The organism is Acidisoma sp. L85 (assembly GCF_009765865.1).
Lineage (GTDB): Bacteria > Pseudomonadota > Alphaproteobacteria > Acetobacterales > Acetobacteraceae > Acidisoma.
Genome location: NZ_LMUQ01000048.1, coordinates 1 through 55,452 on the forward strand (window position 1 = coordinate 1; position 55,452 = coordinate 55,452).

The 55,452-nt window shown below is 61.2% G+C and carries 59 protein-coding genes and 7 pseudogenes (1 of these 66 only partly in view); 44 read left to right on the top strand and 22 right to left on the bottom strand.

Annotated features, from left to right (window positions below; genetic code table 11):
- Together GSQ83_RS30575 and GSQ83_RS13620 are read left to right on the top strand one after the other, a co-directional pair.
- A pseudogene (locus GSQ83_RS30575) lies at positions 1–220 on the top strand (hypothetical protein); the annotation flags it as partial.
- Positions 162–578, top strand: coding sequence for an isochorismatase family protein (locus GSQ83_RS13620; RefSeq protein WP_254065677.1), 417 nt, complete (start codon positions 162–164; stop codon positions 576–578). The pseudogene GSQ83_RS30575 and the gene GSQ83_RS13620, both read left to right, overlap by 59 nt.
- Before the next feature lie 86 nt (positions 579–664).
- Here the strand turns inward: GSQ83_RS13620 and GSQ83_RS31290 are convergent, their stop codons facing one another.
- The 3 genes from GSQ83_RS31290 to GSQ83_RS13635 all read right to left on the bottom strand — a co-directional run bounded on the left by GSQ83_RS31290 (position 665) and on the right by GSQ83_RS13635 (position 1,690).
- The gene (locus GSQ83_RS31290) at positions 665–898 is read right to left on the bottom strand and encodes an alpha/beta hydrolase fold domain-containing protein (RefSeq protein WP_158803428.1); all 234 of its coding nucleotides are present in this window, start codon (positions 896–898) and stop codon (positions 665–667) included.
- A 95-nt stretch (positions 899–993) separates the two neighbouring features.
- Positions 994–1,239, bottom strand: coding sequence for an alpha/beta hydrolase (locus GSQ83_RS13630; RefSeq protein ID WP_158803429.1), 246 nt, complete (start codon positions 1,237–1,239; stop codon positions 994–996).
- 145 nt (positions 1,240–1,384) lie between these two features.
- Positions 1,385–1,690, bottom strand: coding sequence for an amidase family protein (locus GSQ83_RS13635; protein WP_158803430.1), 306 nt, complete (start codon positions 1,688–1,690; stop codon positions 1,385–1,387).
- A gap of 275 nt (positions 1,691–1,965) precedes the next feature.
- On the opposite strand from GSQ83_RS13635, the pseudogene GSQ83_RS31295 reads away from it, so the two are divergent.
- Positions 1,966–2,148 (top strand): annotated as a pseudogene (locus GSQ83_RS31295) (MFS transporter); the annotation flags it as partial.
- 35 nt (positions 2,149–2,183) lie between these two features.
- Positions 2,184–2,741, top strand: a complete 558-nt coding sequence (locus tag GSQ83_RS13645) for a hypothetical protein (RefSeq protein WP_254065678.1) — start codon at positions 2,184–2,186, stop codon at positions 2,739–2,741.
- A 103-nt stretch (positions 2,742–2,844) separates the two neighbouring features.
- Here GSQ83_RS13645 and yghU read toward each other — a convergent pair whose 3' ends face one another.
- Positions 2,845–3,717, bottom strand: coding sequence for a glutathione-dependent disulfide-bond oxidoreductase (yghU, locus tag GSQ83_RS13650; RefSeq protein WP_158803515.1), 873 nt, complete (start codon positions 3,715–3,717; stop codon positions 2,845–2,847).
- Between the two features lie 261 nt (positions 3,718–3,978).
- Between yghU and GSQ83_RS13655 the strand changes: the two genes are divergently transcribed.
- The 3 genes from GSQ83_RS13655 to GSQ83_RS31305 all read left to right on the top strand — a co-directional run bounded on the left by GSQ83_RS13655 (position 3,979) and on the right by GSQ83_RS31305 (position 6,630).
- Entirely contained in the window at positions 3,979–5,160 is a 1,182-nt protein-coding gene (locus GSQ83_RS13655; protein ID WP_158803433.1) for an AraC family transcriptional regulator, read from the top strand.
- Between the two features lie 377 nt (positions 5,161–5,537).
- Positions 5,538–6,242, top strand: coding sequence for a sigma-70 family RNA polymerase sigma factor (locus tag GSQ83_RS31300; RefSeq protein WP_371418019.1), 705 nt, complete (start codon positions 5,538–5,540; stop codon positions 6,240–6,242).
- Positions 6,243–6,309: 67 nt separating this feature from the next.
- Complete coding sequence (locus tag GSQ83_RS31305) at positions 6,310–6,630, top strand: DUF1127 domain-containing protein (protein ID WP_158803435.1); 321 nt, start codon at positions 6,310–6,312, stop codon at positions 6,628–6,630.
- Between the two features lie 937 nt (positions 6,631–7,567).
- On the opposite strand, the gene GSQ83_RS13680 is transcribed toward GSQ83_RS31305, so the two are convergent.
- Positions 7,568–8,983 carry an FAD-binding oxidoreductase gene (locus GSQ83_RS13680; protein ID WP_254065679.1) on the bottom strand — a complete coding sequence of 472 codons (1,416 nt, stop codon included), beginning with the start codon at positions 8,981–8,983 and terminating at the stop codon, positions 7,568–7,570.
- Positions 8,984–9,060: 77 nt separating this feature from the next.
- Positions 9,061–9,771: a FadR/GntR family transcriptional regulator gene (locus tag GSQ83_RS13685; RefSeq protein WP_158803436.1), complete on the bottom strand. Its 711-nt coding sequence runs from the start codon at positions 9,769–9,771 to the stop codon at positions 9,061–9,063.
- 157 nt (positions 9,772–9,928) lie between these two features.
- Here GSQ83_RS13685 and GSQ83_RS13690 point away from each other — a divergent pair, with 157 nt between their 5' ends.
- The 6 genes from GSQ83_RS13690 to GSQ83_RS13715 all read left to right on the top strand — a co-directional run bounded on the left by GSQ83_RS13690 (position 9,929) and on the right by GSQ83_RS13715 (position 17,095).
- Positions 9,929–11,473 carry a sugar ABC transporter ATP-binding protein gene (locus tag GSQ83_RS13690; protein WP_158803437.1) on the top strand — a complete coding sequence of 515 codons (1,545 nt, stop codon included), beginning with the start codon at positions 9,929–9,931 and terminating at the stop codon, positions 11,471–11,473.
- A 4-nt stretch (positions 11,474–11,477) separates the two neighbouring features.
- The gene (locus GSQ83_RS13695; protein WP_158803438.1) at positions 11,478–12,521 is read left to right on the top strand and encodes an ABC transporter permease; all 1,044 of its coding nucleotides are present in this window, start codon (positions 11,478–11,480) and stop codon (positions 12,519–12,521) included.
- A 60-nt stretch (positions 12,522–12,581) separates the two neighbouring features.
- Positions 12,582–13,700, top strand: coding sequence for a substrate-binding domain-containing protein (locus GSQ83_RS13700; RefSeq protein WP_174246663.1), 1,119 nt, complete (start codon positions 12,582–12,584; stop codon positions 13,698–13,700).
- Between the two features lie 71 nt (positions 13,701–13,771).
- Complete coding sequence (locus tag GSQ83_RS13705) at positions 13,772–15,019, top strand: LVIVD repeat-containing protein (protein ID WP_158803519.1); 1,248 nt, start codon at positions 13,772–13,774, stop codon at positions 15,017–15,019.
- 16 nt (positions 15,020–15,035) lie between these two features.
- Entirely contained in the window at positions 15,036–15,359 is a 324-nt protein-coding gene (locus GSQ83_RS13710) for an NIPSNAP family protein (protein WP_158803439.1), read from the top strand.
- A 38-nt stretch (positions 15,360–15,397) separates the two neighbouring features.
- On the top strand, positions 15,398–17,095 hold the full coding sequence (locus GSQ83_RS13715) for a thiamine pyrophosphate-binding protein (RefSeq protein ID WP_158803440.1): 1,698 nt from the start codon (positions 15,398–15,400) through the stop codon (positions 17,093–17,095).
- A 53-nt stretch (positions 17,096–17,148) separates the two neighbouring features.
- Here the strand turns inward: GSQ83_RS13715 and GSQ83_RS13720 are convergent, their stop codons facing one another.
- Entirely contained in the window at positions 17,149–17,847 is a 699-nt protein-coding gene (locus GSQ83_RS13720; protein ID WP_158803441.1) for a helix-turn-helix transcriptional regulator, read from the bottom strand.
- Positions 17,848–17,977: 130 nt separating this feature from the next.
- Here GSQ83_RS13720 and GSQ83_RS13725 point away from each other — a divergent pair, with 130 nt between their 5' ends.
- From GSQ83_RS13725 to GSQ83_RS13735, 3 genes are all read left to right on the top strand, one after another.
- Positions 17,978–18,295: an NIPSNAP family protein gene (locus GSQ83_RS13725; RefSeq protein WP_158803442.1), complete on the top strand. Its 318-nt coding sequence runs from the start codon at positions 17,978–17,980 to the stop codon at positions 18,293–18,295.
- A gap of 352 nt (positions 18,296–18,647) precedes the next feature.
- A complete protein-coding gene (locus GSQ83_RS13730; protein ID WP_158803443.1) occupies positions 18,648–20,990 on the top strand; it encodes an FdhF/YdeP family oxidoreductase in 2,343 nt (780 codons plus the stop codon).
- A 507-nt stretch (positions 20,991–21,497) separates the two neighbouring features.
- The gene (locus GSQ83_RS13735) at positions 21,498–21,824 is read left to right on the top strand and encodes an MGMT family protein (RefSeq protein ID WP_158803444.1); all 327 of its coding nucleotides are present in this window, start codon (positions 21,498–21,500) and stop codon (positions 21,822–21,824) included.
- 4 nt (positions 21,825–21,828) lie between these two features.
- Here GSQ83_RS13735 and GSQ83_RS13740 read toward each other — a convergent pair whose 3' ends face one another.
- Positions 21,829–22,407 (bottom strand): NUDIX domain-containing protein, encoded by a 579-nt coding sequence (locus tag GSQ83_RS13740; RefSeq protein WP_371418016.1) that lies wholly within the window; start codon positions 22,405–22,407, stop codon positions 21,829–21,831.
- A gap of 149 nt (positions 22,408–22,556) precedes the next feature.
- Here GSQ83_RS13740 and GSQ83_RS13745 point away from each other — a divergent pair, with 149 nt between their 5' ends.
- Positions 22,557–23,288 carry a DeoR/GlpR family DNA-binding transcription regulator gene (locus tag GSQ83_RS13745; RefSeq protein WP_216850156.1) on the top strand — a complete coding sequence of 244 codons (732 nt, stop codon included), beginning with the start codon at positions 22,557–22,559 and terminating at the stop codon, positions 23,286–23,288.
- A gap of 124 nt (positions 23,289–23,412) precedes the next feature.
- On the opposite strand, the gene GSQ83_RS13750 is transcribed toward GSQ83_RS13745, so the two are convergent.
- Positions 23,413–24,306, bottom strand: coding sequence for an alpha/beta hydrolase (locus tag GSQ83_RS13750; protein WP_216850158.1), 894 nt, complete (start codon positions 24,304–24,306; stop codon positions 23,413–23,415).
- 13 nt (positions 24,307–24,319) lie between these two features.
- Between GSQ83_RS13750 and GSQ83_RS13755 the strand changes: the two genes are divergently transcribed.
- The 7 genes and pseudogenes from GSQ83_RS13755 to GSQ83_RS13785 all read left to right on the top strand — a co-directional run bounded on the left by GSQ83_RS13755 (position 24,320) and on the right by GSQ83_RS13785 (position 27,159).
- On the top strand, positions 24,320–24,775 hold the full coding sequence (locus GSQ83_RS13755) for a carbohydrate ABC transporter permease (RefSeq protein ID WP_158803447.1): 456 nt from the start codon (positions 24,320–24,322) through the stop codon (positions 24,773–24,775).
- Between the two features lie 26 nt (positions 24,776–24,801).
- Positions 24,802–24,963: a hypothetical protein gene (locus GSQ83_RS13760; RefSeq protein ID WP_158803448.1), complete on the top strand. Its 162-nt coding sequence runs from the start codon at positions 24,802–24,804 to the stop codon at positions 24,961–24,963.
- 10 nt (positions 24,964–24,973) lie between these two features.
- Positions 24,974–25,135: pseudogene (locus GSQ83_RS31310) on the top strand (ATP-binding cassette domain-containing protein); the annotation flags it as partial.
- Positions 25,136–25,151: 16 nt separating this feature from the next.
- The gene (locus GSQ83_RS30580) at positions 25,152–25,583 is read left to right on the top strand and encodes a hypothetical protein (RefSeq protein ID WP_254065680.1); all 432 of its coding nucleotides are present in this window, start codon (positions 25,152–25,154) and stop codon (positions 25,581–25,583) included.
- Positions 25,584–25,591: 8 nt separating this feature from the next.
- Positions 25,592–25,855 (top strand): TOBE domain-containing protein, encoded by a 264-nt coding sequence (locus tag GSQ83_RS13775; protein ID WP_256367232.1) that lies wholly within the window; start codon positions 25,592–25,594, stop codon positions 25,853–25,855.
- Positions 25,856–26,165: 310 nt separating this feature from the next.
- The gene (locus GSQ83_RS13780) at positions 26,166–26,546 is read left to right on the top strand and encodes a nuclear transport factor 2 family protein (RefSeq protein ID WP_158803452.1); all 381 of its coding nucleotides are present in this window, start codon (positions 26,166–26,168) and stop codon (positions 26,544–26,546) included.
- Between the two features lie 28 nt (positions 26,547–26,574).
- Positions 26,575–27,159, top strand: a complete 585-nt coding sequence (locus tag GSQ83_RS13785) for a DNA-3-methyladenine glycosylase (RefSeq protein WP_216850160.1) — start codon at positions 26,575–26,577, stop codon at positions 27,157–27,159.
- Between the two features lie 48 nt (positions 27,160–27,207).
- On the opposite strand, the gene GSQ83_RS13790 is transcribed toward GSQ83_RS13785, so the two are convergent.
- Positions 27,208–27,831, bottom strand: coding sequence for a TetR/AcrR family transcriptional regulator (locus GSQ83_RS13790; RefSeq protein ID WP_158803454.1), 624 nt, complete (start codon positions 27,829–27,831; stop codon positions 27,208–27,210).
- Between the two features lie 311 nt (positions 27,832–28,142).
- Between GSQ83_RS13790 and GSQ83_RS13795 the strand changes: the two genes are divergently transcribed.
- The 4 genes and pseudogenes from GSQ83_RS13795 to GSQ83_RS29925 all read left to right on the top strand — a co-directional run bounded on the left by GSQ83_RS13795 (position 28,143) and on the right by GSQ83_RS29925 (position 31,698).
- Positions 28,143–29,144: an HlyD family secretion protein gene (locus tag GSQ83_RS13795; protein WP_254065681.1), complete on the top strand. Its 1,002-nt coding sequence runs from the start codon at positions 28,143–28,145 to the stop codon at positions 29,142–29,144.
- Positions 29,141–30,652, top strand: a complete 1,512-nt coding sequence (locus GSQ83_RS13800) for a DHA2 family efflux MFS transporter permease subunit (RefSeq protein WP_174246664.1) — start codon at positions 29,141–29,143, stop codon at positions 30,650–30,652. Before GSQ83_RS13795 ends, GSQ83_RS13800 begins: the two co-directional genes overlap by 4 nt.
- A gap of 246 nt (positions 30,653–30,898) precedes the next feature.
- A pseudogene (locus tag GSQ83_RS31315) lies at positions 30,899–31,324 on the top strand (aldo/keto reductase).
- Between the two features lie 56 nt (positions 31,325–31,380).
- Positions 31,381–31,698 carry an aldo/keto reductase gene (locus GSQ83_RS29925; RefSeq protein WP_216850164.1) on the top strand — a complete coding sequence of 106 codons (318 nt, stop codon included), beginning with the start codon at positions 31,381–31,383 and terminating at the stop codon, positions 31,696–31,698.
- 38 nt (positions 31,699–31,736) lie between these two features.
- Here the strand turns inward: GSQ83_RS29925 and GSQ83_RS30890 are convergent, their stop codons facing one another.
- Together GSQ83_RS30890 and GSQ83_RS13810 are read right to left on the bottom strand one after the other, a co-directional pair.
- Positions 31,737–31,865, bottom strand: coding sequence for a hypothetical protein (locus GSQ83_RS30890; RefSeq protein ID WP_256367069.1), 129 nt, complete (start codon positions 31,863–31,865; stop codon positions 31,737–31,739).
- A 12-nt stretch (positions 31,866–31,877) separates the two neighbouring features.
- Positions 31,878–32,921 (bottom strand): AraC family transcriptional regulator, encoded by a 1,044-nt coding sequence (locus GSQ83_RS13810; protein ID WP_254065682.1) that lies wholly within the window; start codon positions 32,919–32,921, stop codon positions 31,878–31,880.
- A 37-nt stretch (positions 32,922–32,958) separates the two neighbouring features.
- Between GSQ83_RS13810 and GSQ83_RS13815 the strand changes: the two genes are divergently transcribed.
- Positions 32,959–34,155: an MFS transporter gene (locus GSQ83_RS13815; RefSeq protein ID WP_158803456.1), complete on the top strand. Its 1,197-nt coding sequence runs from the start codon at positions 32,959–32,961 to the stop codon at positions 34,153–34,155.
- An 80-nt stretch (positions 34,156–34,235) separates the two neighbouring features.
- Complete coding sequence (locus GSQ83_RS13820; protein ID WP_158803457.1) at positions 34,236–34,721, top strand: DUF2938 domain-containing protein; 486 nt, start codon at positions 34,236–34,238, stop codon at positions 34,719–34,721.
- A gap of 6 nt (positions 34,722–34,727) precedes the next feature.
- Here the strand turns inward: GSQ83_RS13820 and GSQ83_RS13825 are convergent, their stop codons facing one another.
- Complete coding sequence (locus GSQ83_RS13825; RefSeq protein ID WP_158803458.1) at positions 34,728–35,576, bottom strand: threonine/serine dehydratase; 849 nt, start codon at positions 35,574–35,576, stop codon at positions 34,728–34,730.
- A gap of 17 nt (positions 35,577–35,593) precedes the next feature.
- Here GSQ83_RS13825 and GSQ83_RS30950 point away from each other — a divergent pair, with 17 nt between their 5' ends.
- The gene (locus tag GSQ83_RS30950; RefSeq protein ID WP_305782248.1) at positions 35,594–35,920 is read left to right on the top strand and encodes a flavin reductase; all 327 of its coding nucleotides are present in this window, start codon (positions 35,594–35,596) and stop codon (positions 35,918–35,920) included.
- A 555-nt stretch (positions 35,921–36,475) separates the two neighbouring features.
- Here the strand turns inward: GSQ83_RS30950 and GSQ83_RS13835 are convergent.
- Positions 36,476–37,312, bottom strand: a complete 837-nt coding sequence (locus GSQ83_RS13835) for an oxidoreductase (protein ID WP_158803460.1) — start codon at positions 37,310–37,312, stop codon at positions 36,476–36,478.
- A gap of 112 nt (positions 37,313–37,424) precedes the next feature.
- Between GSQ83_RS13835 and GSQ83_RS30585 the strand changes: the two are divergent.
- From GSQ83_RS30585 to tcyN, 8 genes and pseudogenes are all read left to right on the top strand, one after another.
- A pseudogene (locus GSQ83_RS30585) lies at positions 37,425–38,273 on the top strand (LysR family transcriptional regulator).
- Between the two features lie 365 nt (positions 38,274–38,638).
- A complete protein-coding gene (locus GSQ83_RS13845; protein ID WP_216850166.1) occupies positions 38,639–39,430 on the top strand; it encodes a CmcJ/NvfI family oxidoreductase in 792 nt (263 codons plus the stop codon).
- Positions 39,431–40,195 carry a gamma-glutamyl-gamma-aminobutyrate hydrolase family protein gene (locus GSQ83_RS13850; RefSeq protein ID WP_158803462.1) on the top strand — a complete coding sequence of 255 codons (765 nt, stop codon included), beginning with the start codon at positions 39,431–39,433 and terminating at the stop codon, positions 40,193–40,195.
- A 272-nt stretch (positions 40,196–40,467) separates the two neighbouring features.
- Complete coding sequence (locus tag GSQ83_RS31320; protein WP_158803463.1) at positions 40,468–41,058, top strand: peroxidase-related enzyme; 591 nt, start codon at positions 40,468–40,470, stop codon at positions 41,056–41,058.
- A gap of 798 nt (positions 41,059–41,856) precedes the next feature.
- On the top strand, positions 41,857–42,060 hold the full coding sequence (locus tag GSQ83_RS13860; protein WP_158803464.1) for a hypothetical protein: 204 nt from the start codon (positions 41,857–41,859) through the stop codon (positions 42,058–42,060).
- Between the two features lie 70 nt (positions 42,061–42,130).
- The gene (tcyJ, locus tag GSQ83_RS13865; RefSeq protein WP_158803465.1) at positions 42,131–42,943 is read left to right on the top strand and encodes a cystine ABC transporter substrate-binding protein; all 813 of its coding nucleotides are present in this window, start codon (positions 42,131–42,133) and stop codon (positions 42,941–42,943) included.
- Positions 42,944–42,973: 30 nt separating this feature from the next.
- Positions 42,974–43,648, top strand: a complete 675-nt coding sequence (gene tcyL / locus GSQ83_RS13870; RefSeq protein WP_158803466.1) for a cystine ABC transporter permease — start codon at positions 42,974–42,976, stop codon at positions 43,646–43,648.
- A 10-nt stretch (positions 43,649–43,658) separates the two neighbouring features.
- The gene (tcyN, locus tag GSQ83_RS13875) at positions 43,659–44,402 is read left to right on the top strand and encodes an L-cystine ABC transporter ATP-binding protein TcyN (RefSeq protein WP_158803467.1); all 744 of its coding nucleotides are present in this window, start codon (positions 43,659–43,661) and stop codon (positions 44,400–44,402) included.
- 206 nt (positions 44,403–44,608) lie between these two features.
- Here tcyN and GSQ83_RS13880 read toward each other — a convergent pair whose 3' ends face one another.
- The 5 genes from GSQ83_RS13880 to GSQ83_RS13900 are packed head-to-tail and all read right to left on the bottom strand — an operon-like array spanning position 44,609 to position 51,310.
- Positions 44,609–46,108, bottom strand: coding sequence for a sugar ABC transporter ATP-binding protein (locus GSQ83_RS13880; protein WP_158803468.1), 1,500 nt, complete (start codon positions 46,106–46,108; stop codon positions 44,609–44,611).
- Positions 46,105–47,136, bottom strand: coding sequence for a hypothetical protein (locus GSQ83_RS13885; protein WP_158803469.1), 1,032 nt, complete (start codon positions 47,134–47,136; stop codon positions 46,105–46,107). The genes GSQ83_RS13880 and GSQ83_RS13885 overlap by 4 nt, the downstream gene beginning before the upstream one ends.
- Entirely contained in the window at positions 47,133–49,256 is a 2,124-nt protein-coding gene (locus tag GSQ83_RS13890) for an ABC transporter permease subunit (RefSeq protein WP_158803470.1), read from the bottom strand. The genes GSQ83_RS13885 and GSQ83_RS13890 overlap by 4 nt, the downstream gene beginning before the upstream one ends.
- 34 nt (positions 49,257–49,290) lie before the next feature.
- Entirely contained in the window at positions 49,291–50,292 is a 1,002-nt protein-coding gene (locus GSQ83_RS13895) for a sugar ABC transporter substrate-binding protein (protein WP_158803471.1), read from the bottom strand.
- A gap of 31 nt (positions 50,293–50,323) precedes the next feature.
- Complete coding sequence (locus GSQ83_RS13900; RefSeq protein ID WP_158803472.1) at positions 50,324–51,310, bottom strand: ABC transporter permease; 987 nt, start codon at positions 51,308–51,310, stop codon at positions 50,324–50,326.
- 484 nt (positions 51,311–51,794) lie between these two features.
- Here GSQ83_RS13900 and GSQ83_RS13905 point away from each other — a divergent pair, with 484 nt between their 5' ends.
- Entirely contained in the window at positions 51,795–51,989 is a 195-nt protein-coding gene (locus GSQ83_RS13905) for a hypothetical protein (protein ID WP_158803473.1), read from the top strand.
- 52 nt (positions 51,990–52,041) lie between these two features.
- A complete protein-coding gene (locus GSQ83_RS13910) occupies positions 52,042–52,422 on the top strand; it encodes an EipB family protein (RefSeq protein ID WP_158803474.1) in 381 nt (126 codons plus the stop codon).
- Here the strand turns inward: GSQ83_RS13910 and GSQ83_RS13915 are convergent.
- Both GSQ83_RS13915 and GSQ83_RS13920 read right to left on the bottom strand, forming a co-directional pair.
- Positions 52,419–53,012 carry an isochorismatase family protein gene (locus GSQ83_RS13915; RefSeq protein WP_158803475.1) on the bottom strand — a complete coding sequence of 198 codons (594 nt, stop codon included), beginning with the start codon at positions 53,010–53,012 and terminating at the stop codon, positions 52,419–52,421. The two genes, GSQ83_RS13910 and GSQ83_RS13915, sit on opposite strands and share 4 nt — an antisense overlap.
- 542 nt (positions 53,013–53,554) lie before the next feature.
- Complete coding sequence (locus tag GSQ83_RS13920) at positions 53,555–54,388, bottom strand: oxidoreductase (protein ID WP_254065684.1); 834 nt, start codon at positions 54,386–54,388, stop codon at positions 53,555–53,557.
- 144 nt (positions 54,389–54,532) lie between these two features.
- On the opposite strand from GSQ83_RS13920, the pseudogene GSQ83_RS31325 reads away from it, so the two are divergent.
- Together GSQ83_RS31325 and GSQ83_RS31330 are read left to right on the top strand one after the other, a co-directional pair.
- A pseudogene (locus GSQ83_RS31325) lies at positions 54,533–54,661 on the top strand (hypothetical protein); the annotation flags it as partial.
- On the top strand, positions 54,639–54,896 hold the full coding sequence (locus GSQ83_RS31330) for a sugar-binding domain-containing protein (RefSeq protein ID WP_371418017.1): 258 nt from the start codon (positions 54,639–54,641) through the stop codon (positions 54,894–54,896). The pseudogene GSQ83_RS31325 and the gene GSQ83_RS31330, both read left to right, overlap by 23 nt.
- Here GSQ83_RS31330 and GSQ83_RS29945 read toward each other — a convergent pair.
- Positions 54,835–55,023 (bottom strand): hypothetical protein, encoded by a 189-nt coding sequence (locus tag GSQ83_RS29945; protein WP_216850182.1) that lies wholly within the window; start codon positions 55,021–55,023, stop codon positions 54,835–54,837. The genes GSQ83_RS31330 and GSQ83_RS29945 overlap by 62 nt on opposite strands.
- Here GSQ83_RS29945 and GSQ83_RS29955 point away from each other — a divergent pair.
- Positions 55,010–55,452, top strand: a pseudogene (locus GSQ83_RS29955) (SDR family oxidoreductase) (it continues 131 nt past the right edge of the window). The gene GSQ83_RS29945 and the pseudogene GSQ83_RS29955 overlap by 14 nt on opposite strands.

A 55,452-nucleotide genomic window follows, 5' to 3' on the forward strand; every position in this document is an offset into this window, starting at 1 on the left:
CGGCGACCTCGCGGCCTTTTTGCCGCCTGTCGCCGAGGAGGCTACGGACCGCCCGCTTCGCGCACGGGCGGCGGTGGCGAGCACCTTTCTGGCGGGCCTGGAGCTCGCGCGCGAAGGCACCCTAACCTTGGCGCAGCAGGTTCCGTTCAAAACACTGCAGCTTGCGATGGCGTGGACTGTGGCGTCTTCGGTTTCCGGGACGACACACCAGACTCTCTGAAGACATCAAGCGCGGGTCGCGCCGCGGTGCATTCGACAGCCGCCTCGATGTCGATAACGAACGGGATTACGTCGTCAACAAGCTTATGCCATCCGCCCTTCACGAGACCAACTTGCAGTCTCATTTAGTCTGGCATGGTTGCGATACTGTGGTGGTGACGGGAGGCTCCACATCAGGCTGCGCGTGCGCGACCGTGGTGGATGGGCTATGGCGCGGCTATCGGATGATCGTGCCCGAAGCATGCGTCGCCGATGTACATGCAAGCCCCCACTTCGCTAGTCTGCACGACATGCACAAGAAATATCCGGATGTGCTTCGAGTCGCCGAGGTGTTGGCGTTCTACAAAAGCCTAAGCTAACTGGTCGGTGAGAGTCGCGCGTTAAGCCAAACCGCCGCCTGTGCGAGAGCATCCCTTGCTTCTTGGATGTCGCGCGAGAAGAGGTGTCAAACATGCATCATGCCAGGCCGAATCTCGAGAGAAGCGGGAACGCCTTCCAACGCCGCCAGTTTCGCGAGACGGAAAGCGTCGTCGAGCAGGATTTCCTTCGCCGAAACCCGAATCAAAAGCGGAGGAAACTTTGAGAAATTGCCAGCGTTCGAATGGGCATATGGATGCTCGATCGCAGCCCCCGCGAGACAGATGTCGCGTGACCCGCCCAGCGTCGATGCAAATACCATCGGGTCCGTATCGGCGTTGCTGTCAATCGCATTCCAACGACCAGACCGCCGCCTGCGGAATCACCGGCAATGCCGATTGCCTCGGGTGGAAATCCTTAATCCAGCAGATACCGGTAGGCTGCGACGGCGTCTTCGACGGCGGCAGGGAAAGGATGCTCGGGCGCCATACGGAAGTCGATGCTGAGCACGGTACAGTCAAAACTCTCGGCAAAGGCGGGGGCCAATGGCCGATGGCTTTCGATGGATCCGCAGACATAGCCGCCGCCGTGAAGATAAAGGACGGCGCGCTGAGGTGTCAGCTCCGCACTTTGCAGCCATTCGGCCTTCATCGCGCCGGTCAAGGTGGTCGCCTGATGCAGCGTGTCTGGAATTGCGAAGTCATCCGCGTGGCTATACCAGCCTGCCCGAGCGCTCTCGACGGAGAAAGTCGGGGCAGGCCCGCACCGGCCTGGAGACGGTTGAGTATTGCCTCAAGCTCCTGCTGGTTCACGCTTCAGCCGCGGCGACAAAAGCCTGATCGAGAAGAATGGCGCGGGCCAGCAAGCGACGGTCGGAAAAGCGCGGGCCGGTGAGGGTCAGTCCCAGTGGCATGCCAGCCGGGCTGCGCATCGCGGGCAAGTTGACACAGGGAGCATGGAGCAGCGTCCAAATCTGGTTCATGACCGGACTGTCGGCACCCACACCGCTCGGTGCCTCGCCGGGAGCGCTGGGCGTGACGATCACATCAAAGCCGGAAGCGATCTCATCGAATTCCGTGCAGCAACGGGCCGCGAGATCGTAGGCGGCGAGCAAATCTTGGCCACACTCTCGATCTGCACGGCATCCCAAATTCTCGCGACCTCATCGGTTCTTTGACTTACGACAATCCCGCCTACCTTGGCGACCAAGCTTTCAATCCACACCTATTGGATCGGCTATCAGGTCGGCCTGATCTACTTCTCCGGCATCTTCGCGTCTTCCGTCGCCGGACGCCTGGTGAAGCGTGGGGGGTAGCGAGGCTCAACCAAATTGCGTTGCTTTGCGCTTCCGTCGGGATGCTGGGCCTGGCTACCGGATCCCTCCCGGTCATGATCGCGGGTTCGCTGCTCATCGGTATTGGATACGCGTTTAACAATCCCTGCTCATCGCATATGCTGCATGGGCAGACACCAGCCCGCCTGCGCAACATCATCTTTTCGATCAAGCAAGCAGGGGTTCCAGCGGGAGGAGTATTGGCCGCGCTTGCGATCCCACCTCTCACGGAAGCTTTCGGCTTCCATATCGCGCTGGCGCTGAGCGCCATCCCTTGCCTGGTGCTGGGCATGTTGTTGGCATCCTGCGAGATTGGTGGGATGACGACCGGAAGCCGGAAACCCGGGTTGGGGGCCGCGCAATCTGGGCGGGTCAGGTCCTTATCTGGTCCCGGCCGAGCCTTCGCGCGATTTCCCTGCTCGGCTTCTTCTACTCAGAAATCCAGTTGAGTGTTTCGGCTTTCACCGTTGCGATGCTGGTCACCGATCTCGGCTGGACTCCGATCCGGGCGGGCGGCGTTGCCGCGGTTGTGCAGGTGTGCGGTGCGGTGGGCCGTATCTCCTGGGGGATTGTCGCCGACGTGCTGGGTGCCGGCTTCCTGGTTCTCTCCGGCCTGGGCGTGGCGAGCGGCCTTCTGCATCCTGATTTTGTGGAGCGGCAGCTTGGTCGTCGGAGCGGAGATCGCCGTCCTTTGCGTTCTCGGCGCTTGCGCTGTGGGTTGGAACGAGATGGTCCTGGGTCCATTGGCCGTGCGCTTGACGTAGCCGACACCGTGGCAGCGGAGAACTGGGCGCGATGGCAAAAGGCAACCCAGACCTGGAACCGATGCTGACCTGATCATCAGGCTGGCAGTGGCAGGGCGAGACGGTCCTTGGCGTAAGAACCGCTGAACTCGCGATGTGCAGACGCTCGACCGCCTTCGTCCGCGAGGGTCGTCAGGTCGGCAGCGCCAATTTGTCCTGTGTCTTCGTCTCAAAGTCAGTGGCGTCATGACGTTCATGCAATTGGGACGAAGGTTCTCCAAAGATGCGGTTGACCATACGACCGCGACGGACCGCCGGCCGTTCGCCAATTGTGTCCGCCCAGCGCCGCAGATTCCCGTAATCCTGAACTGACAGAAACTCGGCAGCTTCATAAAGCCAGCCATTCACCAGACCACCATACCACGGCCAAACCGCTATATCCGCGATGGTGTAATCGCTTCCCGCCAAATACTCGGTTTCAGCGAGGCGGCGGTCGAGCACGTCGAGTTGGCGTTTCACCTCCATAGCGAATCGATCGATGGGGTATTCGAACTTCGACGGCGCATAGGCATAGAAATGGCCGAATCCTCCCCCTAGATAAGGTGCACTGCCCATTTGCCAAAACAGCCATGATAGGCATTCGGCCCGCCCCGGGCCGTCGGGTGGCAGGAAGGCCCCAAACTTTTCCGCCAGATAAAGCAAGATCGCACCCGACTCGAATACCCGGACCGGCGTCGGACCACCACGATCGATCAACGCTGGTATTTTTGAGTTTGGATTGGCCGCGACGAAACCGCTTCCGAACTGATCGCCGTCGCCGATTCTAATCAGCCAGGCGTCGTATTCCGCGCCGTGATGGCCAAGAGCCAGCAATTCCTCGAGCAGCACCGTGACCTTCACCCCATTCGGCGTTGCCAGTGAGTGGAGCTGAAGGGGATGGCGACCAACCGGCAAGTCCTTGTCATGCGTCGGTCCCGCGATCGGGCGATTGATATTCGCGAACCGGCCACCGTTCGCCTTGTTCCAGGTCCAGACTTTCGGCGGCGCATACTCTGAATCAGCCATATTAAACCTCCAGGCGTTGAAGAGCGGCAGTCGTGCGTTGAACATGACGAGCACGGTCGAGCATCCGGGACTGCCTCCACCCGAAGCGCTGCGCCACTCCGCATTCGGCCAACTCTCCGCGTGGAAGTTTGATGCGAACAAAAGGCATAGTGGCTATGTCCTGTCGTCTAAATGAGCGCGATCGGCGAACTCAGCGCTTTTCTTGCGTTGCTACCGAACCAGTACTGCTTGGCATAGACGCTTTTGCGCCGGAAGTCGTGGGTGAAGCTCGGGTTATTGCTTAATAGTAGCAAACAGAGTATTTCTTATATGGTAAGATCTGTCAAAAATATGAAACGGCTCTGCTCGAGGAGTTTGGGATGCGCCCTCCAAGCAGACGTAGTTAAAGGCCAATGTTGTGCCCCGGGACAAATCCTTCAGCGAGTCGGTCGGCAAAGAATTCAGAGAGCCGGAGAAGTGACATCCAAAAATAGCGAAGCCCGCGCGGGATTTCCAACATTCTCGTACGCTGGCGTCCCCAAAGGGCAAAAGTACGAGGCATGGCGCGAGGAATTTTGCCGGCGCTTCTGCCAGCTCGATGTCGAGCCGGGCACGGCCGAGCGAATCGAATGCACAGTTGAGGTGACCAAGATTGGCTCGCTGTCATTTGGAGCAGCCCAGGGCACATCCGGCAGCTTCTTGCGTACCCCGGACCTTCTCTCCGACGGCTGTGATGACCTTGTGCTGGTCACTGCGGTAACGGGTGATATCCTTACCGTCCAACGAGGACGCACTGTCGAGCTTCGGCCGACGCAAGCGTGCCTGATGTCCTTGGACGATGTCGCCGAGTGCGGTCTTAGCCAGGGAGCCCGATTTACCGCCCTTCGCATCCCGAGGCGCGAGCTAGTCGGCATTTGTGGGGAGGCGGAGGACAAGCTTTCCAAGCCGCTGGCGGGGAGCCTCCGCATACGCGAGATCGTTGCTGATTATTTCGCGCTCTGTGCAGCGAAAGCCGCTTCGCTTGACGCTCTCGGCCAGCACACGATGGCACGGCACATGACTGAACTTGTGGGGTTGCTGCTGAGAACGGATGTCAACGAGGCGATGCCGGCATTGCAGGACGGCTACGCCGCGGCACGCCTGCAGCTTATTCAAACTCAGATGCTCAAACGCCTTAGCGACGGCAATCTGACCATCCATTCGCTAGCTCGGCTAGTCGGGCTAAGCCCAAAGCAAATACAACGGTTATTCGGCGCAACCAATTTTACCTTCTCGGAGTTCTTACTCGAACAACGTCTGCTATTGGCGCACCGCCAGCTTTCCGCCGCAGGCGCCCGTGGAGATAAGATAAGCGCCATCGCATACGACGTCGGATTCGGCGACTTGTCCTACTTCAATCGGAGTTTTCGCAGCAGGTTCGGCATGACACCCTCCGAATGGCGTAATGCCCAGCCGGCACAGTAACAACCATTCTGGTTCGGAATGGACGACGGTCCCGAGCCTCGATAGGCCAGCTACTCAGGCTGCCGCGCAGTGCTACGCAGTGCGCACTCAACCTCCAGCGGGCGAACTCACCGATCGCATCGGGAGTAAAGACGTGTCCTGCTGAGCAATACGATTGTCCGCCAAATCCAAGACGCCAGTCGGAAGACATTGTGTATTGCGTGCAGCTCCAGCAGCTTTCTTGCCCGGGCGATTGAGGGAGAGAGAACTTGTCAATCATGGCAACATGCCATGCCGGTGCTCGTGTCAACGCGCGCGCCCGCGTGAGAGATGACCTCGCCTTTGCTAATCGTGGCGGAGGATTGGCAAGGCCTGGCGTGTCGGTGATCGAGCCCGTAATGCCCAGGGCCAACACCGGCGCAGGAGATCGGCCAGACCAAACCATATCGCGTACAGTGGTGCAATCCGTTGTCCCGAGTTCGTTTGCAAATCCTCTACCGCCGGGTCCCGTATTACAGCACGATTCAGTCGCAGTATCGGCAACGGCAACGGCAACGGCTCCGGCGTTCGAGACTACAATCTTGCCACATCTCAATGCCGCTTATGACCTAGCGCTTTGGCTAACACGTGACTCGGTCGAGGCAGAAGACACTGTTCAGGATGCCTGCGTTAGGGCTCTACGATATTTCTGCTCATTCCGCGGTGAAAGTGGGAGAGCTTGGCTGCTGAAGATTGTCCGTAATACAGCCTATGTTCGACTGAGGTCTCGCAACACGGTCGCAGAGGTCGCGTACGGCAATTTCGGAAGTGAATTTAACGACGGGGACATCGGCTTAGACCTTGCCGACCCTAATCCAGGACCGGAGGCCACTCTCTCGAACGCCCAGGAATTCGCACAGCTGAGGGCGGTGATGTCGGAGCTTCCGATCGATCTGCGCGAATGCCTCATACTTCGTGAGATGAGGGAGCTTACGTATAAAGAAATAGCTTGGATCACGGATGTCTCGATTGGCACTGTGATGTCGCGTCTGTATCGAGCGCGTCGCCTATTGATGGCGTCATGGAGTCGGCCCGACTTATCGACGGTGACAGCGCTTTTGTGATCTTTGAACGACGGACAAGATCGAGTGCGAAGCGAACGCACAATTCGGCTGAAGGGAATAAGAGAGCATGCCGTTCGTACGGAAAGTTTACGCTGCGTTTTTCGATGTATCGACTTTCATAAGACGAAGGCGCCGCGAGACAGGTCATTTTGAAAGTCTATGGGGTGCCGTTATGCGGGCGAGGCGGATATCCCGTGAGCGGGGGCAGCTTTTAGAGATGAGCGCCCGCATGCTCGCTGACATCGGCCTTTCGCCTGGCGATGCGCAGATGGAGGGCTCTCGATCCTTTTGGGACATACCGGCCTCGAAGACCCAGACCTCCCTTAGCTGCGATGACTCGCCCTCGCGCAGTCGAAGCCAAGCGCAAGGTCGGGAGGAGACCCGATGAAAAGTAGCACGTCCCGTGGCGTTGGTGCAGTCCTGCTCCTACCTCCGACGCGAACCGCTGGTTCGAGGGTCACTGATTTGATTTTAGCGCGGACTGGGGCATGATAAATTGCCGTGTTCTAGAAGTCGAGCTAAATAGAACCTTGTCCTAGACCTGGGCCGCCATGGCTCTCGGGAGCGTTGTCACGTGGACGCTTCCGCTTCGGGCACAGGCACGCATCTGCGAATGGAGCATGCCGGGTTCCGTACGGATCAGGAACAGGCGTACCAGGGAGCAAAATACGGGTGGCAACAGTTCCTGGCTAAGCTCGGCGAGGTTTTGGCGGGGACAGGCCGAAGCGAGCCGCGAGATAAAGGTAAATGAAAAGACGACATACCGCTCGATATCTTCGGGTAACGTGATCTGGTCAGAACTAGGAGCTTCACGGCCAGCCTCCGCGTTCCGCGCCGCGCCGAATTTTCCGTGCAGGCCGCAACGTTCGGCCTCGAGGTTGTTGAAGGTCTTGTATCAATCCGGATAGTCAGGCGTGAGATTGGCGCTCTATAGTGGCGGACAGATTTAGCGGGAAGATCGTCATTTCCATAGGCTCGCTTGACCCATTTACGGCTGCGGCGGTTGTGGTAGCCACGGCGGCCACAGACGCAGTTTACGTTATGTTTACGTCGGCTGTCTTGGCACGACGGCGGGTCGCTGCTGCGAGCTGGAGCAGCTTCTGGTATCTGTTGTCCTCCTACGCTGTGATCAGCTATACGGGAAATTGGGTCTATGTGTTTTTTGCGGCCTTGGGGTCTTGGGTTGGAGCCTATGCATCCATCACTTTTCTTCGGCGACACCCTACCGTTTCGCCAGCAGGAGGCGCCTTAGATAAGAAATGAGCGTGGAGGGTCCAGGATAGAGCACAACTCCAAAAGAATGAGTTTTTCCTTCCGCGGCAGGATCAGAGGACTTTGCCCGGGTTGAGAATGCCGTTGGGATCGAACATCGTCTTTGCGGAACGCATCACTTCCATTTCCACCGCGTGCTTTACGCCGGGGAGAAGCACACGTTTCGACTGTCCTATTCCATGTTCGGCCGAGATCGACCCATTGTATCGAGCGACGATTTCATGGACCACGACATTCACCTCCTCCCATCGCGCCAGAAAGGCTTCCTTGTCGCCGCCTAAAGGCTGGCTGACGTTGAAGTGGATATTGCCGTCGCCAACGTGACCGAAGGGAAGAACGCGCGCTCCTGGCACGAAGCGCTCGACGGCCGGAATGGCTTCGGCCAGGAAACGCGCGACATCCGAGACGGGGACGGAGACGTCATGCTTGATCGAACCTCCTTCACGGCCCTGCACTTCCGACATGCTCTCACGCGGTCGCCACAGGGCCTTGGCTTGTTCGATCGAGGCGGCCAGTACCGCGTCGAGCACGAGGCCTTGCTCCATGGCATCGCTCAACAGCGTCTCCAGGACGGTATCGATCCCGCTGTCGGTGCCGGAAGAAATCTCGATCAGGACATACCAGGCATAGGCGGTCGCGAGCGGATCGCGCGAGCCCAGATCATGCTTAATCGCAAGTTCGATGCCGAACCGTGGCATGAGTTCGAAAGCGGTAAGAGTGGCGCTGTTCTGCGCCTGCGCGATTTGCAGCAGGGCGAGTGCCGCCTCCGGGTCGGGCACCGCGACGAAGGCGGTCGCGACTGAGCGAGGGCGCGGGAAGAGCTTCAGGACGGCGGCCGTGACCACGCCCAAAGTACCCTCGGAACCGACGAACAGGCCGCGAAAATCGTAGCCCGTATTGTCTTTCCTCAAATGCCGCATGTTGCGCCAGAGGCGTCCGTCCGCGAGTACAACCTCCAGACCAAGCACAAGGTCTCGCATATTGCCGTAGGCAATGACGCCTGTGCCGCCAGCGTTGGTGCCGATATTGCCGCCGATCGTGCAACTCCCTTCCGATGGGAGCGACAGCGGAAACAGCCGATTGGCGGATTCCGCCGCTTCGCGGACCCGTTGTAGCGTAACCCCGGCCTCAACATCGATGGTGTTGCCGATTGGATCGATGGCACGGATAGCGTTCAGGCGGGCCAGTGACAGGACGATCTGGTGGCCGGATCCATCTGGTACTTGTCCGCCGACGAGGCCGGTATTGCCGCCTTGCGGGACGATCGCGGTACGTGTCGTGTTCGCGAGGGCCAGAATCTGTTGCACTTCCGCTGTGGAACCTGGCCGCAGCACGAGGGCGGCCCTACCGTGATATCGGTCACGCGGCTCCTCGACGAAGGGCTGCTGGTCTGAACGCTCGCGTATCGCATATCGGCCTCCGACAATCGCGGAAAACTGGGCAAGAAGATCGTCAGGTGGCATTGTCATGACGAGACGTTCGCAGTCCTAAATCTGAGGCCGACGACCGCGGTCTTCGGCCGACCGGTTAGCGCAAAATAGAAACTTCAGCTCGGGCCTTTGAAGATACGGTCGCAGGCATTGCTGAGGTGTTGACGCATCGCGGCCTTGGCGACTTCCTGGTCGCCCGCCTCAATCGCATTGTAGATCATCACATGCTCGGTCTGCACGCCCTGGATGTGTTCGGCCGTTCGTGACATCGACAATGTGCGCGCGAGATCGATGGTGAATTCGATTTGCTGGCGCATCGCCATCATCGCCGACACGAACCACTCATTGGCGGAGGCGCGGGTTACCGCCATATGAAAGCGAAAGTCCACGTCCCCACCAACCATTTTGGCTTCGATCATGGTGCCAAGTCCGATGAGGCTTTCGCGGATGATGGAAAGATCTTCCGGCGTGCGGTTGCCGGCGGCATGACAGGCCGCCTCCCCCTCAATCGCGATGCGGAAGGCATAGCATTTCGCGATCTGTTCCAGACTGCTGATCGGACCGAAGGCGATACGCGCGGCGAGTTCTAGATTGGCCGGGGTTTTCTTGACGTAGCTGCCAGACCCGCGCCGCGAGATGATCAAACCCTCGTCGCGGAGGCGGGACAGGGTTTCGCGCACGACCGGGCGCGAAACCCCGAATTGCTGCGCGATTTCCGTCTCCGCGGGCAGCCGGCTCCCATCTGTGAGCTCCCCACGGTCGATCAGGCCGACAAGCGCGTCGTACAGCTCGTCACCAAGGCGCCGCGATGGCCGAATGACTGCCACAACCTCTCCCCAAGCCATCAACTTGACAGACAACGCGTCCGAAAAAGTCGGCTCTGCCGCAATCCAGCGGTTATTTGCTTGACACAGTTACAGCTTCTGAACAACCCTATCCTGGTCATACGCCAGAAAAACATGGCGTGAAGGAGGGATATCCAAGATGGAGGTCGTGCAAGAAGCACGTTCCCGAACTGAGACTTCGCGCCTGCTGGAAATGGCCGGCATTTCCAAACGATTCGGCGGGACACAGGCCCTCAGGGACGTGTCGCTCACGGCTTGCCGCGGCGAAATCGTGGCTCTGCTCGGAGAGAACGGCGCAGGCAAATCCACGCTCATCAAAATCATGGCGGGGGTCGTGGCACTTGATTCCGGCAGCATTGCCTATGCGGGCCGCGACTACACCACCTCCGCGCGGCAAATGCCGATTTCGTTCATCCATCAGGATCTTGGCCTGATCGAGTGGATGACGGTCTCCGAAAATATTTGCCTGTCGCTTGGCTATCCCAAACGCTACGGCCTGCTCAACTGGTCCGATTCCCGCAAGCGCGCGGCCGAGGCGCTGAATCATCTAGGCGTTGACATCGACCCGGACGACCGGGTGCAGAATCTCAATCGCACGGAAAAATCGCTGGTCGCTATTTGCCGCGCTCTGGTGACGGAAGCGGAGCTTCTGGTTCTGGACGAACCGACGGCCAGTCTGCCGGCTGACGAGGTTGCCCGGCTATTCACCGTCCTGCGGCGCTTGCGGGAACGTGGCGTCGGAATGATCTATGTCTCCCATCGCCTCGATGAGGTCTTCGAGATTGCGGACCGCATGGTCGTTCTGCGCGACGGCCAAACGGTCGGAGACCGTGCCGTTGCCGAGGTGACGCCGCATGATGCGATTCTGATGATCGTTGGGCGCGAGCCCTCGCAGATCTTCAGGCGTCCGGTTGAAAAACTCGGGCAGCCACGGCTAGCGTTAGAGGGCGTCTGCATCGATGACGTCGGTCCCATCGACGCGGAGTTCCGCGCGGGTGAGGTCGTGGGATTGGTCGGGCTCCGCGGTGCGGGGCACGAGGCCGTGGGCCGCAGCTTATTCGGCCTGTTGCCGATGACGGCGGGTGTTTCCAAGCTCGACGGCACCCCATTCGCGGCGGTTTCCCCACGCCAGGCAATGGCGGCTGGCATCGTGCTGGTTTGGGGCGACCGCACATCCGGTTCGATCGTGCCGACGCTGTCCGTGCGCGAGAATTTGTTTCTCAACCCGCCCGCGGCCGGACACGGACTTTTCAAATATCTCTCGCCCTCGAAAGAGACATCCGCCGCGATAAAGCTCGGCGTGAGCGTCCATCTTCGGCCCAATGCACCGACCATGGCGATCGAGGCCCTGTCGGGCGGCAATCAGCAGAAGGTCGTCGTCGGACGTTGGCTGCATCTGCGCGGCAAGGTCTACATCTTTGAAGACCCGACGGCGGGAGTCGATGTCGGCGCCAAGGCCGAGATTTATCGGCTGTTCAATGAGGTCGTTGAACAGGGCGCCTGTATCATAGTGGTCTCAACGGATTTCGAGGAAGTGGCGAATGTCTGCCACCGTGCGCTCGTCTTCGACAGAGGCAAGGTCGTTGCTGAATTGCATAGCGACGACCTCTCCGTAGGCTCCCTTCTCGCTGCTGCCTCGGCGCGCGTGGGCCCTGTCGAAACGCTCTCTTCCAGTCACGGGTGAGGCCATGCAATCCCTGGAATCCAATGCGCTCGAGCCGACCCGATCCGAACTCAAGGGCCTTTCGCGGATCGAGGTCATCCGCCGGCTCTTGCCCGTTTACGGTTTGCCGGTTCTGACGGTCATTCTGATCGTCGTCTTTTCCATTCTCTTGCCCGACACATTTCCGACCATGCTCAATGTGCGGTCCATCCTGAGCGATAAAGCGATCATCGCTTTGCTATCGCTGGCCGCGATGCTGCCTATGATGGCGGGGCGTATCGATCTCACGGTCGGCTACGGCATCGTGCTCTGGCATATCCTGGCGATCAGCTTGCAAACCCAGTACGGCTTGAGCTGGGAAGTCGCGGTCGTGCTGGTTCTTCTGGCCGGGGCGTTTTGTGGGCTGATCAATGGACTCCTCGTCGAGATCGCAAAGATCGACAGCTTCATAGCGACTTTGGGTACTGGCACAATTATTTACGCGCTCGCTTTGTGGCATACCGGCGGCCAGCAGGTGATGGGCCATCTTCCGCGCGGCTTTCTCGAAATCAACGGAACCTGGTTTGTCGGCCTGCCCATCACCGCCTTCTACGTCCTGGCGCTTGCTGTTCTGCTCTGGATCGTTACCGAGCGGCTGCCGATGGGCCGGTTCATCTATGCGATCGGCGCCAATCCGCGAGCCGCCGCTTTGAACGGCATTCCGGTCCGCGGCTATGTGATCGGCGTGTTCGTCGCTTCCAGCACATTGACCGCTTTCGCCGGCATCGTGCTTGCCAGCAAGTTGAGAATCGGACAGGCGAGCGTCGGGCTCGAATATCTCTTGCCGGCTCTCGTCGGGGCTTTCCTCGGATCGACGACGATCAAGCCGGGCCGTGTCAATGTCTGGGGGACGCTGGTTGGCGTGCTGATCCTGGCCGTGGGCATCTCGGGTATTCAGCAGTTTGGCGGGGCTTTCTTTGTTGAGCCACTGTTCAACGGAGCCACGCTTGTCGTCGCGATCGGCATCGCCGGATACGCGCAACGCCGGCGCTCGGTGACCCGCCGGAGGGATTCCAATCCGGCAACGTAAACTCTCAATGGCCGCGCCCAATCGATAATGACGGCCTTTCAATGAAAGACGGAGGGATACATGTCTCTGAATCACTGCCGACTGACTGGGCTTCTCCTCGCCTCTGCCGCGTTCATTACCATGACGGCATCCTTCGCGATGGCGGATGATGCGTATATGACATCAGCCAAAGACTATATCGCGAAGGTTACCGCCTCCGCGCCACCCTGGAGCGGACCCACCACCGGCCCGAAGGATGTTGGACATAAGCTCGTCGTTTATGTCGCCACGGACGAACGCAACGGCGGTGTGAAAGGCGTCAGCGATGGCGCGGCGGAAGCCGCGAAGGTCATGGGTTGGACCTATCGAACACTGGACGGGCAGGGCTCGGTTTCCGGCCGTGCAACAGCCATGAGCCAGGCGATCGCCCTCAAGCCAGACGGAATCATCCTGGGCTCGGTCGATGCCGCTGAACAGGCACCGTTGATCGAGCAGGCAGTCCAGCAAGGCGTCAAGATTGTCGCTTGGCACTCCGGACCCAAGCCGGGCAAGCTGGATAACTCTCCGATCTTCACCAATATCACGACAGATCCGCTGGATGTCGCCAAGGCCTCCGCGCTCTATGCGGTGGTCGACTCGGGTGGCAAGGCCAATGTCGTGCTGTTCACAGACAGCATTTATTCCATCGCGACAGCTAAGACCAACGCCGAGGCCGCGGTTCTCAAGGGCTGTGCCGGGTGCTCCATCCTGGCGATTGAGGACACGCCGCTGGGCGACGTCTCCAACCGCATGCCGCAGCTGACGACGTCGTTGCTGTCGAAGTTTGGCACGAAATGGACCTATTCGATCGGCGTCAACGACCTCTACTACGACTTCATCGCGCCGTCCTTGCAGGCGGCCGGTATCGCGGGTGACGGCTATCCGCGCAATATCTCGGCCGGCGACGGATCGAAATCAGCTTTCGAGCGGATCCGGGATAAGCAATATCAGATCGGCACGGTTGCAGATCCGCTTACGCTTCAGGGATGGCAATCCATCGATGAGATGAACCGCGCCTTCGCGGGACAGCCGCCGAGCGGATTCGTCAATCCGGTCCATCTTTTTACCGCTGCCAATATCGATGATGATGGCGGCAAGAATGGCTTATTCGAGCCCGCGAACGGCTACCGCGACGCCTACAAAAAGATCTGGGGCAAGTAAAACCGAGTCTGGGAGGGGCCGTTGCGCCCCTCCGGATTGCGGACGCCGCGCTTCACTCACAGGAGATGATGATGACGACTCTACCCACGCCGACTCATGCCCGCAATATGCGCCTCATCGGTCACAGTGACCAAGGCGGACGCGAAGACGGCGTGCAGATCATGATTCACCGCGGCTTCGCCTATATCGGGCATATTTTCTCAAAGGGCTTCAGCGTTCTCGATGTCTCGGATCCGAAGAATATCAAGCCGGTGAACTACATCGCGTCACCCTTCAATACCTGGAACCTGCATTTGCAGACGCATGAGGATCTTCTCCTCGTCGTTCATGCGAAGGATATGTTCGCGCAGCCCGAATTGGAGGACGAGAAAAATTACTACAAGGGCAAGGCTGATTTCCACGCCAAGGAGGCGGTGGCGGAACAGAACTGGTCGGCGGGTCTCGCGGTCTATGATATTTCGAGCCCGGCCAATCCCCGTCAGATTGGCTTCATGTCAGTCAAGGGCGGCGGGCTGCATCGTTGCTGGTATACTGGTGGACGCTGGGCCTATGCCTCCGCCCTGCTCGACGGTTTCAGCGATTACATCCTGATCACCATCGACATGAGCGACCCGAAGAATCCCGTCGAGGCTGGACGTTTTTGGCTGCCGGGCATGAATGTCGCGGCCGGCGAGAAGGCGAATTGGCCGGCGGAATTCGGCCGCTACGGGCTGCACCACCCCATCGTTAGTGGCGATACGGCCTATTGCAGCTGGCGGGACGCTTGTCTCGTTGTGGTGGATGTGGCCGACCGGACCAAGCCCAAGCTGATCACCCACAAGAGCTGGGCACCCCCGCTCGGCGGCGGCACGCACAATGCGCTCCCCCTGCCTAAGCGCGAGCTGCTCGTCGTAGTCGATGAGACCGTGCTGGATAACCGAGAGGACGGCGAGAAGCCGATTTGGCTCTTCGACAATCGGGTCAAGTCCAATCCGATCAGCATTTCTACCCTGCCGGAGCCGGATGATACGGATTATCTCGCGGTCGGCGGCCATTTCGGACCGCACAATATCCACGAGAACCGCCCCGGTAGCTTCGTTAGCGAAGACCTAATCTTTGCGACGTATCAGAATGCCGGTGTGCGCGTTTACGACATCAGGAACAAATTCCAGCCCAAGGAAGTGGGTGCGCTGGTGCCGCCTCCGCCCGCTCGAATGGTCGATCCCCGGCCAAACCGGGTCAAGGTTCTGCATTCCGCCGACGTTTTCGTCGATGCGAATGGGCTGATCTACGCAACGGACTTCAATGCCGGCCTCTACGTCATGGAATACACTGGCTGAACCGAAAGCAATCTTCATGCTGATCGATCTTCGAACCTATACCACCCGTCCCGGCACCTTGCAGAAGCAGCTTAAGCTTTACGCCGAACGCGGTTTTCCAGTGCAGCGCCGGCTCGCTGGGGACCCGCTGGCTTTTCTTGTGACGGAAACGGGGCCGCTCAATTCCTACGTTCACCTTTGGCGGTATGAGGATGCGGCGCATCGGGCGCAAATAAGGTCCACCCTTCAGGCGGATCCGGATTGGATCGCCTATCTCGCCGAAAGTGCCGAGGCGGGCAACCTTATCGCGCAAGAGAACAGGCTGATGGTGCCGGCGGCCTTCGCGCCGCTGCCACGATAGCGTAGGACGCCGAGGATACACAGCATGAAGAATTGCGAATGACCGTGCCGAATGCAGCCCCGCGTACCGGAGGCCAGCTCGTCGTCGATTGCTTGCTCGCGCAGGGGGTGGAGCACGTTTTCTGCGTGCCCGGGGAGAGTTTCCTGGCAGTTCTCGATGCCCTGCACGGCACGCCGATCGCCTTGACCGTCTGCCGCCAGGAAGGGGGCGCCACCATGATGGCGGACGCCGTGGGGCGGCTGACGGGCCGTCCCGGCATCGCAATGGTGACGCGCGGTCCGGGGGCGACGAACGCTTCCCCCGGCGTCCACATTGCCAGGCACGATTCTGTGCCCCTGATCTTGTTCGTCGGCCAGATCGCGCGTGACATGAAGGGGCGGGGCGCCTTTCAGGAGATGGATTTCAACGCGGTCTTCGGAACCATGGCCAAATGGGTGGTCGAGATCGAGGACGCCGCCCGCATTCCGGAAATCCTATCCCGCGCCTTCCACGTCGCCATGCAGGGGCGGCCGGGACCCGTCGTCATTTCCTTGCCCGAGGATATGCTGACGGATGTCGCGCTGGCCTTTCCGGGGGCCAGGGTTGAACCGGTGGAGACGGCGCCGAGCGCGTCTCAGCTCTCCGCGCTGCATGATCTGTTGGAGCAGGCTAAGAAACCCGTGCTGCTTTTGGGTGGCGCGGGATGGACGGTCGACAGCATCGCGCGGTTGCGTGGCTTCATCGAGCGCTACGACCTGCCGGTCTTCACGACTTTCCGCCGCGCGACACTTCTGAGCGGCGACCACCCGAATTACGGCGGCGAGCTTGGCATCGGTCCTAACCCGAAGCTGAGAGCGCGGATCGAGGCCGCCGATCTTGTGCTGATGTTCGGCACCCGCATGGCCGAGATTCCGTCACAGGGCTACACCCTGTTCGACATCCCCACGCCGCGGCAGAAAATGGTTCACGTCCATGCAGATGCGGCGGAACTCGGCCGGGTCTATCATCCGGCCCTCGCAATTCAGGCGACGGCGGTTGGGCTTGCCGAGGGCCTAACCTTACTTTCGCCTGTGCGGGACATTCCGTGGCGCAAGGAGACCCAGCAGGCGCGTGCGGATTTCCTCGCCTGGACCAGCATCGCACCCAAATTGCCGGGGTCGGTGCAATATGGCGAGGTCATGGTCTGGCTGCGCGATCGGCTGCCGCCGGACGCGATCGTGACCAACGGCGCCGGCAATTACACAATCTGGGTTCAGCGCTTTCTGCGTTTCCGATCCTTTGGTTCGCAGCTTGCACCGATCTCCGGTTCCATGGGCTATGGTCTGCCGGCGGCCGTTGGGGCCAAACGCATCCAGCCTGGGCGCATGGTCGTGTGCTTCGCGGGCGATGGGTGTTTCCTCATGAACGGCCAGGAATTCGCGACGGCCGTGCAATACGATCTGCCTATCATTGTCATTGTCGTCGATAATGGCATGTACGGAACGATCCGCATGCATCAGGAACGCCACTATCCCGGCCGCGTCTCGGGCACCGACCTCCGCAATCCGGACTTCGCGGGTTATGCGCGTGCCTTTGGCGGGCACGGCGAAAAAGTCGAGAGGACCGAGGATTTCGAGGCGGCTTTCGAACGGGCCTTTGCCTCTGGGCTGCCGTCGATCATTCACCTGATCGTCGATCCCGAGGCCCTCACGCCGGGCGCGAGCCTTTCCGCGATCCGAGAGAAAGCACTGCGGGATCAGGCGCTCGCCTCGGGCTGATCCACTTGTTTCCCTGGGAATACGGCTAGCCACTCGATTGAGAAGGTGGCTGTTCACGCCAGCGATAGTCCGAATACCTCCGCGAATCCTCGCAGCCCGCTCGGGGTGACCAGCACGGCGCGGCTGTCGCGCTCGCGCTCGATCCAACCGAGTTCGCCGCACCGCCGGCAGAGCGCGGCGCCTAATCTGCCCGCCAAATGCGGTCGGCGCTCGCTCCAATCGAGGCACGGACGGCACAACAGGCGGCGCGTGCGCCCAGAGGGCTCGGCCGCAATGCCAAACCGCTCAAGCCAAGCCAGGCCGCTCTGGGTGAGTTCACCCGCTTCGTCCCCGAGCACGACAATGTCTTGCGCGACTAGGCGGTCGGCGATTCCGACGCCGAGTTGCCCGGCCAAATGGTCGTAACACGTCCGCGCGCGACGCAGGTTCGGAGCGATCCTGGGTGTCGCGCGGCGACGCGGCTCGGCCGGATCGGCATTGTTGGCCACAACCATCATGCTTTCCAGCATGCGCGCGATCTCCGGGGAGGCGAGCCGGAAGTACCGGTGGCGCCCTTGCTTTGCGACGCTAATCAGGCCGCCTGCGACGAGCTTGGCGAGATGCTCGCTCGCGGTAGAGGCGGCGACGCCGCCCGACCAGGCGAGTTCGCTTGCCGTGAGCGCACGGCCGTCGAATAGCGCTGACAGCATATTGGCGCGGCCAGGGTCGCCTACCAGCGCGCCGATTTCGGAGATGGGAAGTCCGGCTGACATTCGGGCATCCTACGCCGACCTGCGCCAGACCGCACGCCCTGATGCTTCGGCCAGGACCGAAGCATCAGGGCGTGACAGGGCAGTGGGGGCCGCTACCAGATACCGGGATATCAGCAGCAAAGAGGGAACAATGTATACGCTCTGTATCCGCTACACGCTTGACCCGAACCGGATTGGCGGGTTCCGCACCTATGTCGAGAATGAGTTACCCGTCATCCGCGAGGCCGGCGGGCGCAACGTCGCCTACTACCTGCCGACGGATTTTGCCGGGCCGACCAACATCGGCTACGGGCTGATCGAGATTGAAACGATGGCCGAGTACGAGCGGTATCGCGAGGCGCTTGCCGAGGATCCGAACCATGCGCGCAGCGCGACCGCGCTAGCCGCGAGCGGCGCCGTGTTGAGCATGGAGCGATCGTTCATCCGTCGATACGGCGATGGTCATTAACATAGGGCGTGTGGTCCGCCGGGGAACACGCCTGGCAGTATTCGTAGAATGGATTGTGTTGTGGCAGGCATGAGGTAAAACAGGATGCTACTCGTGTAGAGGAACCGGCATGGCGGAAGTGGTTTGCGCGGAGGCTCTGACGACCGCCACGAGAATCAGTCGCTGCCTCCTGCCATGTGCGATTTGTCGGTGTCTCAAGCGAAATAAAACTTGGGCTAGGGGACACGACGGGCCGAAATTCGTGCTATTCAGAAAGACGATCGGCCGGCGCAAGACTGGACTGTCAATGAGGTAGCTTGGCAGTCCTCCGCAGAGCCGGGCACGGCGCCGCGACCTACCGGAGCAGAGAACCATGGCCGACGACACAAAATCCGCCTCCGACGACAAGCCCCGCGTCCCTGTCTCCGAACCCCCGGCTGGGGCGGTTTTCGAACCCTATGAAAGCCCGGCAGGCGGGTGGGGTGCTCTACACGCAACCGCCAATGCGCTGCGAGAACAAAGCATCGTGCTCAAGGGCTCGAAGGCACTTCTGTCCATGAACCAGCCGGAGGGTTTCGACTGCCCCGGATGCGCCTGGCCGGACCCCAAACACACGAGTTCCTTCGAGTTCTGTGAAAATGGCGCGAAGGCTGTGTCCTTCGAATTGACCAAACGCCATGTCACCCGGGAGTTCTTCGCGGCTTACACGGTCACTGAACTCGCCAAACATTCCGACTATTGGCTTGAAGAACAAGGGCGGCTGACCGAGCCCATGCGATATGACGAAGCAACCGACCACTACGTTCCTGTCAGCTGGCAGCAGGCTTTCGAAACGGTGGCCAGGCATCTCCATGCGCTGGAGAGTCCCGACCAAGCCGATTTCTATACCTCTGGCCGTGCGTCAAATGAATCGGCCTTCCTGTACCAGCTCTTCGTGCGCCGCTTTGGCACGAATAATTTTCCCGACTGCTCAAACATGTGCCACGAGGCGACAAGCGTCGGGCTTCCCGAGAGCATCGGGATCGGCAAGGGGACCGTCCTTCTTGAGGACTTCGAGGCGACGGACGCCATCTTCGTCATTGGACAAAATCCCGGAACGAATAGCCCGCGGATGATGACCGAGCTCCGCAACGCCTCGCGGCGGGGTGCGCCGATTGTCGCCATCAATCCGCTGCGCGAGCGAGCCCTGGAGCGTTTTGCGGCACCGCAAGCCCCGATCGAAATGGTCACTTTTAGCGCGACCCGGATCGCGAGCGAATACTGCCAGGTGAGCGTCGGCGGCGACGTGGCGGTGCTCAAGGGCATCATGAAGTTTGTCCTCAATGCGCATGATGAGGCGTTGGCTGCCGGCGACCCGCCAGTACTGGATCTGCCCTTCATCCAAAAACACACGCTCGGTTTCGGGGAACTCGTCAAAGACATCCAGAACACTTCTTGGGACGACATTCTGCGCGTATCGGGGGTCTCGCGTGGTCAGATCGAGCGCATGGCGCGGATATACATTCAGGCCAAGTCGGTCATCATCTGCTTCGGCATGGGCCTGACCCAGCATAGACGCGGCACCGAAGCCGTGCAGCAGGTCGCCAATCTCCTATTGATGCGTGGCAATTTCGGTCGCCCCGGCGCAGGGATCTGTCCGGTGCGCGGTCATTCGAATGTGCAGGGCGACAGGACGGTCGGCATTGACGAAAAACCGAGCGCTGAGTTTCTTGGCCAAATCGAGAAGGCCTTCGGCTTCCGGCCACCCCAGCATCATGGTCATTCTGTCGTTGATTCGCTGCAAGCGATGATCGACGGCCGCTCGAAGGTATTCGTGGGTCTCGGGGGCAATTTTGCCGCGGCGACACCCGATACCGAGATCGTGCAGGCAGCAATGCGGCGTCTTTCCCTGACCGTCGGCATCAACACTAAGCTGAACCGAGGCCATATGGTTCATGGCCGCGAGGCTCTGATCCTGCCGTGCCTCGCCAGAAGTGATATCGACACGCAGGCCACCGGTCGGCAGAGCATCACGGTCGAGGACAGTATGTCGATGGTGCACGCGTCAGCCGGCTTGGTCGAACCTCCGAGCGCTTCACTGAAGTCAGAAGTTGCAATCATCTGCGGCATGGCGCGTGCCACTTTGCCGGACAGTGGCATCGACTGGCGGACCTTCGAGGACGACTACAACCTGATCCGCGACAAAATCGAGGAGGTGTTTCCTCACCTCTTCACTGAGTTCAATGCCCGTATCCGCGTTCCGGGCGGATTTCACCTATACAATGGTCCTCGGGAACTTGTTTGGAAGACGCAGACGGGCCGCGCCAATTTTCTCATCTGCGATGGGCTGGCTGAAGATCCCGCGGCACAGAACCCCGCTGCCCTTCGGCTCACTACGATCCGAAGCCACGACCAATACAACACGACAATCTACACGCTCAACGACCGCTACCGCGGCGTGTTCGAGGGCAGGATGGTGGTTTTCATGAATGCGGAAGACATGGCGGATCGCCGGATCGAACCGAATACGCCCGTGGAGTTAGTCTCACTTGTGGACCCGCAGGTCCGCAGAACGGTGAGCGGCTTCAAGGCTCACCCCTACAACATCCCGCGCGGCTCGATTGCCGCTTACTACCCTGAAACCAACGGGTTGATGCCGCTGAGCCACCACGACCCCAAGAGCAAGACACCCTCGGCCAAATCCATTCCCGTAATTGCTCAGCTTATGGCGGGCTAGGCCAAAGATGGGCGGCCCGTGCCAGGTCTTTGCCGCGTGCGCTGGACGACCTTCGCGAAAATCTGCCAGCCGAGATCGAGAGCTTTTTCAGGAATCACAATCGACTGAATGGCGGCGATTTCGGGGTCACGGGACGCGGTAACGTCACGGCTCCTCAAAGGGCAGTCGAGAAAGCGAAAGAGAGTTTGAAGTTCGGAGATTGCCGTCTCCGTTCGGCTGCCCTTCGGGCGGAAGCCTCAGGCCTCCTCAAAACTTGCGCATCAACGGCGAGGTCGTGAGGCCTTGTGCGTCGCTCCGTGTTCCATGAACATGTAGTGTAGAAAAGGTATGCGGTTCCCAAGCCGGTCGCCGCCAGGATGAGCGTTCCAATCTTTACGCTGCAGTCTCTAGTCGGACAAGATGCACCGCAATCATCCTCTTATAGGTGCGATGTGACTTCTTTGCCCCCAAAGACTGCGAGTAAATTTACGAAAGCTGCCGATGCCTCCGAAGCGTGAGCTCCTCAAGATGGCCCCACCCCAAGGCGATGAAGCCGCCGCAGCAATCTGCGCCGTCATCCGTCGGATCCCAAAGGGCTGGGTTGCAACGTACGGCCAAGTCGCCGCGATGGCTGGGCTACCGAGGCGGGCCCGTCTTGTCGGCCATGTGCTCCAAAACCTTGGCGAAAAAACCGACATTCCGTGGCACCGCGTTGTCAGCGCCAAGGGCGAGGTTTCTTACAGCCTTTCCCGCAATGGAGGAGACAGGTTGCAGCAGCGCTTACTCGAAAAGGAAGGCATCGAGTTCGGCGACAAGAACCGCTTTGACTTGGAGCGCTTCCGCTGGTTTGAGTAACCGGTCAGTCTGCCTCGCCCCAGAGTCTGTCGAATAAGTGTAGGGCGGCGTATTGGAGCAGGATGATCGTCTTGCCGTCGCGGATCTCTCCGCGCTCGATCATTCCAAGAGCCTCCTCGATCGCAATCTCGATGACGCCGATATCCTCGCCTTCCTGGGCGTTGCCACCGCCGTTGCCGACACGGCTCGCGGAGTCGTAGGGAGCGACGAAGAAGTAGAGCCTCTCGGTGACGGAACCGGGGCTCATGAAGGCGTCGAATACTTGTCGGACCGCGCCGACCTGAAAGCCGGTCTCTTCCGCGGCCTCCGCACAGATCCGCTCCTCCGGCTGGGCATTGTCGAGCAGACCAGCAGGTGCCTCGATCAGAAGATCGTCGTGGCCGTTAACGAAGGCCGGATAGCGGAACTGCCGGGTTAGGATCACCGTCCGGCGATCGGGATCGTAGAGGAGGATCGTGGCCCCATTGCCCCGGTCGTAGGTCTCCCGCCACTGCTCCTGCCACGCCCCGTCCGTGCGGCGAAAACTGAAGCGGGTCTTCTTCAGGACATACCAATCCTCGGAGAGGGTTTGGATTTCATGCACTCGGACTCGATCGGCAACACTCATTGCGCTTCGCTTTCGTCACCCGTTGCCGCAACCCCGGCGGGCTGGACTAAACGTGCAGTCTCGTGCAGAGTCAAGCAGACTCATGCAACCCACGGTGACAGGTGCTTACGAGCGAGCGGAAAGCCTTGATCCTGAGCCTGCTGCGGCGCGACGGGCGAGTGATCGCGAAGGCGCTCAGCCAAGAGCTCGGGCTGTCGGAAGACACGATCCGGCGCGATCTGCGCGACCTGGCGGCCGAGGGCCTGCTGCAGCGCGTTCATGGCGGCGCGCTACCGACCTCGCTGGCAATGGCCGACATGCGCGAACGCTGGCGTGTCGCGCCCGATTCGAAGGACGCCGTCGCGCGGGCGGCGGCGAAGATGGTACTTCCGGGCCAGGTCGTCATTCTCGACGGTGGAACGACTGCCGTCCGGATGGCGCGGTATCTGCCATCCAACCTTCGCGCGACCGTGGTCACCCACAGCCCGAGCGTGGCCGTCGAGCTGGGCGCGCATGAGGGGATCAGTGTCGAGCTGATCGGCGGACGGCTGTTCAAACACTCCGTCGTTACTGTCGGCGCCACCGCCATGGAGATGATCGCGCGTATCCGCGCCGACGCGTTCTACATGGGCGTGACGGGCGTCCATCCCGAGATGGGACTCACCACTGGAGATGGCGAGGAAGCCACCATCAAGCGCGCTCTCAGCCGCCAGGCGGCTGAGACGATTGTTCTCGCGTCGCGCGAGAAGCTCGGAGCAGTTTCCCCGTTCTTGGTTATGGGTCTTGGCGAGGCCGATAGTTTGGTTATCGAGCCCGGTGCGCCGGGGGAACCTCTAACGGCCTATCGGGCGGCGGGTCTGGCGATTATCGAGGGATAGACTGGCGCTTCTTCGTTGGGCGAGGACGGAAGCGAGCTTGGCGGCAAACCGAAATCTCGTGACCCGGGCGGAACGCGCTGAACGCAGATCGATAGCGTGTCCCACCCTCTAAATCACGACAACACTACTCTGCAGCGATGCGATGTTCTTCCCAGCTGAGGCCGAGACGAGGGCGCAGCCATTGCGCAATGTCTTGCACAGCCTGGTTGGCTTCGGGAGCGGAGCCCGCCAGGAAGTGGAAGACGTGCTGCTGCTCGGGATAGACGTCGTATCTAACCTCGACGCCCGCGGCGCGCGCGGCATCGACCAGCCTCGCGGCATCGTCCAGCAGGGTTTCGTCGCCGCCGACCTGCACATAGAGCGGCGGAAGCCCAGCAAGATCAGCATAAAGCGGACTCGCGAGCGGATCGCGTCGCGCGACTGACGTGCCGTCATCTCCAAGATAGACGGAAGACAAGTGGTCGACGACGTGCCGCTTCACGAAATGATCCTTCTCGTGATTCGAGACGACGGATGGCCCCGTCACCAGAAGATCAGTCCATGGCGATAGCGGCACGCTCGCGGCCGGCAGCGGCAGGCCCCGTTCGCGCAGCAGGAGCAAGGTGGTCACCGCCAGCGCGCCGCCCGCGGAGTCGCCGATCAGCCCGATCTTTTCCGGCTGGAACCCCTCGGCGAGAAGCCACTGATAGCTGCGCACTGCATCTTCAACGGGCGCCGGATGCAGATGTTCCGGCGCGCGGCGATAGTCGATGATCAAAACCGGTACGCCGACCACTTTTGCGATATGCCCAAAGAGTTTGCGGTGACTATAGGGCGACCCAACGACATAGCCGCCGCCATGCGTAGCCTGCAGGACGCGATCGGACGCGCCGCCTTTGGGTATCGCCCAGAGCGCTGACACACCGCCAGCATCGACTTCGGAATAATCGACGCCGCGCGGCTCAGCCGTGACGTCGCCCCAATGCTCGAAGAGCCGGCGAACGTCTTCGATCGGCAGGTCAGGGTTTTTGCCCGGCACGCTCGACTATAAAGTGTCGGAGATTGCGTGGCGCGCCTTTGCCAATTCCGCCATCACCTCAACGATCGCGACTGCCATCTCGGTCGCGGTGGGCACTCTTGCCGCCTATGGTATGCTGCGTTTTCCGAAAAAACACGACGGCTTCGCTCTGCAGCTGCTTTCTGTGAGGATGTTTCCCCCTATCGCCGTCGTGGTGCCGCTGGTCATCCTTTTCTCCGCGTTGAAGCTAGCCGACACGCATCTCGGATTAATCCTCGCCTATGCGGCCTTCACCTTGCCCTTCAGCACCTGGATGATCCGAAGCTTCATCGAGGAGGTGCCAACCGAGCTGGAAGGTGTCGCCCGGATCTACAGGATGAGCCAGTTCGGAGCTTTCGTCCACATTGTCTTGCCGCTCATCCGTGGTGGATTGTTGGCGACCGCGTTGTTTGTCTTTATCTCAACTGGTCGGAATTTCTCCGCGCTCTGACGCTTACCTCCGGCGGCATTGTCACGGTGACGCTCCAGGTCGCCAATTGCGTCTCGGCGAGTTCTGGGAAGCTTTACGGCGTGCAGGCGGCGATGGGCACGATCTCGACGATTCCTGTGATCGTTTTCGGCTATCTCATCCAACGACATATGGTGCGTGGTCTCACCTTTGGTGCGGTCAAGCGGTGACTAAATGACGATGAAGCTGGTCCTCCGCAATATCTCGAAGGCGTACGACCAGAAACCGGCGGTGCGGGATCTGTCGTTCGAAGTTCGTACCGGCGAGTTCTTGGCGCTCCTTGGTCCTTCGGGTTGCGGGAAATCGACGACACTCAATATGCTTGCCGGCTTTGAGGCTCCCGATCACGGGGAAATCCTTGTGGACAGCCGGTCAATCGTGGCAGAGAGTCGCCATTGGCCGCGCGATTGCTCATGCCGCCGATGTTCTTCTCCTCGACGAGCCTCTAACGAATTTGGACGCGCGTATTCGCCTGGATCTCCGCACGGAGTTTCGCCGGCTCCACCGCGCGCTTGAACAGACGATTCTCTACGTGACGCACGATCAGGTAGAGGCGCTGAGCCTCTCCGACCGTATCGCCCTGATCGATGGCGGGCGGCTGCACCAAGCGGGGGCGCCTCGTTCCCTCTATGAGCGGCCGGCGAGCCAGTTCGCCGCCAGCTTCGTGGGCACCCCGCCGATGAATTTTCTGACCGGTCGCCTCACCTGCGGGAATAGTGGAGCCATGGTCAGCGGGCACGGCTTCTCCATCCCCTTGGGCGGGAGTTTTTCTTCGACGGTGAGGACCTAGACCTGTCCGTGGGTATTCGACCCGAGGATTGCCGTGTGGCATTATCCCATTCAAACTTGACGCCCTTTGGCGCAAGGCTTGTGCGCCGTCAATATCTTGGTGATCATGGCATTCTCGAGTTGATTCTCGGGGATGCCTATATCAGCGTCGTAGTGCCACCGACTTTTTCTGGTCCAGACACGGAAGACGCAATGCTATGGATAGGCTTCATGCCGGGCAAGATTCACCTGTTTCGTCAAGACGGCAGCGCCGCGCTTTACCAGAGGAGCTAAGCCTATGTGCCAAGCGTGTAGAAATGCGTCAGCTTTGCCGGGCCCGTTCACCTATACTCATTTCTCCCAGGATCTAGACCTTCCGGCGCAGCGAACACTCGCTGAGGTTAGACCTACGTCTGGTCTCAGCTCGGTCAGATTGCGCTATACGAGATCCTCGTCAGGGAGGGATTCGATGCCGCTCGCGCCACCATCAACCGTCTAGTGAAGGCCCGCTAGCCAATTCGAGTCAGCGTATGGTCTCGTGGGTCGTCGCGGACCGCGATGCGGCCGGCACTGGACTTCGAGAAAAGGGGAGGGGAGTAGCCGGATGGGTGAGAATGAGATTCGAGAGGCGCTCAATCGCCACTGGGCCGCCTCGGACGCAAATGAATTCGACATCGAGCACGACATATACCGAGAGGATGCCGTGCTCGAATATCCCCAGTCGGGGGAGCGCATCAGGGGCCGGCACAATATCCAGGCCTCTCGCGTCGCGCAGCCAAACCGCAAGCGCTTCACGGTGCGCCGGATCGTCGGCACCGGCGACCTTTGGGTCACGGAATTCACCCTCGCCTATGACGGCCGGCCCTCTTACACGGTGAGCGTGATGGAGTTCCTGGATGGCAAGGTTGCCCGCGAGACCCAATACTTCGCCGACCCTTTCGAGCCCGGACCGTCGCGCGCACAGTGGGTTGAGCGGATCGAATGAATCCGGCGCGACATTAGGCTTCCCGCGCGTGCTCCGCCGTGCGGAGCTGCCCGTCGATACAGTGGAACTCGCGCGTTTTCTCATTGGCAAAATGCTCGTGCGGATGCTGGCCGAAGGTGTAGTGGGCGGCCGCGTCGTTGAGACCGAGGCCTACAGCATCGGCGACGCCGCGGGTCACGCCTATCGCGGCATGACACACCGAAACCGGGCGCTTTTCCTTGAGCGTGGGCACGCCTACGTCTACCTCGCCTATGGCATCTCGCTCATGCTGAACGTCTCGAGTGAGGCTCCCGGCGTCGGTGCGGGCGTCTTGATCAGGGCGATCGAGCCAACCGATGGCATCGGCATCATGGCGCGAAATCGCGGCATCGAGCGGGTGAGGGACCTGGCGCGGGGCCCGGGGCGGCTATGCGCAGCCTTGGAAATTGATCGCCGTCTGGACGGGATCGACCTCTGTCAGGCCGGCCCATTGTGGCTCGGATCGGACGGTCAGGCGTCCGGTGAGATCGGGCAAAGCAAACGGATCGGCATCACGCGTGCAGCCGATAGTCCGCTGCGATTCTACGTTCTGGGCAGTTCCTTCGTCAGCGGTCCACGGGTACTCAATAGATGAGATAAGAAACGTTATGGGCGAGGAAGCCGGTCAGCCCCTGTTCCCCGGTCATCCGCAGATCACGCTCACCGCCTTGCGCGCAATCTCTCTCAGTTCAGAGCGGGGTATCCCGGCGCGGGCGCGGATGGCGATCGTATGCAGCATGGCGGATGCGAGCATTGCGAGTGCTGCGGGATCTGCGCCGTCTTTCAGTTCGCCCTTGTCTTGTGCCATTTGCAGCCGCGCTTCTAGGTCGGAGTCCAGCATGTGGACGCCCTCCGCAAGAGCCTTGCGGATCTCGGGGTCTTCGACAGCTTCGGTTGTCGCGGTTCCGATTGCGAAGCATCCGCGGGGACGGCCGTCGCCCGAGAAATAGATCGAGAGCTGCCCATCGTAGAGGCGCATCAGCGCCGCGTTTAAGCTCTCGTCAGGGTCCGCGAGCGCCTCGCGCATCGACACAAGGCTTAGTTGCCAATACTGCTCGAGCGCCTTGAGATAGAGTGTGTGCTTGTCGCCAAATGCCGCATAGAGGCTTGGCCGGTTCATACCCGTTGCGGCGGAGATCTCGTCAAGCGACGTGCCGGAATAGCCGGTCTTCCAGAAGGCATCGATTGCCTGCCGGAGCGCCGCCCGCGGATCATAGGCGCGAGGCCGCCCTCGGGGCCTTGGCTCTACATCCTTATTTTGTACCATACCGCATAAAATCCTTGACGACAACCTCGCCGAGCCATATTTATGCGATTCGGTACGAAATTCAATGGTGCGTCATGAGGTTCTGTTTCTCTCTGCTGGCCTGTTCGATGGCTTCCTCAGGCCAGGCGTGCGCACCGACGGCAGTGACCTGCTGAGGTCTGGGAGATCATCCAATGGATACGCAATTCGATGAGACGGTTGCCGCGAGCCTTGATCGCTCCGTAACAGGCCGGTTCCCTACAAGGCCACGAAAGACACTGCGGGAACGCCTCCGCCCCTTCCTGTTGCTCGGTTTCCCCCTGCTGCTTGCGGTGGCCGGCGGCGCCTACTATGTCGCCGAAGAGCCCTATGTCTCGACGGACGACGCTTTCGTTCGCGTCGCAAAGGAATCCATCAACGCCCGGGTTTCTGGGCAAGTCGTCGAAATAGCGGTCAAGGACAATCAGCGCGTCCGGATGGGCCAACTCCTGTTCCGCATTGATCCGCGGCCCTACCAGATTGCAGTTGCTGAGGCCGAGGCGCGGCTCGGCAGTGCGCGGCTCCAGATCGGCGAGCTCAAAGCGACGTACCGCCAGCAACTGGTGGAGCTTCAATCGGCCAGAGATTCGGCGGAGTTCGACGAGCGTGAGTATGCCCGCAAGAGCACGCTCGTCGCCGATAATTGGACCCCCCGCGCGGTCTACGAGCGGGCCCAGACAGATCTCAAAGTTGCCCGCCAGCACATCGCATCGATTGAGCAGCAGATCGCCAACACTGTGGTCGCCTTGGACGGCGACCCGAATATCGAGATTGATCGTCACCCAACAGTTCGCCAAGCCCAGGCGGAACTCGATCGCGCGCTGCTCGATCTGTCCTACGCGGCCGTCGTAGCGCCTGACGACGGCGTTGTGACTAATGTCGACGAGATGCAAGTTGGCGACTACGTCAGCACGGGCTCCGCAGTCTTCTCGTTGCTATCGAGCCGGAGGATTTGGATCGAGGCAAATTTCCGCGAGACCGACCTCACTCATATGCGCCCCGGCGAAACAGCGACGATCGCAGTCGACGCGTATCCGGATCGCAGCTTCAAGGCACATGTCGTCAGCATGAGTCCGGGCACGGGATCCGAGTTCGCGGTCCTGCCGCCGGAAAATGCAACTGGCAATTGGGTCAAGGTGGTCCAGCGCCTGCCGATACGCCTCGAGCTGGATGCGGTGGATCCGAACCAGCCCTTGTTCTCAGGAATCAGCGTCACGGCGAGCGTCGATACCAACCATCGCAACTCGTTGATGGGTCTGCTCCACGCGGCGTCAGCGATGGAGATCCCAAGATGACGGCCTCCTCCGCGTCGCGTGCAACGCCCAAAGGCCATCGCGCAATCACCGCCGCGGCTCTGATGGCGACCTACATGCAGGCGGTCAACATCACCCTTCCAAATGCCGCCGTGGCGGACATACAGGGCTCGTTGTCGATGGCCGAGGACGAGCTCGGTTGGGTTTTCACCTCGTATATCGCGGCAAGCGTCATCATCATGCCGATCACGGGCTGGCTGGCGAGCCGCTACGGCCGCAAGTTGGTCTATCAGCTTTCGATCGCCGGCTTCGCCCTCGGCCTGGTGCTGGACATATGTGCCACGACGCCGATCCAGTTTGTTATTGCCCGGATCGTCCAAGGCGCCGCGAGCGGCACGCTAGCGCCACTGTCGATGGCGATTCTGCTCGATCTGCTGCCGCCAAAGTATCACGCCCGAATTAGTTTGGTTTGGACCCTCTGCCTGATGCTGGGCATCGTAAGCGGCGCTAGCATCGGTGGCCGGCTAAGCGAATATAACGGCTGGCGCTCGATCTTTTATATTGGCCTGCCGATGTCGGGCTTCATCTTCCTGGTGATGGCGCTATCGCTTCCGGAAAAAAAGGCCTCGCAGACTCAGCCCTTTGACTTCTTCGGCTTTGCGAGCTTCCTGCTCGGCATGACCGGGTTGCAGATGCTGCTCGACCGCGGCGAACGAGTGGAATGGTTCGCCTCCGCCGAAATCTGGGGGGAAGCCATAGCCTCGGCGCTCGGCTTTTATCTCTACATCGTTCATGTCCTGACGGCGAAGACGCACTTCCTCAACGAGGCGCTGTTCAAGGACCGCAACTTCATCCTCTCGACCATCATGTTTTTCGCGTTTGGCTTCATCCTGCTCCCGACACTGGCCTTGACGTCGCCGATGCTGGAGCAACTGCTCAACTACCCTGTCGATACCACCGGCTATATGACTATCCCGCGCGGCGTCACGCTCCTGGGTGGGCTGATCCTGATGAGTTTCGTTCCGGCCCGGATCGACAATCGGCTGTTCGTGGTCGGCGGGATGGCGCTCGTGGTGTATGCCAACTGGCGAATGCTCGACTATTCACCCGTCATGGATTGGCGGCCGGTCGCCATCGCGGGGGCGCTACAGGGCCTTGGCCTAGGCATCCTGATGCCGGCGCTCACCAAGGCGGCGTTCAGCACGCTCGATCCGAAGTTCCGTCCGGAGGGCACCGCACTCTTCAACCTGTCACGCCTCTATGGCAGCACGATCGGTGTCGCAGTGGTCCAAGTCTTCTTTTACGACAACACGCAGGCGATGCACCTGGCACTCGCCAAGAATCTCGTGCCCTACCATGCCGCCACCCATGCCACGGCGGCATCGGCCTCCTTGCGGGGGCTCGCCATGCTCAACGAGGTGATCACCGGTCAGGCGGCTGTCATTGCCGTCATCGACCAGTTCAAGGTCCTCATGATCGCCATGCTGGTCGTGAGCCCCTTTGTCCTGTTCCTTCGAAAGCCCCGTGCGGCCAGCGGCCCGAACGGGTGAAGGCTGTCCGTTGTTTGTGCGCGGCTGGCCCTGAGTACAAAGGAGCGTGAGCATGACAACCCCCGACACACTTCGCTATTCGAGAATCCATCTCGCCGATGGATTTTCGATTCAGCTGTCGGTTTCGGCACGCTAATTCCCGATCTTCTCGCAACCAAAGAGGCGACCAAGACCGCGCTCGAAGTGAGATTTCGCCATCTTGATTGTGCGGAACGATACCGAAATGAATAAGCGGTCGGCGAGGCGATGGAGGATTCCATCAGTGCCGGCACGCTTCGGCGGGACGAACTCTTCGTTACGACGAAGCTATGGAATAACAACCATCGTCCTGTCCGGGTCAAACCTGCCTTCGACGCGGGTCGCCGACGGTTGCGTGTCGACGATATCGACTCTTACCTGATCCCCACCCCTTTTGCCTTTCAACCCCGGCGACGAGCAGGACCAAGAGACGAGCACGGTCAGGTCATCTATGATTCCGGGGTCACACTCGTCGAGACCTGACGGGCGCTCGAACGCCTCGTGGATGACGGCAAGTGCAGGGCGATCGGCCTATCCGATATTACTTTGGAGAAGCTTCGTGAGATTGTTGCGGCCGCGCGGATCAAGCCTGCGGTCGTGCAGGTCGAATCCCATCCTTACCTGCCCGAATGGGAACTGCTCGACTTCTGTTAGCAGCACGGCATTGTGCTGCTCCCATTCGCCCCGCCGGACATGGGCTTGAACCGAAAGTGACGGAAGATTCGGCTATCACGGCAATTGCCAGGCGCGTCCACAAGACCCCTGTACAGGTTGCCTTGGCATGGGCCGCACAGCGTGGCGCCGCTTTCCTGACGACCTCGAGCAAATCTCAGCGCATTCGGGAGAACTTCGATATTGCAACGCTGCCGGAAGACGCCATGCGGGAGATTCAGGACAACCTCACCACGAAAGTCCGCTTCAACCAGCTCGTAGGAGCTGGTCTATCCGGATTTTTCCTCGACCCACCTAGCGGTGTCGCATGCCGCCACCTCGTCAAAGTTTCTAAGAATTTTGTCCTTCCAGTTTGATACGAAAGGGGTGTCCCAATCGCGCTAGCTCGATGCCGTCAAACACCGGAAGCAATCGCCGCATCGTTCGTCAGATACGCATCGAGCAAAGCGACGCCGAGCTGGTCTTTCGCGTGCGCAAGAGCAGGACATCCGAGGCCAGCAGACTCATCCTCAATCCGCTCCATCAAATGCCGCCGTTAGACAATCATGTTGGAGCTAGCACGCATCGCGCCGGGCGGCTGGCCCGTCACGCGCTTGAAGGCCCGGCTGAAGGCGGCCTGGGAGCCGTAGCCCAGGCGCTCCGCCACCGCATCGATCGGCATCCGGCCGCGACCGATCCACTCCATCGCGAGGCGCATACGCAACTCGGCGACATAGCGCAGCGGCGTCTGGCCGGTGATGGCCTGGAAGCGCTCGGCAAAGAGGGAGCGCGAGCTGCCGGTTTCCGCCGCCAGCGCCGCCACGGTCCAGTTGCGTCCGGGATCGCGATGCACGGCGCCGATCGCACGACTCAAACGCGGGTCGCGCAAAGCCTCGACCCAGCCGGTGGCGTCGCCGCAGCCAGACTCCACCCAGCCGCGCACAATCGAGGCCGAGACCACATTCGCGAGTTGCGAGAGGATACCCGCCGAACCGGCGCGCGGCGTGCACACTTCACGCTCCATCGCCGCCAGCATTGGCGCGATCTCGGGCTGACGGTCCAGCAGCGTACTCACCTGCATCATCTCAGGCATGAGCGCGATCAGTGCATGCATGGCGCCAAGATCGAATTCCATGCAGCCGCTGAAAACGAGACAGTCCGCCGTTCGGGACGTCTCCGTGCCGTTCGCGCAGACGGCGACAAAGCAGACGCTTTCGCAAAGCTGCGTCGATTCGAAACTCTTCACGTCACGGCTCGGCATATCCGGCGCGGATAGCAGATCATGCCGGCCGCCATTCGGCAGCAGCACCGCATCGCCCTCCCGCAGTACATGCGTTACCCCCGCCTGATCCCGCAGGTAAAGGCTGCCGGCTGCGACAAAATGGAACAGCGCCCGCCCAGGCGAGGTGCCGAACTCAATGCCAAAGGGTGGTGCCAGCTGTAGCCGGCGATACTCGATGCCATGGAGACGCATCCCCAACAGCAGTTCGCTCACCGGGTCAAAGGCGGAGCTATCGCCTTGGTGCCTGCCGTGTCTGGACGAATGGTCAAACATTCCGGAGAAACTGGCATGGATCGTCCGCTCTGTCGAGCCTATCATGCTGCACTGCAACCGAGCTTACGAATGGGACGTCCGCATGAGCGACTACTCCTCCACCATGACCCTGCCTCAGGAGACCACCCCAGCCTGGGGCGCGGTCGTCTCGATGATGCTGGGCGTCTTCGGTCTGGTGACAGCCGAGTTCCTGCCCGCGAGCCTGCTCAGCCCCATGGCACACGACCTCGGCGTGACGGAGGGCTTGGCCGGTCAGGCCGTGACGACCACTGCGGTGCTGGCGCTGGTGACGAGCCTGCTGGTGACCTCGGTGATCCGCAGCCTGGATCGGCGCCTCGTGCTGATGTCGTTTTCCGTGCTGCTGATCGCCTCGAACCTTCTTGTCGCGAGTGCCCCGAGCCTCGGGATGCTGCTGCTGGCGCGCATGTTGCTGGGCGTGGCCCTTGGCGGTTTCTGGACGATGTCGGTGGCGGTCACGATGCGGCTTGTGCCGATGGCGCTGATCCCGCGAGCGCTCTCCATCCTCTTCAGCGGCGTCTCGGCGGCCACGATCTTCGCGGCACCCTTCGGCAGCTACGTCGGCAGCATGGCCGGTTGGCGGGATGTGTTCCTGATGGCGGCGGTCCTTGGTGGATTGGCACTCATGGTCCAGTTTCTGACCTTGCCGCGCATGGTGCCCGAAGGCGCCACTCCATTGCGAACCTTGCTCGCCCTGGTTCGACGGCCCCGCATGGGGCTTGGCATCCTCGCGATCCTGCTTGTCTTCTCAGCGCATTTCGCCTTCTTCACCTATATGCGGCCGTTTCTCGAAACCATCACGGGCGTGGCCGCAGCCGGAATGGCCGGCATCTTCCTCGCCTTCGGCATCGCGAATTTCTTCGGCACAATGCTGGGCGGCGTGATGCTGGAACACAAGATGCGGTTGACGATGGTGGTACTGCCCTTGCTCATGGCCGTGGTGGGCCTGGGCCTCGCCATCTTCGGCCACGCGCCCGTTGCCGCCACGGCGCTGGTGGCGCTTTGGGGCCTGGCTTTCGGCGCCATGCCAGTCGCCTGGTCCACATGGATGACACGCACGGTGCCCGACGAGGCGGAAAGCGGCGGCGGGCTGCTGGTCGCGACCATTCAATTCGCCATCGCCGCCGGGGCTGCCCTCGGTGGGGCGGTCTTCGACAGGACCGGCGTGACGAGCGTCTTCATCCTCGGCGGTGTGGTTTCGCTGGCGGCGGTGGCGATTGTTCTGGCGGTGGTACGGCCTGCGGCGCCGGTCAACGCCTAACCGAGAAAGGCTTGCCGATCGTTCGAGCTTGAGGCACCTGCTGACAGCAACGGACCCTCATCGGATTAGGCGGATCTCTCGTGTTGGACATTTTATGGCGCGGCGCGGCCATCGGTATCGGCGCCACGATTGTCATGGATCTCTGGGCGATCCTGCTGTCCCAGGCCCCCGGCCAATCGCGGCCCAACTGGGCGCCGGTCGGCCGCTGGTTCTGGCATCTGCGCCGCGGGCGGGTGTTCAAGCCCGATTTCGCCACCGTCGCGGCCTACGAGAACGAGTTGGCGCTGGGCTGGATCGGCCACTACGCGGTGGGCATTCTCTACGGCATCATCTTCGTGATCGTCGTCGGTCGCGGCTGGCTTGCAGCGCCCACTCTCCTGCCGGCCTGGATCTTCGGCATCATCACCATCGCCGCCGGATGGTTCCTGCTCCAACCCGGCCTTGGCATTGGCTGGGCCGCTTCGAAAACCCCGAGGCCGAACATGGCGCGGTTCCTCGGCCTCGTCGCCCATACCTTCTTCGGGCTCGGCCTCTACGGCACCGCCTTGCTGCTGCGACAGGGGTAAGCACGCTCAGCCAAGCCCACCAGCCATCCCGTCGATTTCTCGGCCCACGTCAGCGGCGGTCTCAAGCACGGTGCTCGCCGCAAGCCGGTCGAAATTCCGGCTGTCCAGGTTTGCGCCGCTCAAGACGAGAACGACGCGGGCATTCCTGGGCAGACGGGAACCGAGACGGGAAAGCCCGATCAAGCCCGCCGCCGCCCCAGGCTCAACAAGCAGGTGGGCGGCCAGGGCGAGCGTCTTCGCACCGCTGAAAAGTTCGTCATCAGACGCCAAGACGATGTCGTCGATGTGACGCAGCACGGTCTCAAGCGTAAGACGAGCGGGCACACCCTGAGCGAGCGACTCGATCTCGGTTCGCACCGGACGCGTTACGGCACTCTTCGCAATGAAGCTTTCAAACATCGATGGCGCCTGCGACGGCTGGACACCGATCACCCTTGCCCCAGGGTGCTCAATCTTCACTCCCAGGGCAGTTCCTGCTGCCAACACCCCACCGCCCATAGGGACAAAGACCATGTCAATTCTATCGAGCGCAGACCCGATCTGCAGGCCAACCGTCGCGGCGCCTTCGATTACGAACTTGTCTTCGCCATCGTCAACGAACAGAGCATCGATACCCGTGCAGAACTCCTTCGCAAGTGCCTTTGCATCATCACCATCGGAGCCACCTACAGAGACCTCCGCGCCAAGCAACCTTATTTTGCTAAGCTTCATGGGATTTGGATTAGATGGAAGGAATATTCTGCATCTGCGTCCGAGTAGCCTGGCCGCGTATACCACGCCCTGTCCATGATTAACGACGGCGCTCACTGACACAGTTGTCGGCAACGGCAACACGAGCGGTTCCGAGATCGACAAGTTCCCTGCATTTCGGCGTGACGGCGCTACCGGCCAAGCGCGCAAAAGCGCCACTGATCGCGGAATGTCACGCAAACTTCGAATGCCGGCTCGCCGATGACACGCTCATCGACAAATACAACTTCTTCATCTTCGAGGTTGTAAAGGCTGACGTTGCGAAGTCACCGGGACACCCAGAAACCCTGCACTATACTGGTAATGGTTTATTTCATGGTCTCCGGCAAAATCATCACCCGCCGATCGCCGTTTTGGCCAGAGATGCTATAGCGCGGGGGCCGAACAGAGGTCGCTTACTTGGAGGAATCCTAGGTAACTGGTCCCGGGGGTGTGATGGAGCGGATTGAGCTTGTCTCTTCTTGACCGGCTTGTCGCCTTCGACTTCAGGGCAGCGACTGACCCCGTGCCGCTGCAAGCACCTATGCAAGGATGATCGTTGTCCAGCTCCCATGGAAGACTTGAGCCATAGCGCACCCTTCCATTGACGCGAAAGGAGTGCACCATCAGGTGCTAGGTCTTTACACCTAGTGTAGGATCCGATCTCCACAGCGAACCATGAACCGCTCGAAGGCAAGCTCGGCCGCCGCCAGTACGTCAGTCAACTCATCCTCCCAGTTCGCCACTCGCGCGGCCGGCTCAACTTTGTCGCTCTTCGCCTGCCTGTGACACGGACAGATGTTCATGTTCAGCCTCTCCCTTCTCGTGTTCGACCAAGCCCACTGATGCCGGTCGCAAGCTTCAGGTCGATGTCGCTCTAGCCGCAATCGGTTACGGCTGTAACCTTCATCCCAAACCGGCCCGACGGGCAGAGCTCCTCCGAGCATAGGAGCCATCCCGCGACGGTAGCGCGTCCCTCCATTGCAGCGGCGGAGGGACCACTGCTGCGGAAGCTGACTACCCCCTTAGCTCGGGCCGAAGTCTGTGTTCCCAGTGCGTGCTTCCCAGGTCGCTAGGTCCTTGAGCAGCGCCTCGCTGTGGCCACGAATGGCCGCCACGGCGTCGGCGCCGAGTTGCAGCCGCAGCGGCGTGTCCGGCGCATTGAGCGCGGCCTCAATCGCGGCGGCCGCCTTGCGCGGGTCGCCGCTCTGCGTGCCGTTCATCTCCCGCGCGAACAAGCGCGTGCCGCCGACGATATCTCCATACGCTGACATCACCGGCATGTGCCGCATGGCCTGACCGGCGAGACTGGTGCGGAACTGCCCCGGCTCGACGATCAGCACCTTTATGCCGAATGGCGCGACTTCCTGCGCCAGCGCCTCGCTGGCGCCTTCGATGGCGAACTTCGTTGCCGAATAAGCGCTGAAGCCGGCGAAGGACAATTGCCCACCCAGACTGGAGATGTTGACGATGGCGCCGCCGCGCTGTGCGCGCAGAGTCGGCAGCGCGGCGCGGGTCACGTGCATCGCTCCAAAGAAATTAGTCTCCATCAGGGCACGAAATTCGGCGTCCGGGGTTTCCTCGAAAGCACCTACCACGCCGTAACCCGCATTGTTGATGAGCACATCGATGCGCCCGAAACGTGCGACGGCCGCGATGATCGCCGCAGCCGCATCATCCGGGCGCGTCACATCGAGCGGGACAGCCATCACGCGATCCGGCGCCGAATTGGCGAGCGCCTCAAGGGTGGAAACCTGACGGGCGGTTGCTACGACGTTGTAGCCCTGCGCCAGGGCATGCTCGGCGAAGGCCCGGCCGAAGCCCGAGGAAGTGCCGGTGATAAACCAGGTCTTGGCGGTCATTGGCGGTCTCTCCTTCGCTATCGACCCGGCGGGGGTGCACAGCGATCTTACGGCGGACGGGCTCGGTTACCAGCCGGTTTAAATCGAACAGCTACGTCGATATGCTGCATGAATGGATCGCGATCTGCTCAGCCATTTCCCGGTCGTCTTGGCGGTGGCGCAGCGCGGCGGATTTGCCTCAGCGGCGGCGGCGCTCGACATGAGCCCCTCGGCGGTGAGCCACGCCGTCAAGGCAGTGGAGGAAAGGCTGCGACAGCCGCTTTTCGTGCGCACGACCCGTAGCGTCGCGCTGACCGAGGCGGGGGCGGGTTTCATCGCCTCGATCGGCCCGGCCCTGGCGACGATCCAAGAGAGCGTCGAGCGCGTTCGATCGGCAAAAGGGCGGGTTGCGGGTGTTCTGCGGCTCAACGCTTCGCGCCTTGCGCTGCCGTTGGCAATCACGCCGGCGATCGTGGCGATGAGCGGGCCTTATCCGGATCTGACGATCGAGGTCACCCTGGATGAAGGCCTCGTCGATATCGTTGCTGCGGGATTCGATGCGGGGGTGCGGCTTGGCGAGATGATCGCGCAGGACATGGTCACGGTTCGCCTAACAGGGTCGTTCCAGGCGATCATGGTGGCGGCGCCCGCCTATCTGGCGACTCACGGCGTGCCGGGGTAGATCGCGGACCTCGCCGCACATAATTGCATCGGCTACCGGCTAGTTGCCTCCGACGCGGCCTACGCCTGGGACCTCCAGGATCGCGGCCGAGAGATTTCGGTTTCAGTGAGCAGCAGCGTGCGCGTGACGGATTCAGTCTATGCTCGCGAACTGGCGCTGCAGGGCGTGGGAATTGCCTATATCTTCGAACCTCTCGTCCGGCACGACCCGCGGGCGGGCCGGCTGCGATGTGTCCTGCCGGCCTGCGGCATCGAAGAGCCTGGTCTGTCTGTTCCTTTATTTTCCTCGATACGCCTCTGAGACGCCCAAGCTACGGGCGTTCATCGAAACGCTGCGCAAGACGATAAGGGTGCCGCGCTCGAACTAGCGCCCGGCGATTCCTGTCAGCACCGGCCGAACGCCGCGCAGAGACGGTCCGGCCTCCTCAATACCAGCGTAAGCCGCCTAAAGGCGCCTCTCCGGCATGAGCGAGGCCACCGACTTCACACTATCCGATGGCGTGCTTATAACATCACCACTATGACCCGGGTTGTGATATCCGGCGTCTTAGTGCTAAACACGATGCGCAATGATGGGAAGCGGCATCCCTTATTCCAGAGGCAGCCCCGGGCAGGCATGTGATGACTGACAGCGCGACCGTTCAACACTCCTCGGTCGAGGCCGAGGTGAACTACACGGCGCCCCTGCGCGAGCGTCCGAGGATCTATGCCTTCGATCCGCCGCCGGGCATCGCGAAATCCAACATTGTCGCCGAACCGCACCGCGTCGCCGTTCATGATGCGCGTCCGAATGCCAGGGCCTTCACGCTCGACGGCCAGGGTCTTGCGCTTATCAACCATGAGAGCGCCGCGAAAGATTTCGACGATGAAAAAGAAATCCGCCAAACCTATTACGCTGAAGCCGAGCAACTGCTGAAAGATGTCACCGGCGCTGACCGCGTTTTCATCTTCGACCATACGATCCGGCGTTACAAACCCGGCGTCTCCGATTGTACCGACGGACCGCGCCAACCCGCCACGCGGGTGCATGTGGACCACACCGCAAACTCAGCGCCGCAACGGGTGCGCGCCTTTCTGCCCCACGAGGCCGAAGAACTTCTGAAACACCGGGTTCAGATAATCAACCTCTGGCGGCCGATCAAGCATCCTGTATACGACGCTCCGCTCGCGATTTGCGACGCGACCACCGTCAGCCCGGACGACATTGTTCCCTCCGACCTCGTTTATCCGAAGCGTGTCGGCGAGACTTACAATGTACGCTTCGGCCCAAACCATTGCTGGTACTATGTTCCTCAGATGCAGCTTGACGAAGTCTTGCTTCTGAAATGCACGGACTCGCGGACGGACGTCGCCGCACGATTCACGCCTCATACCGCGTTCCTTGAGGAGAACGTGCCGGAGGCCGCGCCGCGCAGAGAGAGCATCGAGCTTCCAACACTCGTCTTTCATCAGCACTAGATGACAGCTTTCATCGGAATCTCTTGCTGCCGAAAGGAGTTCGAGCCTTCTGAGGCACTGGCCCATGCGGCGTCCGATACTTATGTGCAGGCCGTCTCTGATATTATTGGGGCCTTCCCTTTATTGATACCGGCCAACGGGGCGGGCGGTGATGTCGAGCGGCTGCTGGGCCTGTTCGACGGCATCATTCTTACCGGTAGCTACTCGAATATCGGGCCTGGGCACTACGGCGCGGAGCCGCATGATACCGAGACGCATGAGGACCCCCAACGCGACGGTGTGACCCTGCCGCTGATTCGTGCGGCGATTCAACATGCAGTTCCGATACTCGGAATTTGCCGAGGCTTCCAGGAGCTGAACGTTGCTTTGGGTGGAACCCTGCACCAGAGTCTGTGCTCCGTCGCCGGCAAGATGGATCACTGGACGCCGCTGCAATCGCTCGCGCTGCTGCGCAATGCTAAGACCCACAGCGTGCAGGTCACCCCAGGCGGCTGGCTGCATAGCCTGGCCGGAGCGAGCGAGATCTTGGTGAACTCGCACCACAACCAAGGGATAGAGCGGTTGGCGCCAAGCCTGCTTGCCGAGGCCGTCGCGAACGACGGCACGATCGAGGCTGCACGGGTCAGCGGCGCTCTCGGTTTCGCCGTGGGTGTGCAGTGGCATCCGGAATACGACATGTACACGGATGATGTGTCCCGTAGGATTTTCGAATCCTTCGGCTCCGCGGTGGCGGCTCATCGTGACGTTAGAGCGGCCGGTTGTTAGGCAAGCTTCGCGCAAACTCCTGAATCGTGCCGGCGTCTGACGCTTCGCAATCTTTCGGCAACGCGGCTTGGTGGCACACATTTGCCTACAGGCCTATTGGGACCGACAAGGCCATTTCGTCCTGAGTTGCACTCTTCTTGGAAGTGTTTTTATTGTTTGACTGTTGACTCTCGTGCTGAATGAGCTACCCCTCAAGCTTCTCGTGTGACACGCCGCGTCGCCTAAACGAATCGCGCAGCGGCGACAATGAGATATTGGTGAGGAGTTTAGTGATGCCCGATACCCATCTGGCGCCGGCCGCAGAGGCAATCGCCCGCGTGCATCTGCCGAGGCTCGGCGCGGAACCCGAAAACATTCGCGCGCTCATCGAACGGCATGCCGGCGAGAACTGGGTCAGGACGCTCGCTTTGAATCCCGATACCGCGAGACGGTTCGCCTCATATTTTGAGGATCTATTCCGCGTAAACGGTGCTCGCCTCCCCCTCCATGAACGTGAACTCATCGCTGTCGCCGTGTCAGCAACGAACGGGTGCGGCCTTTGCGAGATTCACCACACCATCGCTCTTGGCGAAGCACTCGGAGATGCGGTCCGCGCGCGGCGCATTGCGCTGGACCTGCATCTTGCGGTCTTGTCCCCCCGCGAACGGGCTCTGGTAGAGTTCGCTGTCAAAGTGACGAAAATGCCCAAACAGATCGATGAGTCCGTATTTCACAACCTGCGAGCGGCCGGGCTCGATGATGCGGACATCATTGAAGCGCTCGAGGTTAGCGCTTGGTTCAATCACACCAACCGCATCTTCATTGCGCTGGGCGTTCAACCAGACGAGAAGTACTTCTTCCGCGATGCGCAAGACGCGCAATAACGACTTTCGTCGATCGTTGACCGTATCGTGTGGACGCGAAGGCGAGTGGCTCTGGTGTGATCTTCGCGCCCGCAAAGAAAACGTTAGATAGAAAGGAGGCGTGCAGTGTCTCAATCAGTTGCCGTGCCAGAACTCTGGCCATTGGCCGCAAGCCCTCTCTCGCGCGCATCGGCGCTGAGATCGAAGGCGTGCGCCTTTCAGGTGAACTGCCTGACGCGACGATCGAGGGCATTCACGCAGCCCTCCTGCGCCACAAGGTTCTCTTTTTCCGACGTCACAATCATCTGACGGACGATCAGCAGGAAATCGTGTTGTGGTCATGCCCCCCATCCTGGGCGCGTCGCTGCGATTCTGCCTGTGACGACGGAGAGCGCACGGGATCGCTCCAACCCGGTCTTTATCCAGCTTCGTGATGAGATCCTGTCGCTACTGGGCGTCTCCGCGCACCAGTGACCCGCTCGCGCCACTGTCGGAGGCCGAGCCGGGACATGCCTTACCCAAAGTAGGCTATTCAGCCGCCGTCGCGATGGCCAGCGCGGCAGAGGCGAAGCGGTTCGCAGGCCGGCTTAGGACGAGATTTTCGCGCAGGGTCGTGCCTTCGTATTAGGTACGGAACCGCGGCGCTGCAACTCCGGAATAACCAACTCCACAAACTCCGCTAGCCCGCCAGGTAGGTGTGGGGGCATCACGTTGAAGCCATCCGCCGCATCCTGCGTGAACCATTCCTCAAGGTGATCGACGATCTGTGCCGGTGTGCCAAAGATATGCTTGGGGCCGCGCGCGCCAGCAGTGTGGAGGTTGGCGGGCGCGATCGACGCCGGCGGCCGCGAGGATCTGGCCATCTGCTATCACTATCAGCGTTCCGAGACGGACGTCGGTATCGCGATTGTCGCTGTGCTGATTGCCGTGGTCCGCGTTTTGCAATTTGTCGGGGATCGTATGGCAAAGGCGGTCGATCACATGCGCGGCCATTGCTGCAAGGCGCTACAGTTGATACGATAGCAATCAACGCGCGCATAGCGTGGTTACAAAAATCCGCCGTGGATCATGCGGCCAAAAGTAAGGATGCCTCATGCAAGGCTTACCGGTTCACTTTTTCCGTCGCCGGCTGTTGATGTCCCTTTTGCTGGGAGGGCTAACACTTGCCGGTGCCTCGCACGCCCGTGCCGCAGAACGAGGGGCAGTTCCCGCGGCGATCAAGAGCCGCGGGGCCCTTGTCATTGGTCTGGAAGGTACCTATCCGCCTTTCAACTATCAGGATGAGTCAGGCCAGTTGGTCGGATTCGAGGTCGATTTTGCTAAGGCGGTCGCCAAGCAGCTTGGCCTCACAACCGACTTCCGGCCGACGAAATGGGACGGTATCCTCGCCGCGCTTGCGTCCGGGCGTATTGATGTCGTGATCAATCAGGTCACGATCACGCCGGAACGTCAGAAGGTCTACGACTTCTCCGAGCCATATACGGTTTCCGGCATTCAAATCATCACCCGTCGCGGCGACGAGGCGAAATACGATGCGCCCGCGAAGCTTAAGGGCGTGCGCGTGGGCGTGGGGCTTGGCACCAATTATGAGCAGTGGCTGCGACAGAATGTGCCGGGCGCCGATATTCGTACCTATGATGACGACCCCACGAAGTATCAGGACCTGCGGGCCGGGCGGATCGATGCCGTGCTGAATGACCGTCTGGTCGCCGCTGATTTCATCAAGAAGTCCGGCGGTCCTTTTGTGGCCGCGGGCAAGCCTTTCGCGGCGCAGAGCGCCGGTATCGCGTTGCGCAAGGACGCCGAGTTCAAGGCAGCGCTCGACAATGCGATTGACCAGCTGCGCGCGGACGGAACGCTGAAGGCGATTTCGGTTAAATGGTTCGGCATCGACGTCACCCAGTGAACCGGCACCGAGCGGGCTGAACGCACGGAAATGATCGGCGCCGATCTGCAACTGGTCTGGGAGTCGGCGCCGTTTCTGCTACGCGGCGCGCTTTACACCATCGGACTCAGCGTTTCCAGCATGGCGCTGGGGCTCATCCTCGGTTTCGGGATCGCCTTGGCGCGGCTTTCTGGCATTCGTCCCTTGGTGTTGTTGGCACGGATCTATGTCTCCTTCATCCGTGGCACACCGCTTCTCGTGCAACTGTTCATTATATATTACGGCCTGCCTGAGATTGGCATACGCCTCGGCCCCATTCCGTCGGCGCTGATCGGCTTCACGCTCAGCGTCGCGGGATACAATTCCGAGATATTGCGTGGTGCCATTGCCGCGGTGGATCGCGGGCAATGGGAGGCTTCGGCGGTGATCGGAATGACCTGGACCCAGGCCATGCGTCGCGTCATCATGCCGCAAGCGGCGCGAACCGCGCTTCCACCTCTCGCCAATAGCTTCATCGCGCTTGTGAAGGACACGTCGCTTGCCGCGACCATTCAGGTGCCGGAACTGTTCCGGGAGGCGCAGCTTATCACAGCGCGCACCTTCGAAATATTTGCGATGTATATCGCGGCAGCGGTGATTTACTGGGTGCTGTCGAGCTTCCTTGCTATTGGTCAGCATGTGCTGGAGGCGCGAGTGAACCGCCATGTGGCGGTGCTGCGTGCCTGAGGCCGCGGCAATGATCGAAGTGCACGGACTCGCCAAGCGATTCAGCGGGATCGATGTGCTGCGCGGCATCGATCTGTCGGTGTCGCGCGGAGAGGTGGTTGCGATCATCGGCCCCTCGGGCTCCGGCAAGACCACATTGCTGCGCTGCCTCAACTGGCTGGAGGTGCCCAGTGCGGGCACCATCCGCATTGGTGCGACCGAAATCGATGCGGGTATCCAGGCGCCTCGGCAAAAAGCCAGGATCCGACAGCTTCGCCTTCGTGCGGCCTTCGTGTTTCAAAACTTCAATCTCTTTCCGCACATGACCGCGCTGGAGAATGTCATCGAGGGTCCCGTGGTGGTGAAGCGGGAGCGGCGAGACCAGGCACGGGCGAGGGGTCTCGCCTTGCTCGCGCGCGTCGGGCTGGCGGGGCGGGAGGATGTCTATCCGCAGCGCCTGTCGGGTGGCCAGCAGCAGCGCGTTGCGATCGCCCGGGCGCTGGCGATGGAGCCGGAGGTCATCCTCTTCGACGAACCGACCTCGGCGCTCGACCCCGAACTGGTGGGAGAAGTCTTGGCGGTCATTCGTGATCTGGCGCGCGAACAGCGTACCATGGTGATCGTGACACACGAGATGGGCTTTGCGCGCGACGTGGCGGATCGCACGATCTTCATCGATGGCGGTGTTATCGTGGAACAGGGGCCATCCGCGGCATTGTTTGCTGCCCCGCGGGAGGAGCGAACGCGGCGCTTTTTGAGGAAATTTCTTTCGTAGGGATTTTGCTTCGACCTTAGGTGGTCATCCAATCTGTCCAGAGCAGGATGTCCTTGGTTTGAACCATTCTCACGCCACCACGTCATGCTCGGCGAAGGCCGGGCATCCGCGTCTTGCTTGCGTAACGAAGGCAAGACGTGGATGGCACGCCTTCGCGTGCCATGACGGATGCTAAGGGCGCGGTTCAGAATTAGATCATCATTCGACTAATGCACCGCCGCATACATGATGCGTTCCTCGTCAACCTCCGCCGGTGAGAACTCCTCGACACACCGCCCCTGGCGGAAGACCAGGATGCGGTCAGAGAGGTTCATGATCTCCGGTAGGTACGAGGAAATGACGATCACAGCCAGACCCTCGTCGGCGAGGCCGCCGATCAGGGCGTGGATCTCGGCGATGGCGCCCACGTCCACGCCGCGTGTCGGTTCATCGAAGATGATGATGCGTGGCTTCTGCACCAGGCTTTTGCCGATCACCACCTTCTGCTGATTGCCGCCCGACAATTCCACTACCCGCTCATTGCTCTCGAGCGCCCGAATGTTGAGTGTCTTGCGCCAGGTTTCCGCAAGTCGCGCCATCTCCCGCATGCTGACCACGACCGACCGGTTGAGACCAGCCGCGAGATAGCCCGAATAGAGATTCTCGGCGATGGACTTGGTTTCAAAGAACCCTTCCAGTTTGCGGTCCTCGGTCACGTAGACAATCCCGTCCTGCATTGCCTGGCGAGGAACGCGGTACCGGATCGGCTGGCCGTCACGCTCGATCTCGCCGCCGCGTACGAAATCTCGCTTGTAGATGCCGGCGATGATCTTTGCTGTCTCGGTGCGGCCGGAGCCGATGAGGCCGAAAATGCCTGTTACCTGAGCGTAGAAGAGAGAAAACGCGTTGTTGCGGACGATATTACCCATCGACACGTCTTGCACGCTCAGCGCCTTGTCGCCGGCTCGGCGAAGGCCCGCGATATCATCCCGCTTGCGGTAGAGTTCCCCGGACAGCACCCGGCCCACCATGGCGGCGATGATGCTGTCGCGCGTGAAGCTCGGCGTCTCCCCTGTCGTGACCAAACCGCCGTCCCGCAGGATGGTAATGCGGTCCGAAATCCGCAGCGCTTCCTCCAAGGCGTGGCTGATGAAGACGATCGATACGCCGCGCGCTTTCAGCCGGCGCAGCAGGGCGAAGAAGTAGCGCTTTTCCTCTGGGGTTAGGGTTGCGGTCGGTTCATCGAAGATGATGACGCGGGCTCGCAGCCGCACAGCCCGCGCGATCTCCACCATCTGCCGTTTGGCGGCGCCGAGGGTGGAGACGAGCGCTCCGGGATCGACCGTGAAATTCAGGGATTGGAGGAATTGTTGCGCCGCCACCTGCACGCCGCGCAGCCGGCTGAGGAAGGGCTCGTCGCCGAGATAGAGGTTCTGCGCCACCGTCATGGACGGGACCAGGCTGGTTTCCTGGAACACCATCGCGATGCCGGCCGCCAGAGCCTCGGCTGGCGCGCGGAAAGCGACCGGCTCGCCCGCGAAGAGCATGGTGCCACCATCGGCTTCGACCGCGCCGGCCATGATCTTCGTCAGCGTCGATTTGCCGGCGCCGTTCTCGCCGACGAGGGCATGGATCTCGCCCTCCTCTAGTGTGAAATCGACATCCTTCAGGGCCACCGCGCCGCGATAGCTCTTGGCGATCTTTCGCATCTCGATGAGAGCGCTCATGGCAAAACCACCACCACATCGCCGCCCTGGGATGCCACAAGCAAACGGCCGTCATGTTCAACGAGGCCGGTCACGCCGTGGCGCTGGCCTCCGGCGCGGCTATGGGCGGAGGAGACCGGTTGCCACCGCGCATCGAGGCGGACGACCAGCCCATAGGAGCGCGTCGGCGCCCAGGGCTTGTGCACACCCATGGAGCGCACGCCGCCGCATTGCAGCGGCTCCAGAAAATTTCGGCCGGAAGCGAGGGCGGGGGCGATCCAGTGGCGGGGATCAAGCTCGGCCATCATCGATTGCCGATAGTCATCCTCACGCAGCACGAACTCGATCAGCCGGTTGCGCGGTGCGGCAATGGCCAGCCAGCCGCCACCTGCCGCGGCCGGTGTCAGCCGCGCCGGATAGCCGGGCAGACCCGTGAGCAGCGGCTTTGCGGGTCCGCCGGAGAGAGGGACGGAAAGGAGCCGGTGGCGGCCGCATTCGGAGACGATGATGTTGTCGACGTTCGCGGCCAGACCCCAGGGAAAGGCCAGCCCATCGGCCAGCCGTCGCGCCGCGCCGCCCGCCGCATCCAGCAGCCAGACCGCGCCGCTGCGGTCATGCCCCATGATGGAGCGCACCCAATCGGACGGCTTCAGTCCACGCGCGCCCTGCGCCACCGCCAGGCGATCTCGGTCGAGAAACAAAAGGGCCGTTGGGCAGTCCAGGCCAGCGGGTCGCGCGATCTCTGGTCCGCTGCCCGCCTGCCACAGGATGATACGGCCATCCTCCAGCCCCGCTGCAAAGCCGCCGCCGGGGCGAGCGGCGAGGCAAGCCACTCGAACGTCGAAACGCGCCACAGGCTGCGTCTCGCCGAGCGCCACTACCGTATCGCCGCTGGAGCAGAACACGCGTCCATCCACCACGATGAGGTCGTCGGGCGCGGTCAACCGCGCGATTGCTTCCGCGTCTTCCAGGAGAGTGTTTGGCCGGAAGGCGCCGTCGAGCGGTGGAATGGTGATGGCCCGGCCGCGCAGAATGTCGAGCAGGCTCATCGACCTTCGCCCCAATAGGATCGCATTCCGGTCCAGCTCGGATCGGCGCCCTCCAGCCTGTAGCGGCCGATGCGGTTGTTGAGGATACCGCCGACATAGAGCGCGCCTTTATGCTCGCGCATCGATGTCACCATCGGGTGGCTGTGCCCGCCGAGATTGCCCAGCACCTCGGTGATGGCACCGTTCTCGTCGAACTTCACCACGCCGCCGGTATTGATATTGGGGAACAGCCAATCATCCTGCGGCAGCCGCCGCGTCATTCGCTTGCGCATCCCGGGCTTGCGGAGCGCCAGATCGTAGGAGGGCGTGCGCATGCCCAGCCAGGCCATCCAGTAGCCGCCATCGGAGGCCCGGTTGATATTGTCGGGATAGCCGGGCATCGCGGCGATGACGCAATCCAGGCGCCCGGCTTTGGGCCCGTCGAACCAATAGCGATGGACGCGGCAGGCCCAGGATTCGGCCAGGAACAGGCTTTGCCCGTCATGCGCCATGCAGACGCCGTTGAGATAGCTCATGCCGCGCAGGACGGTGCGGGTGCGGCCGTTGCGGGGGTCATATACCAGCAGGCGGCCGGTGGGCCGGCTCTCCACACTGTCCAAGGCCCAATCATGGGCGTCGTAGCGCGTGGTGGAATCGGTGAAGAAGATGCGGCCGTCGGGCGCAATGTCGCAGTCGTTCGGGTCGCGCAGCCGCGCATCATCCAGGATGGAGAATGGCGTGCGATTGGTCTCGGCCGAAAGCCGCGTCACCGTCCGGTCGCGCGCGACGGAATAGAGGCCCATGGCGCCGACGCAGACCGTCAGTGCTCCGGCCCGGTCGAAGGCAAGACCGAGCGGGAAACCGCCGGTATGGGCGAAGACCTCCCACTGCTTGTAATCCGGCGCGAGGAAGCGGACCACCTCGCCATTTCGGGTGCCGCAATAGAGGTTGTCGTCCTCGTCGAGGATGACGTCTTCCGGACCCTCGATCTCTCCCAAACCGATGAACTCGGTCTCCGCCAGCCGGTCATTCAGCGCGAAGGGCGAGCCTGAATCGGGCTCGGCCGAGGGGGTGGAGGGCAAAGCGGAATAGACCGGGGCGACATAGACCTTCGCCAGGACCTTCGAGCGGTTCTTCAGCCAGCGCACATCGAGGAACACGGCCAGGGCCAGAACCACGCCGAGCACCATCTGGTTGGTACCACTGGTGAAGCCGAGGCGGATAAGACCGTTGGTCAGGATCAGGACGATGACCGCACCCATCAGCCCCTTGGCGATGGAGCCTCGCCCGCCACCCAGGCTGTTGCCACCGACGACGCCCGCCGTCAGCGCCAGGATTTCGAGCCCGGCGCCCGTGCCGGGGCCAACGCCCGATAGCCGTGCGCCGATCAGAAAGCCGGCCAGACCGCTGCACAGGCCGGAGATCATGTAGGTCATGAACACCGTGCGCCGCACGGAGATGCCTGCATTAAAGGCGGAGCGCCGGGAGCCTCCGACCGCCAAAACATGCCAGCCGAGGCGGGAGCGGCTGATGAAGACATGGGCAAGGATCGCGACCAGCACGGCCACGATCAGGCTGATGGGGAAACCCGCCACGCCCCCGTCTCCGATGAAGTCCCAGATTGGCGTCTGGACATCCGCAAGCTGCACCTGGGCCGAGAAGTTGACGACGAGGATGCTGTAGATCGCGTGCAGGATCGTGAAGGTGACGAGGGTGGTGAGAAAGGCGCGCAGCCGCAGGTAGCCGATCAGAACGCCATTGGCCGCGCCGACGACCGCGCCGGTCGCCAGGGCGGCCAGCAGCGCCAGCCAGATCGGACCGCCCATGATGTAGATGACGGCGACCGAGGCGAAGGCCGACAAGGCGAAGGTGGCGCCGACGCTGAGGTCGATCCCCCCGCCGAGCATGACAATCGTCAGGCCCATCACGACGATCGCGAATTCGCCCAGTTGCCGGGAGGCGTCGGCCAGGCTCGCCAGCGAGAAGAAGTCCGGGATGGCGGTGCCGACGCCGATCACGGTCGCCAGCAGAAACACCAAGGGAATCGCGTTGTCGGTCCAGCGCTTGGACAGCACTTCCCCGACCAAGTGATCGGGGAAGAGGCCGTAGCGCAGCCGGGCGAGACTTTCGGAGAGTTTCACGTGCGAGAAAGCCCAGGTGAGGCGAGCCGCCTGCTCACTTGCTCTTCGCGAAATCCTTCAGGTTCCAGCAGGTGCCGTTCTTGATGTCGGCCTTGGTGGTGATGTGCTCCGGCGTATAGAGCCAGGTCTTGACCGTGCCGGGCTTGATGCCGCTCTGCATCAGGAACTTGATCGTGGTGATGACATCGCGGGACTGGTTCGGCACGTCCGTCGCGACGAGGGCATCGATCACACCGGTATCGAGCAGGTTGCAATCCGCCTGCTCGCCACCGCCTGTGGTGGCGAGGGTGATCTTGCCTGTCTTGCCCGCGGCGCGGATGGCGGCGGCGGTGCCCTGGGCCGTCGCATCCCAATAGTCGATGATGCCGCAGACATTCGGATGCTGCTGGATCAGCGTCGTCGCGACTGAACGTGCGGTGCTCGCATCCCAGTTCGAGTCCGGCTGCGCGACGATCTTAAAGTCCGGGTGGTCCTTCAGAACGTTCTGGATGCCGGTATATTGGTCGAGGCTGGAGGAATTGGTCTGGTCGCCCTGGATCAGACCGATTTCCTTGGACGAGTTCGGGCCGCAGCCGTTGATGACGGCCTGCGCCTCAAGCTCACCGAGCTTGGTCCAGTTGCTGCCGACGAAGGCTTCGGTCGGATAATTGGTCGGGTTATCGACCTGGATCACATAGATGCCGGCTTCCTGCGCCCGGCGGAAAAGCTTAGAATAGCTCTGTAGATCTGGCGCCTGCACGATGATGACGGCGGGCTTGCTGTTGATGGCCTCGGTGATCGCCTGGGCACCGGCCTCAGTGTTCCAGTTGGGGTCCCGCACCTCGAACTTGCCGCCGGCAGCCTTGACCGCATCACCGACGTAATGGGCCCAGCCTTGGGCAAGATCCTCGCCAGTGGACATGGGCACCAGCACGACCGTCTTATCTTTGAGCGCCGCGTCATAGGTGGCGGGACCGGGATCGTTGCGGGCGAAGGCGGGGGCGGCGGCGAGGAAGCCAGCCGTGGCGAGCGCGAGGGCGGTCTTGGAGGCAGGCATTTTCTTGTTTTCCCTTTTGTCGTCGTGAGGATCAGATGTCGCCTTGCTGGTCGGTTTGTTCGTCGCGCGGGTTCAACACGCCGTCAACGATGAGGGCCGCAAGCAGGACAGTGGCTTTGATGAGGTTCTGGTAGAGGTCGCTGATATCCAGGATCGTCATGCCGTTGAGCAGGATGCCGATGAGCAGCGTACCCACGATGAGGTTGCGCACACCACCCTTGCCGCCCGAAAGGCCGATGCCGCCGATGACCACCACGAGAATGACGTCATACAGCAGCGAGGAATTGACGATGCGGGTATTCATCGAGTGGATGCCCGCCGCCATAATAAGCCCGGCGACGAAGGCGAGCAGTGCCGACACGACATATTGGAGCACGATCACCGGCCGGACCGGCAGGCCCGCATTGCGCGCCGCGTTCAGGTTGTCGCCGATCAAATAAATATAGCGACCGTATTTGCTGAAGCGCAGCCACAGGAAGGCCCCGACCAAGATGAACGCGAAGACCACCACCTCAACGGGTATGGAGGCCAGGCGCGCATTGCCAAAGGCCGTGAACAGGTCGTGGCCGGGCGGCAGGTAGATCACATCCTGGGTCAGGAACTGGGACCGTCCAAGGCCATAGACAAAGGTGCCGGTTGCGAGTGTCGCGAAGATCGCGGGCATTTCGGCATAGGCGGTGAGGACGCCATTGAGCGCCCCCACGGCGATGACGCCCACCAGAGCAAGCAGGAGCGCGATGCCGATCGGGTAGGATTGGCCGAGCAGGTTGAGAAAGACCGCCACCGATATCGCCAGGATTGCGACCAGCGACAGATCGATCCCCCGACCGATCACGACGATGCCCATGCCTACGGCGAGGATGCCGAGCAACGCCACGCTGCGCAGCAGTGCGATAATGTTTCCGGTTGTCAGGAAGCCGTGCAGAACGAAGGAGAAGGTCAGGAATAGAAGGATGGTGAGCAGAAAAACAGTGTCTTCCTGACGCCGGCGGCCAAGCAAAAGAAACCAGCCGGTCATGGCTAGCTGGCTGCGATCGCTAGTGAGTCGGGCATCATCGGTCGTCTCTCCAGGCACTTCACACAAGTCTTGTGTGTGATAGGAGTAAATCAACGATCAGGCAAGGCAGAACGCTCTACGCAACTGCGAGACGGCGAATGCAAGATGGCGCGGGGCAGCGCCGGTACCACGCTTTCAGCCGACGCTTTGCCAATGGCCAAATGCCGCGGCCGTGGAGCAGAACAGGGGAACGATACTGGGAGCTCTCACGCCAAGCGGCCAAGCAAGGCGCAAGCATCTCGTAAAGGACCGGGACAATAGAACCTCAGCCGCCGATCGTTCCTCTGCCAGCGAACCGGAGTTTGATCGAACCTACGCGCCCTCGGCCAATGCTTGGTTTTCACTAAATTGTTGCAGTGTGTAACAGCGACGCAAAGAGGAAAGCCATCGCGCTCAATTTCTGCGTATAGTCTGAGTGGCCGCCCATCGTCTCAGGATGAGCTCTATGAGCGAAGAAGCAATTCTTGCGATCGACGATATTGTTCGTGGTGTTTCTACCACGGACGGTGCGCTTGTCGTGCTGACGCTACAGGCCGGTCTAAACCTCATCGACATTGCTTTTACAGCTCCGAAGGCTGCCGAACTGGTCGGCATTCTCGCTCGCGCTCTGGACCAGGCTGCCCAAAACCGAATGAGATAAAGGGCCCGCAACGCGCTTGCCAAGCGAATGCGTTGGGTTCTCGTAGGGCAACATGGGCAAACTGCTTGCCAATCTCTGTTTGCTCGCAGCGACCTTCCTGGTCGCGAGTACGTCCCCGGGATACGAAGCTGGAACAGCCGTGCCGCTTGCCGCGCATCGCGCCTTGTACCTTATGATCCTAGGTAACGTGGAAAATAGCGGAACGACCAGTGCCTCCGGTGCGATGGAATATGAGGTCATTGACGGCTGCGTCGGCTGGGCGGTCCAGCAGCGGATGGATGTGACAACGCCAGACCGCGACGGTGCCGAAACCCGTGCGGTATCGGACTACTCGACCTGGGAATCGAAGGATGGGCACGAGTTCCGTTTTCACATCGCGCAGACGGATGGCGACAAGATCGTGCGGCAACTTCACGCTAAAGGCTGCGCTTAGCCAGATTGAGGTGTTGCCGCGTCGTTGCTAGCAGGGTCGTTAGCGAAAACTAAGCCCTCGGTGCGAGCAGTCGCGGCCTTCCGCCCAGGCGCTGCCTGGCCGCTCCAATACAGGTTCGTATGCGCGATGACTTGCTTCGGCGAGGAAGCGCCCCATGCCGCGCGGTCCTCGATCTTGTGGGCGTCACGGATGAGCGTGACGTCGTAACCGCGGACGAATGCACCATGGAGCGTCGAGAGGATACATGCATCGGTCTGGGCGCCGACGACAACAAGTCGCCCGCTTTCGAGACTTGACAGGACGATCTCGAGGTCGGTGTCTTCAAAAGAGTCGCCGTAAGTCTTCTCGACAGGTGACTCCGTGTCGTGCGGAGCGAGTCCGGGAACGATGCGCCAATTCTCACTCCCCTTCGCGAGGTCCGTGCCGGAGTGCTGGACCCAGATAACGGGAACGTCTTCCCGACGACCCATCTCAGCGAGGGCGTCCGATGTTCGCCACGACCGCGTCACGGTCATAGGCATTCCAACGACGCCGTTCTGCATGTCGACTACAATTAGTGCGTTGTTGGGACGGATCTTGAGGGTCGGCATGACGCCTAGACCTTCAACATCAGTGGGCAGCGATCCGAAATTTTCGGCTGCGCCACCACAGCGAAATCCAAAACCTCGACGTGTTTGTTGGCAAGCATGTAGTCCGCAAATCCTCCCGGCTTCGCGTAGTGCGAAGTGCGCGTGCCAGCGAATCCTCAGGTCGTTACAAATCCATTAGACCTATCTTCGCCAGTATCGTGAAGGATCGGGAAGGGCTGCAGCAACGTGGCGGAAGAAGTTCGCTCGCGTGGCAGGACGTGGTCTTTGTCTCGATAGGTCAGCCAGTCCTTGTCCGTCTCGGGAGTGTGGACGACTTCTTGAAGGCACAGAACATCGGGAGATGCTGATGTTAGGTAGGACGTCAGAGAGTCCTGCAGTTTGCCGCCCCAGCCATTGAGGCACATGATCTTCATCGTGCCGGATAAAGCTCTGGATCATCTGCGTGCCAAACGCAGTGTGGGGTTGAGGTTCGCACAAGAAACTCACTGCCGACACCGCATGTCGGCAGGAGGATCTCACCGTCCTGTTCTACGACAATGCCGTCAGGCGTCAAAGTCGGTCGCGATGGCCTCGGTTTCCCAGGCTTCCATGTCCTTCGTCAGGTTCGCGATCTTGGTCCGGGCTAAATGATAGGCGCGGGGGCCCAACGGCAGGTGAAGCGGCGGATCCTTAGCGTCGATGGCATGGAGGATCACCTTGATCGCCTTGTCGGGGTCTCCGACCTGCTTGCCATCGTTGCCCGGTCGAGAGGCGCGAACTTTACCCGCGGTTTCGCTGTAAGCAGCAATCTCGTGCTTGGCGACTGACATCGATCGTCCGAGGAACTCCGTCCGGAACGGGCCGGGTTCGACAATGATGACGGCGATCCCGAAAGGGGCAACCTCTCCGGCCAAAGCCTCAGAAAGGCCCTCAACCGCGAATTTGGTACCATTGTAATAGCCATAACCAGGCGCGCCGAGGAGGCCAGCTCCCGAAGACAAATTGACGATCCGGCCGCCGCGGCTCTTCCGAAGAGCAGGGAGCGCCGCCCGCGTCGTCTCGATCAGGCCGAAAACATTGGTCTCGTACATCGGGCGATATTCGTCGGGCGTGGCTTCCTCTACCGCGCCGATGAAGCCATATCCCGCGTTATTCACGAGTATGTCGAGCTGCCCGAACGCGTCTTGCGCCAAGGCAACGGCCTTCGCCGCATCGCCTGCTTTGGCGACATCCAACGCGATGGCGCGCGCCGTCTTCGGATATTGGGCCACAAATTTCGAAAGCGTGCCGGGGTCGCGAGCGCTGACCACAACATTGTCACCGCGTGCCAGCGCCGCGTGCGCCAGGAGTTTTCCAAATCCGCCGGAGCAACCGGTAATGAGCCAAGTCTTCATCATCTGTATCTCCTTAATTCCCGGACGGTGCCGGTGGGACGCGGCAGCGCAGGATAGCCATCATATGCCCCTCACTGTTGATGCGACAATGACACGCGGGTCCTCAGGCGCCTGCGGATAGAGGCGGGCAGCGCGGTTATCGGCACAATCGACTCATGGTTGCTGAGCCGCTTCTCCACAGACGATCCGGTCAGCGAAATTGGCAATGCGTCCCGCACTCAGCTCCTAGATGTGGCGAGCGGCGCGTGGGACCATGACCTGCTCGCGCTTTTCGGGTATCCGCGAGACCGCGCCGCCTGGGGTGCCGAGACCGACAGGCTGTCGCCAGGCGAAAGGCGTGGTCGCTGTGGCCGGGGGTCAACGGAAGGTTGCGGGGTTGCTCGGCGCGATGCTCGGGAAGCTCATTAATGTTTTGGTGACAGATCAATTCACGGCTGCCCGGCTCGACGCTACCCAAGACAATAAACCTTATCGGAATAGACGCGGCGATCACCTTTTGGCTCGCGCGTGATGGCGCGGCCGTGGTTGTCGCCGCGAATGAACCTTCCGTCGAGGTAGTCGCGGAAGCCATTCGCGGCGCGCGCGGGCGGGCAGGCATCGTCCATCGTCGCTGATGTCACGGATATCGCGGATGTCACGGAGATCTTCGATCTTGCCGAAAGGGACTCCGGTCGCGTTGATATGTCCGTCCAGAAGGCGCGCGTCATCACGATCGCTCGGATAGACGATCTACCCGAGGAGGATTGGGACAAGGTCAAGGCGGTGAGCACCAAGGGGTGTTCCTTTGCGGTCAGGTGGCAATCGCGCGCATTCGCAAGCACGGCGACGGCGGCCGCCTGATCAATACGGCATCGGATCAGGCGCGGCAGGGCTTCATATTCACACCGCACTATGCCGCCAGCAAGTTCGGTGTCATCGGCATCACGCAAAGCCTCACCAGGGAAGTCGCGAAAAAGGGCATCACGGTCAACGCCTTTTGTCCGGGGATCATCGAGACTGATATGTGGGCCTATAACGACCGAGCCTGGGGCAAGCTGCTGGCAAACTACGGGCCGGGCGAGCTGATG

Coding starts and splice junctions, on each gene's coding strand:
- GSQ83_RS31290 (WP_158803428.1), bottom strand. CDS start 898: ATGGTATTTGCATCGACGCTGGGCGGGTCACGCGACATCTGTCTCGCG.
- yghU (WP_158803515.1), bottom strand. CDS start 3,717: ATGGCTGATTCAGAGTATGCGCCGCCGAAAGTCTGGACCTGGAACAAG.
- GSQ83_RS31300 (WP_371418019.1), top strand. CDS start 5,538: ATGCCCAGGGCCAACACCGGCGCAGGAGATCGGCCAGACCAAACCATA.
- GSQ83_RS31305 (WP_158803435.1), top strand. CDS start 6,310: ATGCCGTTCGTACGGAAAGTTTACGCTGCGTTTTTCGATGTATCGACT.
- GSQ83_RS13680 (WP_254065679.1), bottom strand. CDS start 8,983: ATGACAATGCCACCTGACGATCTTCTTGCCCAGTTTTCCGCGATTGTC.
- GSQ83_RS13690 (WP_158803437.1), top strand. CDS start 9,929: ATGGAGGTCGTGCAAGAAGCACGTTCCCGAACTGAGACTTCGCGCCTG.
- GSQ83_RS13695 (WP_158803438.1), top strand. CDS start 11,478: ATGCAATCCCTGGAATCCAATGCGCTCGAGCCGACCCGATCCGAACTC.
- GSQ83_RS13700 (WP_174246663.1), top strand. CDS start 12,582: ATGTCTCTGAATCACTGCCGACTGACTGGGCTTCTCCTCGCCTCTGCC.
- GSQ83_RS13705 (WP_158803519.1), top strand. CDS start 13,772: ATGACGACTCTACCCACGCCGACTCATGCCCGCAATATGCGCCTCATC.
- GSQ83_RS13710 (WP_158803439.1), top strand. CDS start 15,036: ATGCTGATCGATCTTCGAACCTATACCACCCGTCCCGGCACCTTGCAG.
- GSQ83_RS13715 (WP_158803440.1), top strand. CDS start 15,398: ATGACCGTGCCGAATGCAGCCCCGCGTACCGGAGGCCAGCTCGTCGTC.
- GSQ83_RS13720 (WP_158803441.1), bottom strand. CDS start 17,847: ATGTCAGCCGGACTTCCCATCTCCGAAATCGGCGCGCTGGTAGGCGAC.
- GSQ83_RS13725 (WP_158803442.1), top strand. CDS start 17,978: ATGTATACGCTCTGTATCCGCTACACGCTTGACCCGAACCGGATTGGC.
- GSQ83_RS13730 (WP_158803443.1), top strand. CDS start 18,648: ATGGCCGACGACACAAAATCCGCCTCCGACGACAAGCCCCGCGTCCCT.
- GSQ83_RS13735 (WP_158803444.1), top strand. CDS start 21,498: ATGGCCCCACCCCAAGGCGATGAAGCCGCCGCAGCAATCTGCGCCGTC.
- GSQ83_RS13780 (WP_158803452.1), top strand. CDS start 26,166: ATGGGTGAGAATGAGATTCGAGAGGCGCTCAATCGCCACTGGGCCGCC.
- GSQ83_RS13790 (WP_158803454.1), bottom strand. CDS start 27,831: ATGGTACAAAATAAGGATGTAGAGCCAAGGCCCCGAGGGCGGCCTCGC.
- GSQ83_RS13800 (WP_174246664.1), top strand. CDS start 29,141: ATGACGGCCTCCTCCGCGTCGCGTGCAACGCCCAAAGGCCATCGCGCA.
- GSQ83_RS30890 (WP_256367069.1), bottom strand. CDS start 31,865: ATGGAGCGGATTGAGGATGAGTCTGCTGGCCTCGGATGTCCTGCTCTT.
- GSQ83_RS13810 (WP_254065682.1), bottom strand. CDS start 32,921: ATGATAGGCTCGACAGAGCGGACGATCCATGCCAGTTTCTCCGGAATG.
- GSQ83_RS13815 (WP_158803456.1), top strand. CDS start 32,959: ATGAGCGACTACTCCTCCACCATGACCCTGCCTCAGGAGACCACCCCA.
- GSQ83_RS13835 (WP_158803460.1), bottom strand. CDS start 37,312: ATGACCGCCAAGACCTGGTTTATCACCGGCACTTCCTCGGGCTTCGGC.
- GSQ83_RS13850 (WP_158803462.1), top strand. CDS start 39,431: ATGACAGCTTTCATCGGAATCTCTTGCTGCCGAAAGGAGTTCGAGCCT.
- GSQ83_RS31320 (WP_158803463.1), top strand. CDS start 40,468: ATGCCCGATACCCATCTGGCGCCGGCCGCAGAGGCAATCGCCCGCGTG.
- tcyJ (WP_158803465.1), top strand. CDS start 42,131: ATGCAAGGCTTACCGGTTCACTTTTTCCGTCGCCGGCTGTTGATGTCC.
- tcyL (WP_158803466.1), top strand. CDS start 42,974: ATGATCGGCGCCGATCTGCAACTGGTCTGGGAGTCGGCGCCGTTTCTG.
- tcyN (WP_158803467.1), top strand. CDS start 43,659: ATGATCGAAGTGCACGGACTCGCCAAGCGATTCAGCGGGATCGATGTG.
- GSQ83_RS13880 (WP_158803468.1), bottom strand. CDS start 46,108: ATGAGCGCTCTCATCGAGATGCGAAAGATCGCCAAGAGCTATCGCGGC.
- GSQ83_RS13885 (WP_158803469.1), bottom strand. CDS start 47,136: ATGAGCCTGCTCGACATTCTGCGCGGCCGGGCCATCACCATTCCACCG.
- GSQ83_RS13895 (WP_158803471.1), bottom strand. CDS start 50,292: ATGCCTGCCTCCAAGACCGCCCTCGCGCTCGCCACGGCTGGCTTCCTC.
- GSQ83_RS13900 (WP_158803472.1), bottom strand. CDS start 51,310: ATGACCGGCTGGTTTCTTTTGCTTGGCCGCCGGCGTCAGGAAGACACT.
- GSQ83_RS13905 (WP_158803473.1), top strand. CDS start 51,795: ATGAGCGAAGAAGCAATTCTTGCGATCGACGATATTGTTCGTGGTGTT.
- GSQ83_RS13910 (WP_158803474.1), top strand. CDS start 52,042: ATGGGCAAACTGCTTGCCAATCTCTGTTTGCTCGCAGCGACCTTCCTG.
- GSQ83_RS13915 (WP_158803475.1), bottom strand. CDS start 53,012: ATGCCGACCCTCAAGATCCGTCCCAACAACGCACTAATTGTAGTCGAC.
- GSQ83_RS13920 (WP_254065684.1), bottom strand. CDS start 54,388: ATGATGAAGACTTGGCTCATTACCGGTTGCTCCGGCGGATTTGGAAAA.
- GSQ83_RS31330 (WP_371418017.1), top strand. CDS start 54,639: ATGACCTGCTCGCGCTTTTCGGGTATCCGCGAGACCGCGCCGCCTGGG.